The sequence below is a fragment of the Variovorax sp. RTB1 genome (assembly GCF_035018765.1).
Classification (GTDB): domain Bacteria; phylum Pseudomonadota; class Gammaproteobacteria; order Burkholderiales; family Burkholderiaceae_C; genus Variovorax.
In genome coordinates this window covers 56153-97280 of sequence record NZ_JASJXG010000017.1, presented here as the reverse complement: position 1 = coordinate 97280, position 41128 = coordinate 56153, and the positions used below count along the sequence as shown (strand labels likewise).

Below are 41128 nucleotides of genomic sequence, written 5' to 3'. Positions count from 1 at the left end.
GGGTAGGCTGAACACCCGGGTCAAATTTGAAGCGGCACAACCCTCACAGGTGGGTCAATTTTCGGCCGGCGCCAACAATCGGCCGCCTTCAAAAGAATTCGGCGCCGGTCGGATGGCGTGCTGTGACGCCATGTCTTGAATGCGGTACCGGCCGAATCTGCGGCTGCGGTGGCGTCTTTCACGCCCCCGGCGGCTGCGGTCGTGACGACGTTGTTGGTGATCGGGTGACGACGCTCGAACGTTGCACTGCCTTGTGCGACGCGCTTCTCGTTGTCTAGGATCAGTTCGGATTGCATGACGTACCTTGATTTTGAGATTGAGTAATTGGGGAGGCTTCGCGGTTCGATAGGGGTGCTGTACTCACGCCTTTGGTCGCAGTATCTCTGCCATGCGTTCCCCGATCAGCGCGCAGGTCGCCATCGTCGCGACCGCGGGGATGCGCGGCATGATCGAGCTGTCTGCGATCCGCAGGTTCTGTACGCCGTTGACACGAAGCTTGGCGTCGACGACCGCGCGGTCGTCCTTCCCCATGCGGCATGTGCCGACCTGATGGAAATAGGTCGTGGCGCCGTTTCGCACGAAGTCGTCCATCGCCTGTCCGCTGAGCGTCTTGCCTGGGGCGACCTCGCGCTTCACGAATGGGCGCATGGCAGAGGAGTTGCCGATCTCGCGGCAGACCTCGATGCCATGCGCCATGGCCTTGACATCGTCGGGATGGCTGAGAAAGCGTGCGTCGACGATCGGTCGATCATTCGGGTTGGCGGACCGGAGCCTGATCTCGCCCCGGCTCTTCGGCGCGACGAGCCCGGAGCACAACGCCCAACTGGTCGGTGGCGGGGAGAACTGCTTGGCGACGACGTCGCTGGCATATGGCAGCTCGATCTGAACCAGATTCAGGTCAGGCGACAGAAGGTCGGACCGGCTCTTAAGGAACCCCGAGGCGTTCGCTGCGCTGTTGCGATGCGGGACATGCTCGTTGGGCTCCCAGATGCACCCCCCGTGGAGCAGATGATCGTGAAAGTTCTGACCGACCTCTGGGGAGTGGACGACCGTTTTGATACCGTGCGAGCGCAGTTGTTGCTCGTCGCCGATCCCGCTGAGCATCATGAGCTTGGGTGTGTTGATGCCACCCGAGCAGAGGATGACTTCGGCGTTGGCCTGAATGCGGATCGGGGCGCCATCGCCCTGGCGCAACTCGACACCTGTGACCCGCGTGCCCGAGAAGGTGAGGCGATCCACGTGGGACTTCACCAGGAGAGTGACGTTCTTGCGCGCCAGCACGGGATACAGATAGGAGCGCGCCAAGCTCTGCCGGCGACCATCCCTGATGATCTGGTTCATCAATGCGAAGCCGCCGCTGCCGAGTTCGCGCGCGCCGTTCAGGTCATCCAGGATCGGCATGCCCAGCGATTTGCACGCGGCAAGCATTCCCAATGCGACCGGTGGCGGGTCGAACGCAGGTTGAACCCAGACCGGGCCACCTTTGCCACGGTAGTGCGAGTCGGGCTTGCCTTGCCAGTTTTCCATTCGGCGGTAGATGGACAGCGCGTGCTCATAGCCCCAGCTCGCATCGCCGCTTTCCTGTGCCCAGTGGTCCAGGTTTGCCTTGAAGGGACGCGCCCAGATGGTCGCGTTGATGCTGCTGCCGCCCCCCACCACCTTGCCCATGGTCTCCGCGATGGCACGGTTGTTCGTGCTGGCCGCTGGCAGCGCCGCGTCCTGCCAGTCCCGCTCGGTTCCGAGGTTGGTAAACCACAGCTTCGGGTCCATGACGGACGGTGCCGTGTCCCAGTCGCCGGCTTCGATCACCAGGATGCTGGCATTCGTCTTGGCGGCAAGTCGGCCGATCAGTGCAGAGCCGCCGCTGCCCGTTCCGACGATGACGTAGTCGTATGCCGGAAGCAGCTTGGCCGAGCGCTCCGCCTGGTTGGCACGCGCTGCGTCCAGGTCATCGGCAAGTGACGGAAGACTGGCACTGGCCAAGCCGGCCGCTGCGGCTGCTCTGAGAAAGCTGCGCCGGTCTAGACGACCCGCGAGCAGAGCCTGTTCAAGTCTGTCCAACAAGCCGTTGTCCTGGCTTGCGTTGTAAGTATGGCGAGTAGGTTGCATGTCGTTGTCCACCTCCGAATATGAAAAAGAGTCCCCTTGCTGCCGCACGTTGAGCCTGAGCACCGTGTTGGCAACGGACTGCAAGGTAAGTGAGGCGATGGCGTTGCCGGTACATCGGGAATACCCGGGCGGCGCGTTGTTCCGTTTTGGAACGATCGCGACGCCCTGTCTTCACACAGAAAGCGAAGGGCGTGCTGGACGACCGAGCCGTCGGTAGATCAAGCCGCGGGAGACGCCGAGTATTTCTGCTGCTCTGGTCAAGTTGCCTTCGCAAGCTGCCAGCGTTTGCTCGATCAGGTCTTTCCCGCAGTCTTGCAGCCGAGGCGAGCGCTGGCTCGGAGCCTGCTGTTCTGGCGCGTGCATCGGTTCGAGCGAGTCGCCGCTTTCGGAATGCACCGCTTCGAGATGGATGCGCACAGCGGGGGTCATCCCGGTCGGTGTGTCGCTCGAAGCCGTATGGGTACGACTGTTCGCAGCATCGAGATCCAGGCGCCCCGCGTCCACACCGAGAACGAGATCGCGATGCCCATCCTGTACTTTCATCTCGGACCGTGCCCAGACCATCAGTCCGTTTGCCAGCCGAAGCAGGCCGGAGCCGGATCGGGGCAATGAGGCCAGCTGCGAGGTGGTTGCATCGAACGCAGCTTCGACAGAAGTCGTCTCGGCACGGGGTTTGACCGGTCCGAGGCCGAGGAGCCGAGACGCCGAATTGTTCGCCCAAGCCAGATCGCCGTTCTTGTCGACGCCCACCAGCGCAACGAAATTGGAATCGACCAAAGCGGGATCGATCTGGAATCGAACGACCAGGTGCTCGCTCGCTTGCGACAGGAAAAGACGGTTCTCGATCGCAGCGGCGTACAGCCCGACAACTGCGGTGGCATCGAAGCAAAAGGGAATGGCTTCGCTTGAGATATCCAAGACGCCGGCGAGCTGTCCACGAATGTTGCGGATCGGTGCGGCGGCGCAATGCATGGAACCGACCGCGTCGAAGAAGTGCTCTGCGCCATCGACGGAAACGGCAAGTCCTGTGCGCGCGGCAACCCCAGGTGCCGTCGTGCCGACGGCTTCTTCGCAAAGGTTGACACCCACACGTGCGGCAATCAGCATGATCGATTCGTGAGCGCGCCCGACGCAAGTAGCGCCGACGATCACGCCGCTGGCATCGGTGAGCATCGCCGCGCAGGAGGTTGCGCCCAGGACGGATTGCAGCTTTGGAAGTTCGTCCAGCCATGCTTGCACCAGCTCGTGATTCTTCTGCAGCGCCAGGTGCGTGCGGCTGGGCGACACCGGCTGGAATGCCACTTTTTCCGACGGGCTCGCGTGCAAGCGCTGACAGCGCGCCCAGGATTCGTAGACGGCGTCGCTCACGACACCCGATGGCAGCAGTCCTTCCTCGAAGTACCGCTGTCGAGCCAGTTCAACGCGCGCGCGTTTCGACGCGAAGAAAGGGAAGGGGACGGAAGCGTTCATATCGATTTCGGCTTGATTCCATCGATGGGTTTGCACTGTCGCGCCTTACATGCCTGTCATCCGGGTTGAATCAGGCCGGGGCATCTGAACTCGACCTGTGGACGTGGAGCGCTTCGAAGATGGGTGCATCACTGAAGCGGAAAAGATCGAGGGCAGAAGCGCTGTCGTTGCCGCAACTGGCGGTGAACGAAGACCATGACGGGACGACGAACAGATCGCCCCGTTTGACCGTCCACTTTCGTTCGTCGACCGTGATCTGTCCCTCGCCCTCGAACACTTGATAGACCGACGAGCCGACTTCGCGCAGAGCCGCGGAGCGTGCTCCGCGACGGATACGGTGCATTTCGCAACGCATGGTCGGCAAGACATCGCGTCCGCTGCTCGGGTTGGTGAAGCGCACTGCGGCATGCCCGGGGCTCAGCGTGCCTTCGTGACCTTCGTCTTCCAGCGCGAGCTGATCGGCCAGAGCGCGATTGGTGTCGGCCCAACGATATGCCAGCAACGGTGTGGCGGTTGGCGCGTCTGGCTGGGACAGCGGCCGCAGTCCCGGATGGCCCCAAAGCCGTTCGGAGCGCGATCGATCCGGCGTGCCCATCTCGGCATCGGCGACACGCTCGCGGCCAACCTCGAAGAACTGCGATTCAGTGAAGTACGAAAACGGAATGTCGAGTCCGTCGATCCAGGCCATCGGTGCGGTCGCGGCGTTGTGGTGCGAATGCCAGTTCCATCCCGCTTGCGGCAAAAAGTCGCCTCGTGACATCCGGACCGCATCGCCATTGACGACGGTCCAGACACCTTCCCCTTCGACGACGAAGCGGAATGCATGTTGGGTGTGGCGATGCTCGGGCGCGTTCTCGCCAGGCATCAGATATTGAATCGCGGCCCACAGTGTCGGCGTCGCAAAGGGCCGTCCACCCAGCGCAGGGTTGGCGAGGGCGATGGCCCGTCGCTCACCGCCGCGGCCGACAGGGACGATGCGTCCGGCCTCGCCTGCCAGCTCGAGCAGGCGATCCCAACGCCAGACGTGCGGCGCTGCTTTGCTGCGCGGATGACGTGGCATCAAGTCGCCGATCTCGGTCCACAAGGGGACCAGCATTTCTCGCTCGAAGCCGCGGTAGAGCTGTTCCAGCTCGGGACTGGGATCGGGCTGTCCGGGGCCAGCTGCCACCGTGAGACGAACGGGAGAGGGAACGGCGTCGACGATCATGGAAGTCTTTCGTGGGGTGCGCACCGCAGTAGATGCGAAGTGGCGTCGGTTCGGCGTCAGTCTGCCGGGCCGACCGTCAAGGAGATGGTCCCGACGCCTGCGACGCTGCCTTCAATATGGTCGCCTGGCTGCAGTGGACCGACGCCCTCCGGTGTGCCTGTGAAGATCAAGTCGCCGGGTTGAAGGTGATAGAACTTCGAAAGGTCTTCGATGAGTTCGGGGATGTTCCAGATGAGTTTGTCCAGGTCGGAACTCTGGCGCGTCTGGCCGTTGACGCTGAGCGCGAGAGCGCCGCTTTCCAGCACCGTTCCCGTCATCGGCACGATCTCCGACACTACCGAAGATTGCTCCACGTCCTTGCCGAGATCCCACGGCCGGCCCTTGTCTCGCGCCACGAGCTGCAGGTCGCGCCGGGTCATGTCCAGGCCGCATGCGTAGCCGTAGATGAGCGACGCCGCATCGGCACGCTTCACGCGAAACCCCGCCGCGCCGATGACTACTACCAGCTCCATTTCGTGGTGATAGTTCTTCGTCTCTGCGGGATACGAAACCGTGGCACCGGACTCGACCAGTGTGGACGGGCTCTTCGTGAAATAGAACGGCGACTCCACGGACTTGTCGACAGGGCGCCCCATCTCGACCGCGTGGGCGTGGTAGTTGCGGCCCACGAAGAAAAGGCGATTGACGGGTGCGCGTTCGGACTTGCCGCGCACCGGAAGTGACGGGACAGCGGGCGGGGTCCAAAGGTAGGTGGTGGTCATGTGGGTCTCGGTGAAGAAATGGTTGTGTGCAAATGCGGGACTAAAGTTTGGAAAGCGGCATCTCGACGTCGGCCAGCAGTGCTGGGTCGACCAGGGTGCCCCGCTCGATCAGCCGTCGCGCAAAGCGCAGATCTCGCGCTGAGTTCGGTCCGAGTGCAGCGGCGACCTTGCCGTGATCCAGAAAGAACATCACGAATGCGTTGGAGTTCGCGTTGCCCCGCAACACGGTCTGGTGCGCTGGAGCGGGCATGCCATAGATCTGCAGGTTCACGTCGAATTGATCCGACCAGAACCAGGGGAGAGGCTGGTGGTCGACATCCATGCCGAGGACGGCACAAGCGGCCGCAATGCCTTGTTCCTGCGCGTTCTGCCAGGACTCCAGCCTCATATGCCGGCCGGCCCACTTGGAGTGCCAAACGGCGACGTCACCTGCCGCGAAGATGTCAGGGTCGGAGGTGCGGCATTGCGAGTCGACAGAAACACCCCCGTCGCAGGCCAAACCTGCCGCACGTGCGAGTTCATCGTTGGCAACAAGGCCGACGCTGATGAGCACGACATCGGCTTCAACCTCACGTCCGTCACGCAACATTGCGATCAAGGCCCCTGAGGCCGATGGCGCCAGGCGCGCGATGCCGGCGCCCAGTTCGACCCGGACCCCGTGCGAGGTGTGCAGACGCAGCAAGTAGTCAGAGACCCCGGGCGGGACGGTCCGTTCGCAAAGACGTTCGGACGCCTCGACGATGGTGACGTCCAGCCCCTTCTTCCTTGCGGTCGATGCAACCTCCAGGCCTATCCAACCGCCGCCGATGACCAGCAGCCGTTTGTCTGCGACCAGCGCGGCACCCAGCTTTTCAGCATCCTTGATGCTGCGCAGCATGAAGACGCCCGGCAGATTTGCACCAGGAATATTCAGACTGCGGGCCCGTCCGCCGGTGCAGAGGATCAGCTTGTCGTACGAGATCGGCTCGCCTTGCGTGAGCCGGACCGTTCTGGATCGCCGATCGATCGCAGTCACTCCCACGTTCTGTCGCCAGTCGAGTTGGAGTGCTTCGAATGCCTCGGGCTTTTGCAGATAGGTCGACTCGACCATGGCATGCCCGGACAGCACGGCTTTGGAAAGTGGGGGCCGCTCGTACGGCCTGTGCGCTTCGTCGCCTACGAGAACGATCCGGCCAGCAAAGCCTTTCGTTCGCAGGGTCTGGGCGGCCCAGCCGCCGGCTTGCCCACCACCCACGATGACGATGGTCTCAGTGCTCATGGCGTGTTCAACCCCATTGCTCAGCCGAGAGCCAAATACACGCGGCCTGCTTCGATCTTCACGGGATACGAACGAATGGCTTCAGTGACGGGGGCGCAGGTCGGGGCGCCGTTGCGCACGTCGAACTTGCCCTGGTGCAAAGGGCACTCGATTTCGTGGCCCTCCAGAAACCCTTCGCACAAACGCGCGTGGCCATGTGTGCAGAGGTTGTCGGTGGCGAAGACTTCACCCTCTACGTTGTAGAGCGCCAGGTCGCGTCCATCGACGACTTTTCCGATGACATCGTCGGCTGGTACCTCATCGAACGAGGCCGCATCGGTCCATTGGATTTCGCTCATGATGTCCTTACAGCGGATAGATGATCGAGTTGGGAATCATCTCGCTGTCGTAGATGACCTGGCGCGACTTGAACTTGAGTCCGTCCTCGGTTCGAACGACGGTGTCGATGTATCGACCCACGTTGAAGACCGTCGACAGTTCTGAAAGCTTGGTGCGAAACACCGCGTAGTTCGCTTCGCATTCGAAGCGGTCCTGCTCGGCTTTCAAGACCAGTGGTGAACCCACGACGTGGCGTTGATAGTAAGGATCGTGGAACAGCGTTTCGCGGATGCCGTAGACACGGTCCTTCAACATGCCCTTGCTCTCGAAGGACAGCGTTGCGAGCGGGAAGCCACGTTCATAGTTCTCTCGTGGCTGCAGGCGATAGGTGCAATCTTCGGTGAAGAACTCGGGCCACAGTTCCCAGTTTCCTGAACTCACGGCACTCGCATAGCTGGCGTACAGCTGATTCAAGTCGAGATGGTCTTGAAAGTTCATGTCACGCCTCCATGACCTTGCGCCAGTACTCGTACATGCCGCGGATCAGCGTCTCGGTGACCATGTGATCGGTGTCGCCCACTTCACGGCCTCCCAATTCAGCGAGCGTGCGATGGAAGGGCTTCTGCTCGAAGCCTTTTTGCGATAGCTCGATGACCTCACCGTCGTCGGCCGATACGAAGCCGGCCGGCCCGAAGAGATTGGCCTGGCGGAGCCGACGCTGCGTCATCTCGGCATCGTCCGCCTCGAATCCGAAATGCGTCCAGACGAAGTCGAAGGCACCGGGCCCGCTGGGTTGGATGTGCCGCGTCGACACGCTGTTGACCTGCTGCTGAAGAATGACGCTCGGAAACAGCGTCATCAACACCGCAGTGGGCCCATCCCACCAAGCCTCTGGTTTGATGTCGAGGAAACGAGGGTCGTTGAGCTGCATGCTTTCTTTGAAACTCGAAACCTGCGTGACCTCATCCGCCTTGCCACTGGCCCCGCGCGTCGAAATCATCGCGGCATGCCGGTGGTGCCGGTCCATCTTCAGTTCTGATTTGTTGTCAGCGCGCCAGAGTCCGAATGTGACGAACCACGTGTGCAAGAGCCCCGGATGGTAGGGATCCTTGATGTTCTCCTGCATGAGTTTCCAGTTGCCTGGAATGCGCTGGCGGTTGTAGCCAAGGATCGTCAGCTTGCGGCCGTCGAAAAGACGATCGAAGTAACGGAGGATCTCAGGCCCCATGAAGTCTTCGAGCGACTCGATCTCGGAGTCGAATGATGCGAATACGACCCCACCGCGCGCGCCGACTTTCAGCTTGTTGAGGCCATGGTCGGCCGTCTTGAAGTCTGCGGGCATGCCGCCGTTGACTTTGCCATCCTGCTTGACGCCTCGGCGGAAAGGGACGCCCTGCAAATCGCCGGTCAGCGCATAGTTCCATTGGTGGTACGGGCATGTGAACCCTTCGGCTTTGCGGTTGCCATGCCGCTCGCGGCAGAACTGCATGCCGCGGTGAGCGCAAACGTTTTCGACCACGCTGATCGAGTCCTCGGAGTCGCGCACCATGATGACGGATCGCTCACCGACCACCGTGCGCTTGAAGTCTCCGACCTTGGGGATCTCTGCCTCCAGGCCCACGTAGCACCAGTGGTTCCGATAGAAGAAACGCTCCAGCTCGCGCCGATGCTGGTCTGCCTCCGTGTAGGCCATGAAGGGGATGCGGCTGGTGCCCTTGTCTTCCCAGTGGATTTGCTGGGGAAACACGGCTGAGGTGTTGTCCATTTTTTGTCTCCTGTCCAGCCGTGTGTCACAGCTGCTTATCGCGGTACAAGAATGATCCGGCCTGGGCTCTCATCGTTCAATAGAATATGAACAATAAGAAAAATTGATTTCGCGAATGTGAGGTGCGCAATGGAACTCAAGGACATCGACCTCAATCTGCTGGTCGTCTTTCAGCAACTGCTTGTGGACCGGCGTGTGTCGAAGGTTGCCGAGAACCTCGGCCTGTCGCAACCGGGCGTCAGCAATGCGTTGGCGCGTTTGCGCAAGGTGACGAACGATCCACTGTTTCTTCGCACCCCGACCGGGATGGAGCCGACCCCGTTTGCGCAGCAGCTGGCCGAGCCGACCGCCCGTGCGCTTCAGGTCATTCATTCCGCAATGAACCAACAGGCGAGTTTTGATCCGGCGACCTCGCAGCGTGCGTTCACGGTGGGGATGACCGACATAGGGGAGATCTACTTCTTGCCGAAGTTGATGAAGGAGATAGCCCGTGTCGCGCCTGGCATCACGCTCAGCACGGTCCGAAACGCTGCGGTGAATTTGCAGGACGAAATGGAGGCGGGGCACGTCGGGTTGGCAATCGGCTTGCTGCCGCAACTCAAGGCGGGCTATCACCAGCGCCGGCTGTTCAAGCAACATTACGTCTGCATGTTTCGAAGCGGTCATGCGCTCGACAAGCGGTCGATGTCACTGAGCGAATTCTCGAACGCGGAGCATGTTGTCGTCATCTCGAAAGGCACCGGCCATGGAAAAGCAGACGACCTGCTGGAGCGCAGGAAAATCAGCCGCAAGGTCGTACTGACCGTTCCCCACTACGTTGCTGTCGGGCACATATTGCACGACTCCGACTTGGTGGCAACCGTTCCGGAGCGTCTCGCGCAAGCCTTGGCACAGCCGTTTGGACTTGCTTATGTTCGCCATCCCGCCAAGCTCCCGGAAATTGCCATCAATCTCTTTTGGCATCGACGCTACAACAAGGATCCGGCCATCGCATGGTTGCGGGCCTTGATCGTTAGCTTGCACGGGGAGGGCGGTTCGTAGCGAGATCGTGTGCGTTGATCACGCTGGACCAGCAGCCGTTTGTCTTTGCGATCACGCAGTGCGGGCAAGCAGACCGTGGCCGCTGCGAGTCTGAAACAGAGATCCTCCCTGAACCGGACGCGCGCATCGCTGCCGCTGATCGAGCACGACATCGCAATCCGCATATCGATAGCTGAAATGCTTCTAGGCCGACGCTGGTGAAACGCGCATTGCGGCTGCACAGTCTGATGTTTCATTTCTCGGTAGCCTGCTGAAGCCGCCTTGAAGTTAACTTCTTTCTCTAGCGTTCCAACATGGCAAAAAAACTCAAGATCGTCGCCGTCTCCGGCGGCCTGCAACGTCCCTCACGCACCCTTGCACTGGTAGAAAACTTGCTCGAAGGGTTGAACGATGCGGTGCCTGCCAACACGCGGCTGATCGAGCTGGGCGAGATCGTCCCGAAGTTCGGCAGCGTGCTGCAGCGCTCCCATCTGCCCGCGGAGATCGAGTCGATCCTGCGCGATATCGAGACGGCCGATTTGCTGCTGGTCGCCAGCCCGATCTATCGCGGCTCTTACACCGGGCTCTTCAAGCACCTGTTCGACTTCGTTCACCACGAGTCGTTGATCGACGTGCCGGTGCTGCTGGCCGCGACCGGCGGCAGCGACCGCCACGCGCTGGCGATCGACCATCAGCTGCGGCCGTTGTTCAGTTTCTTTCAGGCCCACACACTGCCCATCGGCGTGTATGCGACCGACAAGGAGTTCGACAACTACCGTGTGAGCAGCGACGCGCTGCGGGCACGCATCGCATTGGCCGTCGAGCGTGCGGTGCCGGTGTTGTTGCAACGCAGTCAGCGCGCTGTCGCGGCGCCGGCATCCGCCTTGGCTTGAGCGCGGAGCAGCGAAACGGCCTATCCGCTCTTGTTGCCACTCAACTCGCGTTGGCGCCGACTGTCCAGTAGAAGGTCGGATCGATCCCGTTGAGTGCGTGGTCGCCCACCACGCGCGCCTTGTAGATGACCGGGTTGTGCGACGCCAGCGTACGGGCGTTGCGCCAGTGCCGATCGAGCCGCGCGTCTTCCTGTAGCGCGGACGCGCCACCGACGTCGAACAGCCGCGTGGCCGATTGCAGCACCGCATCGCCGATGAACACCTGCGCTTTGGCCATGCGCAGTTCCACATCCACCAGCAACTCGACAGGCACGGGTTCGCCCGCCGCACGCAACCGGTCGATGTCGCCCAGGCCGGCGGCAACGGCCCGCACGGTGGCTGTGGTTGCGAAGGCCGTGGAGGCCAGCTGGCCGATGAGTTGCTGCACCAGCGGGTCTTCACGCGGCGTGCCGCCGCTGCCATGGCTGTACACGCGCTTGCGTGCCTGCACGAAGGCGATGGCGTCGCGCTCGATGGCGCGTGCGATGCCGGCCAGCGTCGCAAGATGCACGGTTTGAAAGAAGGCGGTCATCGGCGTGGGACCGGTGCGTGCGCTCGGCAACACGTTGGCCGGGTCGATACGGACATCGCGAAACCGCGTCGTGCCTGAAGCACTCAGCCGTTGACCGAAGCCGCGCCAGTCGTCGACCTGCTCGACGCCTTGGGCATCAGCAGGCACCAGCACCAGTACCCGCTCGTTGGCGCCTTCCTCGCGTTCATCGATGCGCTGCGCAGCGACGCCGATCCAGTTCGCATAGAGCGTGCCGGTGCTGTAGAACTTGTCGCCGTCCAGCCGCCAGTGGTCGCCATCCCTGCGCAGTTTGGTTTGCAGACTGCCCAGCGCGCCGTGGCCCAACTCGGTGGAGGCATTGCCGAAGATGACGCCATCCGCGGCAAGACGAAACCATCGCTCATGCGAAGCCGAACCGACCTCGGCGAAGAGCCGCTCTATGAAGCCGAAGTGCGCCCAAAGCACCTGCGGCAAGTTGGAGTCAGCCTCGCCGAGCTGGATCAGGAGATCGAAAAACTGCTCCGGCGATGCGCTTGAAGATCGGGTGAAAGCGTTCGGCGAGTTGCTGTGAAGAGAACTTGGTGGAAGGGCGAGGGACAGCGGCGGCAGCGAAAGGAGTTGTAGATGACATCGACTTTCGACTTAGTGCCGTGCGGGAATCGAGCCGCCAGCGCCCGGCGAACGCGATAGCAGTTGTGCCAGTGCCGACTCGGGCAGCGCTTCGCCTTCATCTGCTGTGCCATTTCCAAGCGGACCCAATGCGGCAAGTGCATCTTCAACGGCCGGTCGCGTCAGCGTCGGCGAGAAGGCTTCGATGAAAGCGTAGACATAGGAACGCAGATAAGCGCCACGGCGCACCGCCAGCTTGGTGAGGTTGATGCCGAACAGATGTCCGACGTCGACCGCGCGCAGTCTGAGATCGCGCTCGGCTTCGAAGGCAATGCTGGCGACGATGCCGACGCCCATGCCCAGTTCGACGTAGGTCTTGATGACATCGGCATCCATCGCCGTGATGGCCAGGTCCGGCTTGAGGCCGGCCTCGGCGAAAGCCTGATCGATACGCGTGCGTCCCGTGAAGCCGCTGTCGTAGGTGACGAGCGGATAGCCCGCCAGGCGCTCGATAGTGAGCGGCCCTTCGAGCAGCGCATGGCCTGGCGGCACGATCAACGAATGCGTCCAGCGAAAGCACGGCAGCGCCACGAGCTGCGTGTAGTCGCCCAGCGCTTCGGTGGCGATGCCGACATCGGCCTCGCCTTCGAGCAGCATCTGAGCGACTTGCTGCGGCGATCCCTGGCGCAGGTGCAACTGCACGTTGGGGAAGCGGCCGCGAAACTCCTGCACCGCCATCGGCAGGGCGTAGCGGGCCTGCGAATGCGTCGCGGCGATGGAGAGCAAGCCGTCTTCTTGCGCCAGGAATTCCTTACCGGCCTGGCGCAAGTTCTGGCTCTCCATCAGGACGCGCTCGATGATCGGCAGCAGGTGACCACCGGGCGCGGTGAGCCCGGTCAATCGCTTGCCTGCGCGCGCGAAGAGGGCGATGCCCAACTCGTCTTCGAGTTCGCGAATCTGTCGGCTAACGCCGGGCTGCGAGGTGTGCAGCGCATGCGCCGCTTCGGTGAGATTGAAGCCGCATCGCACGGCTTCGCGCACGGAGCGCAACTGTTGGAAATTCATGGAACCCAGAAAAAAGAAGCAGTGCCAGCAGGCAGCTGGCCTTCAATTCTGTGCGCGCGCCTTCGAATTCCGAACTACCGATTCGTTGCTTTCAAATAAGGGAATGATCTGAGTGGACCTCGCAAAAACTCGCGAGCTCAAGCACAGACAGCGGGCGTGCGGCTGCAACGAAAAACGCATCAGCAAACACGAATTCGTTCGTTTGCGACTGGCCTGCGCGTCCCCAGAATCCGCTGGCTTGCCCCTCGTTCCTTTTCTTCACGATCCCCGGAATCTCACATGCTCCTCGTCCCCACTGCGCAAGCCCGATGCGTGATTGCACGCACGGCATCGGTCTGGCGCATTGCGCCAGTCTCGCAACGCGAGGTGGCGCGGCGTGCGCCGCACGGCTATGTGCCGGTCCGCATCGTTCGGCGCCTGCAGGCGGCCATCGTGGCATCGCAGCGGCCCGTCTTCGCGCACTCGTGGTGAAAGCCGTGGTGGATACAACGCGTTGCCGGCCACCGTCCGATGAACTTTCGGTGACTGCATTGGACTTCCGCTGTACGCGCGTCGCCGTTCTACTTTCTGGGCGACAGCTACGTACAGCCTTCTCCATCAGCGCCGTTCCCCTTCAAGATGTTGAGCGTGTCGAAACATCCGATAGCCGATGCGGACGGTTCTGGCCGATGTGGCAGTCTGTGCAAAAGACAGCGCGGAATGGCCGCAGCAAATGCGACGGCACTCGCTTGCAAAAGGGCGCGTCGGCCCGTTCAGTCGCCCCGGATACCGGCGCTGACCAGCAGCGGCGCCCAGGCCCGCCGGTCTTCGTCGACCCTCGCGGCGAGTTGTGCCGGCGTGCTGTGCACGGCGACCATCGCCGCGTCATGGAATCGCCGCCCCAGTTCCTCGCGAGCGACGACAGTGTTCACTGCCGCCGAGGCTTCTTCTGCGACGCTGGCCGATGCGCCACCCGGCAGGAAGAAGGCGAACCACTCGCGCATTTCCGATCGTGCGTAGCCTTGCTCGACCAGCGTTGGCACGCCCGGCGAAAACCGGCTGCGCTCGAGTCCCGAGGTGCCGAGCATTCGCAGGCGGGCGCCAGCTGCACTCGGCGGACTCGTCGAATTCGCCAGGTGCGGTAACAGCAGCCCTTCCGGCAGCACCAGCACCGCGACCTGGCCGCCGAGCAGCGCGACCATGGCCGGCGGCCCGCCGGGGTATGGCACATGGCGCCAGTCCAGGCCGGCCTTGTCGAACAGCATCGCCTCCAGGATGTGCGGCAGGGTGCCGGTTCCCGGTGATGCCGCATTGGCCGAAGCAGGGTTGCGCCGCATCCAGTCGATCAGCGATGCGATGCTGTCGACATCGGCCGGCACTGCCGGGCCAACGACCACGCCGAGGTTCATTTCCGCGGCAAGCGAAACCGGCCGAAGATCGCGCGCAGGTTCGTAGCCGAGCTTCTCGTAGAGCGTGGGGTAGAGGCTGGCGAGCGCGCCCTGACCAAGCAGCCAGGTCGAGCCATCGGGTGGTGCCGACTTGAGTGCCTGCACCGCGATTTGCCCCGCCGCACCCGCGCGGTTGTCGACGACGACCTGCTGCGCGAACACGCCCGTGAGTTCTTCGGCGAAGCGACGCGCGATGGTGTCCGGCACGCTGCCTGCGGGGCCGGTGCAAATGATTCGAAGCCGCTCGCGCCTGGGTGTCGACGGGGTTTGCGCGAAGCCGAACGGGCTGACGAGCGTGGCGGCGGCGGCGGCGGTGGCGACGGCGATCAGCACGCTGCGCCTTGGCATAAAGCTGTTCAGGCCATTCGTGCTGCGATGCACTAAGCCAGTCGCGAGGGCGTGTGTCTTCATGGTTGCGGCGATGTGATTCGGAGACTCAGCGTAAGCATGCAACCAGCCCGCCACAAGGCGCAGACTTGCAGAACGGGGCCGCAGTAGTGCATAACGGAGCATGCTCGACTGGAATGACCTGAAGTACCTGGTGGCGGTGGCCCGGCACGGCAGCACCCTTGCCGCGGGCCGGGCTTTGGAAGTCGACCAATCGACCGTTCAGCGGCGACTGACCGCGCTGGAGCGACATATCGGGCGCGCCCTGGTTCAGCGTCACACCAGCGGCTACCGGCTCACCGATTTCGGTGCCGAGATGCTCGAGGCGGCGCAGCAAGTCGAGTGCGCCGTGCAGGCCTTCGAGCAGGCGCTCTCTGTCTCCAGGCGCAATGCGGCAGGTGCGATCCGGCTCACCTGCCCGGAGCCTCTGGTCAATCGCCTCACGCGATCAGGCCTGCTCGACCGCTTCAGTGAGCAGCACCCCGGCTTGCACGTCGAGTTCGTGATGAGCGACAAGTACATCGACCTGCGTGCCGGCGGCGCCGATGTCGCACTGCGGTCCGGGGACACCGACGATGGCGTGCTGGTGGGGCGCAAGGTGGGCGACTCGCTGTGGGCCGTCTATGCCAGCAAGAACTACGTGGCGCGACACGGAAAGCCGTCGAGTGTCCAAGAGCTTTCTGCTCACCCGATCGTGGCATTCGAGGAATCGATGGCGGCCCACCGCGCGAGCCAGTGGCTGCGCCAGGTAGCACCCGATGCCACCGTGGTGGCACGCAACGACAGCGTGCTCGGGCTGTTGCTGTCGGTGAAGGCGGGCGTGGGCATCGGCCCGTTGCCGACGGCGTTGGGCGACTCGGAAGCGGAGCTGGTCCGCGTGCTCGGACCGGTCGCTGAGTTATCGCGGGACTGGCGGCTGTTGGCGATGCCGGAGATACGGAAGACGGCTCGTGTGAGTGCCTTCTTCGACTTCATGGTGGCTGAGATGGAAGCGCTCAAGCCTGTCATTACAGGGTAGCCGAAGGCAGCTAGGATCCTTCCATGAACACTGAATACAGCACCCTTGAGAAGACGCCGACGCCCGTCGGCGAGACGAAGCGAAACCTATGGGCGCGCCCGGTCATTTTGCTGATGGGAGGCATCGCCCTCGCGGTACTTTTGAGTTGGACATTGCCGTAGTTGCGGGCGAACGACCGCAGCCAGTCATAAGCGAAAGTCGGAAGTCAATTGGTGCGCGGCATCAAGCGCTCGGTGATTTCGCTTCAAACGCATGGCCCCTATCGCCACCCTGAGCAGCCCGTCCTTGGGGTACGGGCTTGCGGTTGCTGTCCTTTGGTGGCCAGGTCGCTGTGGATACCGCCGCAGTGAAGGCCTGCAAGCTGGTAGCTGACGAGGTGGTCAGCTTCGCGCGATTGATGATGACGGCGACCGCCGGATTGATAGCGAACGCCTTTTTGCGCTAATCGAAAGAGGCGAGGGTTAGTCCTCAATCGTTTCACTCCGGGATTTGTATGATGACCTGCCAACCTGCTCAATGGACGACTTGACCGGTTGGCACTGCCCGGTTGCGACCGTGTGAGCGTTGGTTTGCCTCGAGCAGTCTTTCAAAAATAACAGGAGACAAAAATGACCTTCCTCACTCGCATCGCCGCGACGGCGGCACTCGTGGCATCTACCGCAGCGTTTGCCGCAGGTCCTGCCGTGGTCAGTGGCCCCGGCGAAAACCCCGGTTGCTTCAAGCCTTGGGACGCCAGCACCAAATACTTCCAGTGGCCTGCCAAGAAGGGGCCTTACCGCATCGCGCTGGCCAACGGCTTCGTCGGCAATACCTGGCGCATCCAGATGATCAAGATGGCGAAGGCTTATGCCGCGACGCCCGACATGAAGTCGCAGGTCAAGGAGTTCAAGATCGTGTCGACGGGCACGGACGTGGCGGCCCAGATCGCGGCGATGGACAACTTCATCAACTCCGGCTACGACGCGATCATCACGCTGGCGGTCAACCCGTCGGCCTTCGGTCCGGTAATCAAGCGTGCCAACGCGGCGGGCGTGGTGATCGTGCCGTTCGACAACGTGCTCGATTCCGACCAGGTCATGATGGTCAACGAGGACCAGACCTCGATTGGGTCGCAGTCTGGCGATTGGCTGCTGAAGAACCTGAAAGGCAAGACAGGAAAGCTGTTGGAAGTGCGCGGCCTGCCGGGCAACTCGGTCGACCGCGACCGTCACCTCGGGTTCAGGAAGTCCGTCGAGGCGCCGGGCAACAAGTTCGAAATCATCGAGGTCGTCGGCAACTGGGACGACGGAACAGCGCAGAAGGCGGTCGCGGATGCCGTGTCCGTGCACAAGAAGTTCGACGCGATGTTCGTGCAGGCCGGCTCCACGGGTGCCGTGCGTGCGCTCATCGACGCGAAGCATCCGATGATCCCGGTGTCGGGTGCCGACGAGAACGGTTTTCGCAAACTGTGCGTCGCCAACGCGAAAGACGGCTTGTTGTGCGCATCGATCGGCCAGTCTCCCGGACTGGTCGCGATCTCTATGAAAGCCGCCGTGTCCGCCCTGCAGGGCAAGGTCATGCCGCAGTTGATCTCGGTGCCGATTCCGCAGACCAGCCATCCGAACTTCAAGGCGGGCGAGACCTACTACCCCGACCTGAGCGATAACTTCTTCACTACCAACGAGTTCCCCGACTGCGGTGTGAACCTGAAGGCCACGGACATCATGTCCAAGGACGAGAAGAACAACTAGGCCACACCGCGCACTCGACGCCGTGGAGCCGATCCTGCAACTTATCGACGTGGCCAAGCGCTACGGCGGCGTGCGTGCGCTCGAGCACGCCAGCTTTGCCGTCGCGCCTGGGCGCATTCATGCATTGCTGGGCGAGAACGGTGCGGGCAAGTCGACACTGATCAAGGTCATGTCCGGAGTAGTCCAGCCGGACGAAGGCCGGATCGTCCTCGAAGGCGTGGAGCGTCGGTTCGCGCACCCGCAGCAGGCGGTGCGCGCCGGCATCGCCTGCATCTTTCAGGAACTGTCGCTCATGCCCGATCTGAGCGTGGCAGACAACATCTGCATCACCGATCCACCCACGCGCTTCGGTCTGGTCGATCGCAAGGCACAACGTCGCGTGGCCGAAGCCGCATTGGCGCGAGCGGGTGCCGAAGACATCCATCCGCTCGCGCCGGTGGAGAGCCTCACGCTCTCCCGTCGGCAAATGGTCGAGATCGCGAAAGCCCTGGCGCGCGAACCGAAGATCCTGATCCTCGACGAAGCCACTTCGGCGCTGACCGCGGCCGACGTGAAGCGCGTGTTCACGCTGCTCAATCGGCTGCGCAGCGAAGGCATGGCGATCGTCTACATCTCGCACCGCATGAACGAGATCAAGGAACTTGCTGACGACTGTTCCGTGTTTCGCAACGGCAGCCACGTGGCCACCTTCGCGGCCGGGACGCAGAGCGATGCGCAGACCGTGGAAATGATGATCGGGCGCGACATCGCGCATGCGTACCCCCCCAAGCCCGCACCTTGCGACCCCTCCGGCACGCCGGCGCTCGAGGTACGCGGCCTGTCGTGGAACGGCCGTCTTCACGACATCGACATCGCCGTGCGGCCTGGCGAGATCGTGGGCCTCGGCGGCCTGGATGGTCAGGGGCAGCGCGAGTTGTTCCTGGCCCTGTTCGGCGTGTTGCGCGGTGCGGCCGGCGAACTCTTGCTGGAGGGCCGGCCGGTCAAGGTCCGCAATCCCCGACACGCCAAGAGCACCGAGGTGGGCATCGCCCTGGTGCCCGAAGACCGCAAGACCGACGGGCTGATGCTGCCCATGTCGGTCAACGACAACCTCAGCTTCGCGGCGCTCGATCGCCTGAGCCGCATGGGTGTGGTCGCGACCGCGGTCGAGGACAAAGCCGTGGCGGAGATGGTGCGACGGCTGTCGATCAAGGTGTCGAACGTGCGCGTGCCCGTCGGCACGCTGTCGGGTGGCAACCAGCAGAAGGTCGTCATCGGCAAGTGGTTGATGAACGCGCCGCGCGTCTTGTTGCTCAGCGACCCGACTCGCGGCATCGACGTCGGTACCAAGCAGGAGATCTACGCGCTGCTGCGCGAACTCGCTGCCGCGGGCGCCGCGGTCATGCTGTATTCCACGGACTATGCGGAGCTCATCGGCTGCTGCGATCGGGTCGCGGTGTTCTTCGACGGGCGCATCGTGCGCTGGCTGGCCGGCGCCGAACTCACCGAACACGCGCTGGTGTCGAGCGCGCTCAACCTCGAGGCCGAGACCGCCTGATGCACTCCGACGCGTACTACCGTCTGCGCGAACACCGTGCCACGCTGATCGCAGTGGCCTTGTTCGTCGTGATTTTCGCGCTCTACATTGCCAAGCACCAGGTCGGATGGACGGTGCCTGTTTTGACGACGGCGGCGAACAAGGGCGTGCTGCTGGCCATCGTCGCGATGGCCCAGACGCTCGTGGTCCTGACGGGAGGCATCGACCTCTCGGTCGGCATGGTGTTCGTGCTGGCCAATTGCCTCGCGTCGCATTTGGTGGTCGGTACGCCGTTGCAGGCGGCCGTCGGCGTGATTGCAGTGCTGGCGGCAGGGGCTGCCTGCGGCTTCGTGAACGGCGCGATCATCGTCTACGGAAGGCTGCAGCCGATCATCACCACGCTGGCCACCGGCATCATCTATTTCGGCTTCTCCCTCGGCCTACGGCCGGTACCCGGTGGCGACGTGCAGGCCGATCTCGCCGAGGCGCTCACCGGTGCGTTGCCTGGCGGTGTGCCGACGATGCTGGTCGTGCTGCTCGCCGTGGTGCTGCTGGTGTGGGTCCCGTACAGCCGCTCGGTCGTCGGCCGCGCTGCGCTGGCCATCGGGTCGTCGGAAGCCGCGACCTACATGTCCGGCGTTGCAATTGGCCGGGCAAGGATCGTCGCGTACACGCTGGCCGGCTTTCTGGCCGCCGTGGGGGGTCTGCTGCTGACCTTCGTCACCTTCTCGGGCGAAGCCTCGGCGGCCATCGGCGGCGTCTATACGCTCAATGCGATCGCCGCCGTCGTGATCGGCGGCACAGTGCTGTCGGGAGGCGCCGGCAGCGCCATCGGATCGATCTTCGGCGCCTTCACGCTTCGCACCATCGGTGACCTGCTTTTCGTTTTCGACCTCGAGCCGTTGTGGCAGCCGTTGTTTCAGGGCGTGATCCTGCTGGTGGCGGTCAGCCTCGGTTCGCTCCGCCTGCTCAGGCTCGACAACCGGCTCGACATGTTCAGATGACGCGCGCATGACGACCCTCGTGCTGCGACTTCGCGATTCAGGCCATCTGCCGGTGGTGGCGGGCGCGCTGTGCACGCTCGGCCTCCTGCTGATCGGCAGCCTGTATTCCCGCAACTTTCTTTCGGCCGACTATCTGTTGCTGCAATTGCAGATCGCCTCCTTCCTTGGCGTGGTTGCGACCGGCGCGATGCTCGTCATCCTGCTGGGTGGTATCGATCTTTCGGTGCCGTGGGTCGTCACGGTGGGCGGCATGATGTCGACTGCCGCGGCAGGCTGGTGGGGCGACACCGGCGCGTTGCTGGCCATTCCTTTCGGCATCGGATGCGGCGCGATGCTGGGCTTGCTCAATGGCATCGGCGTGGCGTACCTGCGGGTGCCCTCGATGATCTTCACTCTGGGCATCAACGCCGTCGCCCAGGGCCTGATCGTGCTGCAGACCGGTGGCTTTGCGCCGCAAGACCGGGCGACCCCTGCGATGCACGAACTGGCGACCGGGCGGCTGGTGTTCGGCTTGCCGAATGCGTTGCTGGTGTGGGCTGTCGTCGGCGCTGCGACCATGTTCCTGCTGCACCGCACGACGCTGGGCCGCTCGATCTATGCCGTCGGAAACCGCGAACGCGCGGCCTACCTGTCCGGCATCGACACGCGACGAGTCACCCTGCTGTGCTTCGTCATCGCCGGGGCATGCTCGGCCGCGGCCGGTGTACTGCTCACCGGCTATTCGACCAAGGCTTACCAGGCAATGGGCGACGCCTACCAGTTACCTGCCATCGCAGCGGTGGTGCTGGGCGGCACCAACATATTGGGTGGACGAGGCTCCTACCTCGGCACCGTCGTCGGCGTGGTGATGATCACCCTGCTGCAATCGATCCTGTCGGTGATGCAGATTCCGGAGATGGGCCGTCAGGTGATCTATGGCGTGGTCATCATCGCGATGCTGCTCGTCTACGGGCGTGGGCGCCGGCACTCGGAATGAAGCGCGGCCCGCAGGCCGAGCGCATCGCCAGCACGATGAACCTGCCGGCCGCCCCCGCCCCGGGCCGCCTGCTGTCGGTCGACCGGTTGTCGGATCGACTGGCCTCGATTCTCGCTTCGCAGATCGAACTGGGCGAATTGCGACCCGGCGATCGTTTGCCGACGGAAGCGCACCTCGCCAATGCCCACGGCGTGTCGCGCAGCGTCGTGCGCGAGGCCTTGCACCTGCTTCGCTCGCGCGGGCTGTTGCGCTCGCGCCAGGGCTCCGGCGCATTCGTTCAGCCGCCTTCGACGACGCAACCGCTGGTGTTCGATTCGCGCGTGCTGACTTCTCCCTTGTCCGTTGTCCAGGTGGTCGAGGTGCGTCGTGCGCTCGAGGGAGAGATGGCGGCACTCGCGGCCGAGCGGGCGACCGCGACGCAGGTGCGGTCAATGCGCATGGCATTGAAGGCGCTCGACGCTGCAACCGCCGCCGGAGCCGACGGTGTCGCCGAGGATTTGTTGTTCCACCGCAAGATTGCAGAGGCGACCGGCAATCCACAGTTCGGATTGTTCATCGGCTTCATCGAGCAATACCTTCGCGACGCGATGCGCGTGACGCGGGCCAACGAGGCACGCCGGTCGGACTTCGCGAATGCCGTTCGGGCTGAGCACGCGGACATCGTGCAGGCCATCGCCGAACACGACAGCGCGCGTGCGCGGCGCATGGCCACGCGCCACATGAAGCGAGCCGTGCTGCGCCTGTCCGAAGGTGGCGTGACGCCAGCAGCCGATTAGCGACCGGCCCTGCCGCTTGACGGTCTCTTACGGAGAGCCGCAGGCGGGCGCTGCCACGTGACAATGGACCGGAAGCGCTGCTGTGGGCAGCCCACCCTTACAAACCCGTGTCAGAAAAGACGCCGTTCTATTGCAGGGAGCGTATGAAATAGGTAACTCCGGCGTGTCCGCCGACTCGACGTCGCGTTAGTGCGTTATCTTCGACTTCCCATGACCACCGTGCCAACGCCGCCGCAACTCGCCCACATCGATGACGATGCACTCGCGAGCCTCGCTGCGAGCTGGCGTGCGCAGGCGGCACGTGGTGACCGAGAAGCCTTTGGCATCGCGCATGCACTGGAAGTCGAACGCAGGCGACGCCTGCGGGCGAGCCAGATGCAACAACTGCCGCCCGAGAAGCCGCCGATTGCGCGGCCGTGGTGGAAGTTCTGGAATTCGGCAGCCGACGACCAGTCGATGTGGCCGTCCTGACGGACCGATAGCGGACGCCGCGCCAGCGAGCTTCGACACCGACACCACGCAACGTAGTGCCGGTCATGGATGAATACCCTCGGTCGGTTTTGCCGGGCGCTGAAATACATTGCCCGTTGAGACAACGATGCCGCGATACAGCGGTGCCGCACACCCATAGGACGTCATGACCATCAGCCACACCTCCGGCATTTCCCGCCGCAAGTTTTCAGGGGCTCTTTCCGGTGCTGTCACCGCGAGCATTGCATTGCCCGGCTTCATGGGTCAGGCGTGGGCGCAGGGTGCCACCATCAAGATCGGCATGTGCGCGCCGGTGACCGGTCCGGCCGCTGAGTCGGGCAGGTATGCACAGATCGGGGCCAAGCTCGCGATCGAAGCTGTGAACAAGGCAGGCGGCGTGCTTGGCAAGGAGGTCGAACTGATCGTCGAAGACGACCAGACCACCAATCCGGGCATCGTGCTGGCATTTTCCAAGTTGGCCTCACAGACCGATATCGTCGGCTTCCTCGGCTCGATTCGTTCGACGCAAGTCCACGCGATGGCACCCGACGTGATGAAGATCGGCAAGCCGGTGATGATCGGTGGCACCGACCCGACGCTCACGCACATGGGCAACCAGTGGCTGTTTCGCTTTCGTCCCAACGACTCGTACTCGGGCAGCGTCATCGCCGAATACGGCGTCAAGACGCTCGGCAAGAAAAAGTGGGCGATCGTGCATTCGACGGACGCTTTTGGCACGGCGGGCGGCAAGGCGCTGACGGCAGGCCTAGCCAAACACGAAGGCACGACCATCGCGCTCGATCAGGGCTACGCCAACCAGAGCCAGGACTTCACGCCGGTGGTGCTCGCCATCAAGCAGTCGGGCGCCGACATCCTCGGCTCCTACTTCACGTTCGAAAACGACCTCGGCGTGTTCGCCCGGCAACTGCGCCAACTCGGCGTGACCATTCCCTACATCGGCTCGCCATCGATCGTGAACATCACGGCCTTGAAGCTCGCCGGCCCGGCGCTCTACGGCACTTACGGCGTGGCGGACTACGCCGAGGAGTCGAGCCCGGCCTCCAAGGCGTTCGGCAAGGCCTACCGCGATGTCGCCAAGGTCGCGCCCGACAACCAGTCGTCATGGACCTACGACGCCATCACCGTGCTGTGCATGGCGATCAACAAAGCCGGCAAGACCGATCCCGTCGCCGTGCGCGAGGCCATCCTGGCGATCCGAAAACACGCCGGCGCCGAGGGCGAGTACAACTTCGACGCCAACGGCGACGGCCTGCATGGCTACAACATCGTGAAGAACGACAAGGGCAACATCGTCTTCGACAAGCACGTCGAGTCGGGCACCTGATCCGCGATGGATCTCGCCCTTCAGCTCTTCTTCACGGGCTTGGGCATCGGCGCGGTGTACGCGCTGGTCGCTCTTGGCTTCGTCTTGATCTTTCGCGCGACCAACGTCGTCAACTTTGCCCAGGGCGAGTTCTCGATGGTCGGCGCGTACCTCATGGTCGTCTTCGCCGTCGACCTCAAGTGGCCGTACGGCTGGGCCTTTCTCGCGGCGCTCACCGGCATGGCGCTGCTCGGTGCGGTGTTCAACCTCGGCGTGTACTACCCGCTGCGCAACCGCACGTTTTTGCCGGTGATCATCGCAACGATCGGCGCGTCCATCTTCCTGTCCAACTCGGTGCTCGCGCTGTACGGGCCGCAACCGCAGGTGCTGGAAGGCTGGTTCGAAACGCCGGGCCTGCAGATCGGCCCGGTGTACCTCGACAGCCAGTACCTGCTCATCATGGTGGTGACGCTGGTTCTGGTCGCCTTCAACTTCTGGTTTTTCGAGCGCACCATGCTCGGCAAAAAACTGCAGGCGACCTCGCAAGACAAGGAGATGGCGTCGTTGCTCGGCATCCCGGTGTCCGCGATGATCATGCTCACCTTCGTGTACTCGGCGCTGCTCGGTGGCGTGGCGGGCATTCTGGTGGCGCCGATTCTTTTCGTGTCGATCCAGATGGGCTCGACCATCGCGCTGAAGGCCTTTGCGGCCACCATCATCGGCGGCTTCGGTGACGTCAAGGGCGCGATCATCGGTGGGCTCGCGCTCGGCGTGATCGAGACTTTCGGTGCCGCCTACATCTCGGTTCCGTACAAGGACGGTTTCGCGTTTCTGGTGCTCGTCGCGTTCCTCATCTTTCGACCGCAGGGCATCTTCGGCGAGCGCGTGGCCGAGAAAGCATAGCCGTGGCGAGCACACGGCAGACGTTGGGTACCCTGGGCTTCGCGGCCCTGGCGGCAGCAGCGGTGGCAGTCGTCACGCTGGTGCCGATGCAGGACTACACGGTCCACATCCTGGTGCAGACATCGACCTTCGCCATCGCGGTGTTCGGGCTGACGGTGGTGCTCGGGCTCTGTGGGCAAATCAATCTGGCGCAGGCGGCGTTCTTCGGGTTCGGCGCGTACGCGGTCGGGCTCGGCACCGCGGACCTGCACATGAACTTCTGGCTTGCGCTGGCAATGGGCGCGGGCATCGCGCTGGTAATGGGTGCCTTGCTCGGCATGACCACGCTCAAGCTGGGCGGTCACTACCTCGCGATGGTGACCATCAGCTTCCAGCAGATCGTGACGCTCATCATGGTCAACTGGATTCCGGTGACGCACGGGCCCGATGGCGTCGGGCGCATTCAGCGGCCGCTGCTGTTCCAGTCGTCGCAGGCGTTTCTCGGCGTTTGTGTATTCGCGGTCGCGGTCATCGGCTACCTGGTGTGGCGGCTGCCGCAAACACCGCTCGGCCGCTCGATGCGCGCGGTGCGCGACAACGAACTGGCCGCCGGCGTCGCGGGCATCAACGTCTACAAGGTGAAGGTCGCCGCCTTCGCGCTGTCGGCCGTGCTCGGCGGCATCGGCGGTGGCCTGTTTGCCGGCGGCTTCGCTTACGTGAGTCCCGACCAGTTCAGCTTTGCCGAGTCGATCGTCTTCATCACGATGACGCTGCTCGGTGGCGTCGCGGCACCGGTCGGCGCGCTCATCGGCACGGGCCTATTGATCGTGCTGCCGGAGAGCCTGCGCTTTTTGAAGAGCGTGCCGGGGCTGTACCTGGCGATCTACGGGCTCTCGATCATCCTCATCATTCGCTACATGCCCGACGGCATCTGGGGCTTCGTGCAGAACCGTGTGCGCCGCTGGCTGGCACCGCCGCCGTTCGCCGGAGCGCCGGCCGAGCTGATGCTGGCGCCGGCCTATGCGGCCAGCGCCGACGCCGCGCCGATGGCGCTCGAAGTACGAGACCTCTGCAAGCACTTTGGCGGCGTGAAGGCGGTCGATGGCATTTCGTTTTCGGTGCGGCGTGGGCAGGTTCATGCATTGATCGGACCCAACGGCTCGGGCAAGACCACCACGCTCAACGTGCTGTCGGGCATCTACACCGCGACCTCGGGTCGCGTGTTGCTCGGCGGTCGCGACGTGACGGCGCTGCCGCCTCACGCGCGCACGGTCGCGGGGCTGGGTCGCACCTTCCAGAACATTCGGCTCTTTCGCTCGATGACGGCCCTGGAGAACGTGATCATCGGTGCCGAGCAGCCCGGCAATCAGATTGCTTCGGGTCACGCGGCGCTGGTCGAGCGCGCTCGCGCGGCGCTCGCATTCGTCGGGCTCGAAGCGCGCGCACACGAACTGGTGACCGGCTTTTCATACGGGCACCAACGTCTCATCGAGATTGCCCGGGCGTTGGCCGGCAACCCGACGTTGCTGCTGCTCGACGAGCCTGCGGCCGGGCTCAACTCGACGGAAAAGCTAGATCTGCGCGATCTGTTGAAACGCATCGCCGCGAAGGGCCTGACCATTTTGATCATCGATCACGACATGACGCTGGTGACCGAGGTCGCCGAAAGCATTACCGTGCTCAACTTCGGTCGCCGCATCGCCGATGGCGTGGCGGCCGACGTGCTGCGTCAGCCCGACGTCATCGCGGCCTACCTCGGAACGGAACCCGATGCCCCTGCTTTCACTTGAAGGGCTGAACGTCCGCTACGGCGAGATCGAGGCGCTGCGCGGCCTCTCGCTGTCGATCGAGAGCGGCGAAGTCGTCACGCTGCTGGGTGCTAACGGAGCCGGCAAGTCGACCACGCTGCGCGCGATCTCCGGGCTCAACAAACCCTCCAGCGGCGAGGTGCTGTTCGATGGCAAGTCGATTGCCGGGCTCGGGCCGGAAACCATCGTCAAGCTCGGCATCGCCCATGTGCCCGAGGGGCGACGTTTGTTCCCGGGGCTCACCGCGCGCGAGAACATCATGCTTGGCGCGTCGAACCGCGGGCGTATCGCCAAGGCTGAACTGATCCGCGAATCCGACGAGATGTTCGACCTTTTTCCCGACATCCGACCGTTTGCCGATTCGCTCGGCTGGATGCTGTCGGGTGGACAGCAGCAGATGGTCGCCGTGGCGCGTGGCCTCATGGCCAAGCCGCGCTTGCTGCTGCTCGACGAGCCTTCGTTGGGACTCGCGCCCGTCATCGTGCAAAAGGTGTTTTCGATCATCGGCGAGATCCGCCGGCGCGGCACCACAGTGCTGTTGGTCGAGCAGAACGCGCGCATGGCGCTGTCGGTGGCCGATCGCGGTTACGTGCTGGAGACCGGACGACTGGCGGTGTCAGGCAAGCCGGCGGAGCTGTGGTCGAACGACGAAGTGCGGGCGGCGTATCTGGGTGGGCGGATCGAGAAGACGACCTAGCAGCCAGGCCGGTGGGTGCAGCGGCGACGCCAGCCGCACATGCAGACCTCGACGCAAGCCGTTACTGAAGCAGCACGGCGCGCACGCCTTCGATCAGCAGGCCCATGCCGGCGAGGATCAGGGTGAGGCCTACGAGCCGCTTCATTGCGGCGCGAGACAGGCCAAGGCGCGGAGCATTTTTCATGTGTGCGCCATGCTGCACGGCCGAACCCTTCCACAAGCTGACCAAACCGGCGTGTCGATTGAAGCGGGCAAAGCTGTGGCCGCAAAACCGAACGCACGACACGCGTTACCCTCCCGCGCATGGACCGCCTAGAAAACATAGAGACATTCGTCCGCGTCGCCGAAACACAGAGCTTCGCCGAGGCCGCCCGACAAATGCGCGTCGCGCGTTCGGTCGTCACCGCCCGCGTAAGGCAACTCGAAGACCATGTCGGCGCACCGCTCTTTCATCGGAGCACACGAGTCGTCCGGCTCAGCGATGTGGGCCAGGCTTTCTTGCGCGACTGCACCGAACTTGTCGGACGGGCGAACGACGTCATCGACCAGATGCGCGATGCCAAGAGCGGGCCGGTGGGCACCTTGCGCGTGCATGCGCTCACCGGCTTCGTACTGGGTCACTTCGCGTCTTTGCTTCGCGAATTCCAGGTGAGTTATCCAGACATTCATCTGGAGCTGATCGTCAGCGACGCCGTTGTGGATCCGGTCAAGGCGGGTGTCGATTGCGCGCTGCAAATTTTTCCGGCGGCGTCGACCGATCTCGTGTCGCGCCCGCTCTTTCCTGTGCGTCGCGTGTTCTGCGCCACGCCCGACTACCTGCGTTCGCGCGGCACGCCGGAGAGCCCGCGAGAACTGCATAAGCACACGCTCGGGCTCTACTCGGGCTACCCCACGCGCGACCGCTGGACCTTTCATCACGCGGATGAACAGGTGACCATGTACATGACGGCCAGCCTGCTCACCAACAGCGTCCACCTGCTGCGGGAATATGCGCTGGAGCATGCCGGTATCGTGTGCCTTCCGACGCTCGTCGCCGGCGACGCGATCTTGCGAGGCGATCTTCAGGTGGTGCTCCCGCAGCACCAGTTGTCTTCGTTTTCGCTGAGCGCCGTCTATGCCGGGACGTCGCGCAATGCGTTCAAGCTCAAGCTCTTCATAGAACACATCGTGGCAGCTTTCGCGCGCGTGCCGCCATGGGACGCAGCCATGGTCGACAAGGGTTTGTTGCCCGCGCAACTGATTTTCGACTGAGCGTCTTCAAGGGGTTACAGCCCCGGGAAAACCCTGTCGATTGACCGGATTCACCGAACAATGCGGGCCACATTTAAGGCCTACCGGAAAACCGGTCCGCTTCATAAAGTGCCTGCATCCCGCAGCACCACGATGGCGCTTCGTTGACCACCACAGGATGACCAAAGGAGACACCCCATGGCAGCCGTCTACCAGACCCGTTTCGGATCGCTGAAGAATTTTGAAAAGGGCCACGTCGAGCCGATCTCCGACGACGTGCGCCACTACGCGTTTTCCAACTGCTTCGAGATCGCGAGCAAGAGCAAGCCTTACGAAAAAGTCGTGTTCGGGCAGAACCAGATCTACGTGCTCGAAACGCTGCGCGCAGAGGGCACTTCGCCTTGGTACACCTGTGCGCACGACGAGTTCGCGCTGGTGATGGACGGTGAGGTCGAGGTGCACCTGATCAAGCTCGACGCGGCGCAGGCCGTTGCTGACGTCGAGAAGAACGGTGCGGTAAGGGTCGAGGGCGAACCCCGTGGCCAGAAGATGGGCTGGATGAAGTTGTCGCGCGGCCATCAGGCGCTGCTGCCCAAGAGCACCGCCTACCAGTTCCGTACGCCCGGCGAGCCCGGCGTGATCGTGCTGCAGACCTGCAAGGGCGACCTCTCGATCGAGAAGTGGGCCGATATCTGCCAAACGCACTGACCGAGGAGCCACGCACATGAACGCACCCGCAGAACTCGCCAAGGTGATCGCGTCGCAGCCAGACGCCTCACTCGGCTACAAGAATTTTTCGCTCGGCAGCTTCGGCTTTCGGCGTGACGAATACTTCGTCCATATCAACTGGAAGACGCGCGACGGCCGGCCCATGAGCCACACGATGGACGCCGGCAATTACCTGCGTGCACTGATGCGCGACGTAGCCTGGGGCTTCTTCTACGGCTGGGTCAACTTCGACAACGTGTTCGGCACGGTCAACCACTACCAGTCGGTCGACATGTACGCCGGCAGTTTCAACGGCACCATGAAGGACGCCGGCATCGACATGCTGGAGAACTTCCCGACGGCACAGATCCGTGCCACCTTCGAGGCGATGCTGGACGACTGGACCAACGAGAGCTTCGATCCGTTCTCCGCCCCGCAGGAAACCGGCTCCGCCTACGGGCGCAAGAACGGCAGCAACACCGCGAAGATCACCCGAGCCCGTGAACTCGCCACGCGTTGCGTCGGCCTCAAAGGCGACCTGAATCTGCGCAGCGATGAAAGCGGGGCGCCGATCAACCGGGCCTTCGCCGACGTCTCGCAGTCTCAGCCCGAGCTGCATCCCGAACCCGGCTTCGAGAACGAAGTCCATGCGTTCAGCCTGTTCGGCTTCTTGAGCCGCTCACAAGTGACGTGGAACCCGAGTTTCACCTCGGTGGTGAAGCACAGCTTCATGTGCCCTACCACCGAAGAACACATGCTGCCGATCATTCATGGCAACGATCGCGTCGAGTGGTTTTTTCAGATGACCGATGAGATCCATTGGGACTGCGCCGACAAGAACACCGGCAAGCCGATGGCCCGCGTGATCATGAAGGCGGGAGACATGTCCGCCATGCCCGCCTATTGCCGGCACCAGGGCTACAGCCCTAAGCGCTCGATGCTGCTGGTCTGGGAGAACGGCTCGCCCACCCTGGTCCATGAGATCCAAAAGGGCGAAAGCCCAGAGATCCCCGTTCAGTTCTGAAGCCACGCGGTCCATCGCGACCGCACCAAGGAAAACCTTTTCATGACTCTTGCGGACATTCAGGCCGCGGCTGGCCTTGTCACGCCTGTCCGCCACCAGCTCTTTATCGACGGACGCTTCGTCGATGCCGAATCGGGCGAAACGCTGGCCACGCTCAACCCGCACGACAACTCGACCATCGCCCAGGTCGCACTCGCCGGCAAGGCCGACGTCGACAAGGCCGTCGCTGCGGCGAAGCGGGCGTTTCCCGCGTGGAGTCGCATGGCGGCCGCCGATCGTGGACGCATCCTGCTCAAGCTTGCCGACCTGATCGAAGCCAACACCGAAGAACTGGCGCGACTCGAATCGCTCGACACCGGCCATCCGATACGCGACTCCCGCAGACTCGACGTGCCGCGCACGGCAGCGTGCTTCCGCTACTTCGGTGGCATGGCCGACAAGTTCCAGGGCGAGACGATTCCGGTCGAGGCCGGCTTCCTGAACTACACGCTGCGCGAGCCGGTCGGCGTCGTCGGCCAGATCGTGCCGTGGAACTTTCCACTGATGTTCACGAGCTGGAAGATGGCGCCCGCGCTGGCCGCGGGCAACTGCATCGTGATGAAACCCTCGGAGATCACGCCGCTCAGCTCTTTGAAGATCGCAGAATTGATGGCCGAGGCCGGCATGCCACCCGGCGTGGTCAATATGCTGCCGGGGCTCGGCAGCGTGGCGGGCCAGTACATCGCCGAACATCCGGACATCGCCAAGATCGCCTTCACCGGCAGCACTGCGACCGGTCGCCGCATCGTCCAAGCCAGTGCTGGCAATCTCAAGAAGGTGCAGCTCGAACTCGGCGGCAAGGGCCCGAACATCGTGTTCGAAGACGCCAACCTGCAGGCCGCCGTCAACGGCAGCGCCTGGGCAATTTTCCATAACCAGGGGCAGGCCTGCATCGCAGGTTCGCGCTTGATGCTGCACGAGAAAATCGCCGACGCCTTCCTCGACAAGTTCGTCCCGCTGGCGCAGTCGATCCGCCTCGGCAACCCGCTCGACGACGCGACCGAAATGGGTCCGCTCACCAGCGCGTTGCACCAAGACCGCGTGCTGGCGTATGTCGACATCGCGTGCGAGCAGGGCGGCGAGGTGTTGGCGGGAGGCCGCGCACCGGGCGGTGACCTGGCGGCCGGTTGCTATGTCGAGCCGACCATCGTGCGGGCGCGTTCGTCACGCGATCGCATTGCACAGGAAGAAGTGTTCGGCCCCTTCGTCACCGTGCTCACCTTCAAGGACGAGGCGGAAGCGACGGAGATCGCCAACGGCACAGACTACGGACTCGGCAGCGGCCTGTGGACCGGCAACCTGCAGCGCGCCCACCGCATGGCACGGGACCTGCACGCCGGCATGGTGTGGATCAACAGCTACAAGCGCGTCAATCCGGGCTCGCCTTTCGGTGGCGTGGGCCAGAGCGGATACGGGCGCGAGATGGGGTTCGATGCGATGCGCGAGTACACGCAGGTCAAGAGTGTGTGGGTCAACATCGACGCGCAGATTCCACCGCACTTCGCACGTTGAAAAAAGCCGCAGTGAAAGCTCCGATGCAAGACTTCGTCTACACCAGCCATTCGCAGCGCGTGGTGTTCGGTGCGGGCTCGCTGCAGCACCTTGCGCGCGAAATCGATGCGCTCGGAGCGCGACGGGCACTGGTGTTGTCGACGCCAGAGCAGCGCGTGCAAGCCGAGCGCGTGGTCGACATGCTCGGCGCGCAGGCCGCCGGCATCTTCGATCGCGCGGTGATGCACGTACCGATCGAGACGGCGCGAGAAGCCCGTGAAGTCGCGCGTCGGCTCGGCGCCGACTGCGCCGTCGCCATCGGCGGCGGATCGACCACCGGCCTGGGCAAGGCGATCGCACTCGATTCGGGCTTGCCGATCCTCGCCATTCCGACGACCTACGCCGGCAGTGAGATGAAGTCGATCTACGGCCTCACCGAAGCCGGCGTGAAGAAGACCGGCAAAGACCCGCGTGTGCTGCCGCGCACCGTCCTCTACGACCCCGAGCTTTCGCAGACCTTGCCGCTGGCGATGAGCGTCACCAGCGGCATCAACGCCATCGCGCATGCGGCCGAAGGCCTCTACGCGCAGGACAGCAATCCGGTGATGGACCTGATGGCAGTCGAAGGCATCACAGCCATGGCACGCGCGCTTCCGTCGATCCGCAAAAACGCGCTCGACATCCATGCCCGCACCGATGCGCTCTATGGCGCATGGCTGTGCGGCAGTGTGCTCGGCAGCGTGGGCATGGCGCTGCACCACAAGCTGTGCCACACGCTGGGCGGCAGCTTCAACCTCCCGCATGCGGAGGTACACACCGTTGTGTTGCCACATGCCCTGGCCTTCAATGCCGGTGCGGCGCCGATTGCAATGGCGCGAATTGCCAAGGCGCTGGGCAGCGCGTCAGCGGCGGCGGGGCTGTACGCGCTGGCGCGCGACAACGGCGCACCCACCGCGCTCAAAGACATTGGCATGCGAGCCGAAGACCTCGACCGCGCAGCGGACCTGGCGGTGAGCAATCCGTACTGGAACCCGCGGCCTTTTGGCCCGACAGAACGCGGCGCGATTCGCGCGCTGCTGCAGCGCGCCTGGGATGGCGAGCCGCCGCGCTGATGGCGTCCGGTAGCAACCGAATTTGTGCAACGACATAACGAAGAAGGAGACAACCATGGCTTTCAATCGCAGACAGTTCACCCAGGCCGCAGCGGCCCTCGCCGCCACCGGCGCTACGCCGCTGGTGTTCGCGGCCGACACGATAAAGATCGGGTTCGTGTCGCCGCAGACCGGCCCGCTCGCGCCGTTCGGCGAAGCCGACAAGTGGGTCATCGAACAGATGAAGACGGCCTTCAAGGACGGCATCAACGTCGGCGGCAAAAAGTACGCGGTGCAGATCGTACTGAAAGACAGCCAGTCGAATCCGAACCGTGCCGGCGAAGTCGCCAACGACCTGATCCTGAAAGAAAAGGTCGCGCTCATGCTTACCGCGGGTACGCCCGAAACCGCCAACCCGGTGAGCGATGCGTGCGAGCTGAACGAGGTGCCTTGCATCTCCAGCGTGGTGCCATGGCAGCCCTGGTTCTTTGGGCGCAAGGGCGACCCGGCCAAAGGTTTCAACTGGACCTACCACGTGTTCTGGGGGCTCGAGGACGTCATCGCCACCTACACCAATGGCTGGAAGACGGTGGCGACAAACAAGAAAGTCGGCGGCCTGTTCCCCAACGATGGCGACGGCAACGCTTGGGGCGACAAGGAGCTCGGCTTTCCCAAACCGCTGGCGCAGATGGGCTTCACCCTGACCGACCCCGGCCGCTTCCAGAACGGCACGCAGGACTTCAGTGCGCAGATCGCGGCCTTCAAGAAAGACGGCGTCGAGATCGTCACCGGGGTGGTGATTCCGCCGGACGCCAAGACCTTTTTGACGCAAGCGAAACAGCAGGGTTTCAAGCCGAAGATCATTACGCTCGGCAAAGCGCTGCTGTTCCCGGGGGCCATCGAAGCGCTCGGCGATCTGGGCGATGGCCTGTCGACCGAAGTCTGGTGGAGCCCGTCGCATCCGTTCACATCGAGCCTCACCAAGCAGAGCGCCAAGGCGCTGGCCGACGCTTACGAAGCCGGTACGAAAAAGCAGTGGACGCAGCCGATCGGCTTTTCGCATGCGCTCTTCGAAGTGGCGGTCGATGCGCTGTCGCGCGCCAAGTCGCAGAAGGCGTCCGACGTGCGCGATGCCGTCGCCGCGACGTCGATCGATTCGGTGGTCGGCCCGGTGAAGTGGGGCGGTCAGGGCCCGTTCAAGAACGTGAGCAAGACGCCGTTGGTGCTCGGCCAGTGGGGCAAGGGCAAGAAGTACAAGTACGAGATGGTCATCGTCAACGACGAAGCAGCCAAGAGCATTCCGGTCGGCGGCACGCTGCGGCCGATGCCGAGCTGAGCGATGACGCTTCTGGCGCTGCACGGGGTCAGCAAGTCGTACGGCGCGCTCAAGGTTATCGACGACATCACGTTGTCGGTGAGCGAGGGCGAAACGCTGGGCATCTTTGGGCCGAACGGCGCGGGGAAGACCACGCTGTTCAACCTGATCTCGGGCGACGCGCGGGCGGATGCCGGCCGCATCGATTACGAGGGGCGCGACGTGACCGGGCTCAAGCCGCATCAGCGCTGCCAGGCCGGCATCGGCCGGAGCTATCAGGTGCCGCAGCCGTTCGGCAACATGAGCGTGTTCGAAAACCTGGTGACCGCTGCCTGCTTCGGGGCGCAGCAAAGCGAGCGGGAAGCCTGGAACACGGCGCACGAGGTGCTGGAGCAGACCGGGCTCATGCCGCACGCCAACAAGCCGGCGGGTGGCCTGACGCTGCTGAATCGCAAACGGCTGGAGCTCGCGCGGGCGTTGGCGACGCGGCCCAAGTTGCTGCTGCTCGACGAGGTCGCGGGCGGCCTTACCGAGCACGAGGCCAAGCAGCTGGTCGAGGAACTTCAGCGCATCAAGTCGCGTGGCATGACCATGATCTGGATCGAGCATGTGGTGCATGCGCTGCTGTCGCTTGCCGACCGGTTGTTCGTCATCAACTTCGGACAGAAGCTGGCCGAGGGCGAACCGCGTGCCGTGATGAACGACGGCGAAGTGCGCCGTGTGTACATGGGGATGGAAGCGTGACGGCTCTATTGCAGACGCAGGGCTTGCAAGCCTTCTACGGCGATGCGCAGGCGCTGTTCGGTGTCGACTTCACGCTGGCGCAAGGCGAACTGGTCGCCATCATCGGCGCCAATGGTGCGGGCAAGTCGACGCTGCTCAAGTGCCTGACCGGCCTGGTTCGCGCGCCGCGCGATGCGGTGCGATTCAAGGGCGAAACCATTGGCGGATTACCCCCCGGCGAGATCGTCAAGCGCGGTCTCGCGATGGTGCCGGAAGGCCGGCGTCTGTTTCCGAGCCTGAGCGTCGAAGAGAACCTGTTGATCGGTGGCCTGACGCGCCGCGCAGGCCCGTGGAACCTGCAACGCCTTTACGCGCTCTTTCCCATCCTGGCCGAGAAGCGCCGTCATCCCGGCACCTCGTTGTCAGGGGGCCAGCAGCAGATGGTGGCGCTGGGGCGGGCACTCATGAGCAACCCCGACGTGCTGTTGTGCGACGAGCTGTCCCTGGGCCTGGCGCCCATCGTCATCCGCGAGATCTACGCCGCCATGCCCGACATCACGCGTGAAGGCATGACGGTGGTCATCGTCGAGCAGGACGTGACGATGGCGCAACGCGTGTCGCAGCGCATCTACTGTCTGCAGGAGGGGCGTGTGTCGTTGCAGGGTCGCTCCGATTCGATGACGCGCGAACAGATATCGCAGGCTTACTTCGGCTTGTGATGGCAGCACGAAACGTAACGCGAGTGGAGCCACTGCTTTGATCGAAACCATCCTCCAGGGCATTCTGCTCGGCGGTCTCTACACGCTGTTCGCGCTCGGCCAGTCGCTGATGTTCGGCGTGATGCGGCTGACGAACACGGCGCAGGGCGACTTCATCATCCTTGGCGCCTTTACGGTGATCGCGAGCACGTCGCTGTTCGGAGATGCGCCGCTGCAGGTGGCGGTGGCAGCGCTCGCCGTGTTGCCGATCGCCTTCGGGTTCGGCTACGCGCTGCAGCGCTACGTGTTGAACGGCACGCTCGGCAAAGATCCGCTGCCGTCGCTGGTCGTGACCTTCGGCCTCTCGATCGTAATCCAGAACATGCTGCTCGAATTGTTCTCGGCCGACCCGCGCTCCATCGAGACGGCTGGTCTCAACACGCAAGGCTTGCGCATTGGTGAGTCGCTGTCGGTCGGCGTGTTGCCGCTGATCGTGCTTGCTATCGCGCTGGTGGCGACGGCCGCCCTGCAGTGGCTTTTCGCACGCACGGCGCTCGGTCGCTCGTTCAGGGCGGTGTCGGATGACCGCGAGATCGCCGAACTCATGGGCCTCAACGCGAAGAAGGTCTACGCGCTGGCAACGGCCATCGCCTTCGTGCTGATCGCCATTGCGGGGGCGTTGCAGGGTATGCGCACAACGGTGTCGCCGTCCGATGGCCCGCTGCTGCTGCTCTTTGCCTTCGAGGCCGTGATCATCGGCGGCATGGGTTCCTTTTGGGGCACGCTGGCCGGCGCGATGATCCTCGGCATCACGCAGCAGATCGGCTTCAGGCTCGATCCGGGCTGGGGCATCTGGTTCGGCCACATCGTTTTTCTGCTCGTGCTGGTGCTACGCCCGCAGGGGCTCTTTCCGAAGACCCGAGGATGATGCCGATGACGCAAGTGACCGATTCGAATGTCGACGTCGTGCGCGGTACCGCCGCCAGCCGTGCCGCTTTGGTAGTGGCGGCCGTGCTCGTCGTGCTGGCGGCGAGCCTGCCGTTCTGGGGCGAATCAAGTTGGATGCGCGAGTTCGTACAGGTCGCCTGCTACTTCATTTTCGCGATGATGTGGAACCTGCTCGCGGGCTATGGCGGCATGGTGAGCATCGGCCAGCAGGCGTACTTCGGTTTTGGCGGTTACGTGATGCTGATGCTCGGAAATTTCCTCGGGCTCAATCCGTTTGTCGCGATTCCGCTGGGTGCCGTCGCTGCGGGGCTCATCGCGGTGCCTGTGTCTTACGTCGCGTTCCGGCTGGCGGGCGGCTACTTCGCAATCGGCACCTGGGTCATCGCCGAAGTGTTTCGCCTGAGCTTCGCAAACGTGTCTGCGGTGGGGGGTGGCTCCGGCACCACGCTCACCGCGCTGCGTGGTATCGAGAAAGCGACGCGCGAAAGCGTGACCTACTGGATGGCACTGGCTTGCGTGGTGGCGGCCATCGCGTTGGTTTTTCTTTTCCTCCGCAGCAAGCGCGGCCTGGCATTGCTCGCGATACGCGACAACGAAGTGGCGGCCGAATCGCAGGGCATCCCGGTGGCGCGCATGAAGCTCGCCGTGTATGTGGTGGCGGCCTTCGGTGCCGGGCTGGCGGGAGCTCTGTACTTCGTTGGCAATCTGCGCATCAGCCCCGATGCAGCCTTCAGCGTCAACTGGTCGGCCTTCGCGATCTTCATGGTGGTGATCGGCGGCATCGGTCGCATCGAAGGGCCGCTCGTCGGCGCTGTGATCTTCTGGGCGCTCAACAAATTTTTGAGCGACTATGGCACTTGGTATTTGCTCGGCCTCGGCCTGCTCGCGATCGTGGTCACCCTTTTCTTCAAGCAGGGCTTGTGGGGCTACGCGCAGCAACGCTGGGGCTGGTCGCTCTTTCCCACGCAGCGCCGGCTGATTGAAATTTCAGGAGACCGTTCCCCATGAGAAACATCAACGAAGACACCATCACCACCGCCGTACTCGAAAGCATCGCAGGCTGCGACAACCCGCGATTGAAGGAAGTGATGTCGGCGCTGGTGCGCCATCTGCACGACTTCGCGCGCGAGGTGAAGCTCACCGAGGCCGAGTGGATGGAGGGCATCCAGTTCCTGACCGCCACGGGGCAGAAGTGCGACGAGAAACGGCAGGAGTTCATCCTGCTCTCGGACACGCTGGGCCTGTCGATGCTGACGGTGGCGCTCAACCATTCGAAGAGTCCGCAAGCCACTGAGGCGACGGTGTTCGGGCCGTTTCATGTGCACGGCGCGCCGCAGCTCGAGCAGGGCGACGACATGTCCGGCGGCGCGGTCGGTGAGCCGCTCTTCGTCCAAGCCACAGTGCGCGGCATCGGCGGTGAGGCGGTTCCGCATGCCGAGGTCGATGTGTGGGAGGCCGACGCCGATGGCTTCTACGACGTGCAACGCCCGGAGCTCACCGGCCCGCAAGGCCGAGCTGTGTTCAAGACCGATGGTGAAGGGCGGCTTAACTTCAAGGCGGTGTTGCCGGTGGCTTATCCGATTCCGACCGATGGGCCGGTGGGGCGCATGCTGGCCGCGGTCAAGCGGCATCCGTGGCGCCCGGCGCACGTGCATTTCATCGTGAAGGCGCCGGGCTATGAGACGCTCATCACGCATGTCTTCGTCGACGGCGATACGTACCTCGACAGCGATGCGGTGTTCGGGGTGCGCACCTCGTTGATCGGCAACTACGTGCGTCATGCGCCGGGCACGGCACCCGACGGCTGCGTGCAGGCAACCGCGTTTCACACGCTCGACTTCGGCTTCGTGCTGGAGCCGGCGCAGGCCTGAGCTTCGACCCGAGCACGGCGCCTGGCTCAGGTCCGCACCGCCGCGCTGAAGCCTAGCGTTGTTTGCCGCTCAGGAAAGGCTCCGGATCGACCGCGACGCCTTGCTTCCGGATCTCGAAGTGCAGCTTGACGCGGTCGGTACCGCTCTTGCCCATCTCGGCGATCTTCTGGCCTTGCCGCACCACGTCGTTCTCTTTGACCAGCGCCTTGTCGATGTGCGCGTAGGCGGTGATGTAGGTGTCGTCGTGCTTGACGATGATCATCGTGCCGTAGGCCTTCAACGCATTGCTGACGATGACGACGCGGCCGTCGCGCGATGCCAGGATCGGGTCGCCCAACTCGCCCGCGATGTCCAGGCCTTTGCTCTTGTTGCCGTCGAAGCGCGCGATAGTGGCGCCTGCTGCCGGTGAACCGAAGAGCGGTGCTGGTTTGGGCGGCGGCGTGACGGGTGGAGCAACAGGCGGCTGCTGCGCCACCGGCGGCAGCGAGGGCGACGGCGGCGCATTCAACGGCACGTTGGTGCCGCAGGCCACGAGGCCGGTAGCGATGAAGACGGCCGCGGCTGCGCGAAGGATCAGGGTCGAAAGGTGCATGGCGCTCATTGGAACGCAATCGATGCCAGACGTTCCACAAGTAGCCTTTTTTTACTTTAAGGGTTTGGCCTAGGGTGTGCCGCCAGTTTTTGTAGTTGCGGCTGACGTGCCAGCACCGCGTCGCATGGGCCGTAGTCGCGCACGCGGCCAGCTTCCATCAGCACGATGCTGTCGAAATGGTCGAGCACGCTGAGCCGATGGATCGACGCGACGAGGCACGCACCCGGAAAGCCCGCGGCAATGCGGTCGAGCACACGCGTCTCGGTCGCGGCATCGAGCGCGCTGGTTGGCTCGTCCAACAGCAGCAGCGTGCTGCCCTTGGCCGCCAGCACGCCGCGCGCCAGACACAACCGCTGGCGTTGGCCCCCGGAAAGGTTGAAGCCACGCTCGGTCAGCATCGTGTCGAGGTCGCCCTGCATCGCTTCGAGCACTTCGTCGAACGCGCTCGAATGAAGGGCCGCCTGAAGCTTCGAATCGTCGTGCGCTTCGCCGAATGTCAGGTTCTCGCGCACGCTGGCCTCGAAGACCTCGGTCTCTTGCGGGATCAACGTGGCCAGCGTGCGCAATGAGCGCCATTCGCGGGGGGCACCGTCGAACGACAGGCTGCCGTGCTGCGGCACGTAGAGCCCGGCCAGCACGCGCAGCAGCGTGCTCTTGCCGCCGCCGCTCGGGCCGACGAGAGCAACCCGCTCGCCGCGACGCAGCGTGAGCGCGACATCCTGCAGGCCACCGCCGCGCGACGTGTCGGCATAGTCCCAGCGCAAGCCATCGATGGTCATGTTCTTCCAGCTGGCCGTGGCATCGATTGCGTGCGCGGTGTCGGGCGCCGCATCGGGCGCATTCCAGATCGGCTCGGCACTCAGGTAGTCGGTGTGCATGCGCGCAAAGCCCTGAAAGTTGGCGGCCATCGAGCCGACCACTGCGGCGGCCTGCTGCGCGTACTGGTAGATCATGAACACGGTGCCCAGCTGCACCGCCGTGCCGGGCGTGCGCTCGTGCCAAACGTGGATAAGCACCAGCGCCCAGGTGAGTCCGAGACCGAGCAGGTCCACGGTGGCCCACTTGCCTTCATTGAGCAGCGCAGTGCGCTTGAGCGGCGTCGACACTGCCTCCATGCGCCGCCGCAACAGCGCGCGCGAGGCTTGCTGCAACCGCAGGCCGACCACCGTGGAGGCGTTGCCGATGAAGTCGAGCAAGGCCGCGACATAGCGCCGGTCGGCGTCGTTCTCGGTGCGGGCCAGCTTCATCAGCGCACGGTCGAAGCGCAGGATGATCAGGCCGACCAGCACGTAGCCGAAGAATGCGATCAACCCGCTGACACGCGACAGCAGTACCAGCGCGACCAGCGGCCCGACGAAGCTGACCGCGTTGGCAAGGTAGACGAACTGGTTCTGCGCGAAGTCCGACAGCGCCCGGCTCGCCTGGTGCACGCGGTGCTGCAATTCGCCCGAGTGGTGCGTGTCGCGCCATGTCATCGGCGCGCCTGCGATGTGGGCGTAGAGCGTGTCGGCCAGCGTCTCGCGGATGCGCACGGCCACGTTGCGCTCCAGCACGCGGCCCGGCCCGTGCACGCTCCACGAAACGACGTAGACAAAGATCAACAGGGCGATCCAGCGCACTGCAATGCCCAGCTCGCCATGCTGCAGCGCGTTGATGGCCTTGCCCGCCAGGAAAGGCATGCTCAGGCGGATGAGCTGAGACGTGGTCAGCAGCGACAGCGAGGCGACCAGCTGGCCACGTGCGCCGAGCGCGAAGCGCCACAGCGCCGTGTACAAGACGCGAAGGGGCTGGTCCGGTGCCAGGCGCATCCTCGAGTCTCTTGGCGTTTCGTGAGGCCCGTTACTTGACCGGAATGGGCGTACCGCGGTCGATGGCGACCGCGGTGATGCTGTTCTTCGGCGAGCCGTCGATGAGCAGATCGGAGTAGGTGAGGTACACGAGCGCGCTGCGCTTTGTGTCGACCATGCGCACCACGCGCAGCCGCTTGAAAAGAATCGAAAGCCGTTCGCTGAATACTTCTTCGCGCAGTGGCAGCGGCCCGCCGCTGAAGCTCACCGGACCAACCTGACGGCACGCGATCGACGCCTCGGCCTTGTCCGTGGCAAAGCCCAGTGCGCCCGAGACGCCACCAGTCTTTGCGCGCGACACATAACAGGTCACGCCGGCGACCTTCGGGTCGTCGTAGGCCTCGACCACGATCTTGTGATCGGGGCCGATCAGCTTGAAGGCGGTGTCGACATCGCCGACAACTTCGGCATGTGCGCTCAAGGTCGCCGCGAGCAACAACGCGCCCCCGAGAGTGCGCAAAAAGGGACGGGCGATGCGGTGAATAGGGTTCATGGATTTCAGGCGATGTC

The 41128-nt window shown here is 63.7% G+C and carries 43 protein-coding genes (1 of these 43 only partly in view); 26 read left to right on the top strand and 17 right to left on the bottom strand.

Annotated elements, in window-relative coordinates:
* Positions 1 to 20 precede the first annotated feature (20 nt).
* The 9 genes from QN397_RS13110 to QN397_RS13070 form a co-directional block, all read right to left on the bottom strand.
* A complete protein-coding gene (locus QN397_RS13110; RefSeq protein ID WP_323501050.1) occupies positions 21 to 296 on the bottom strand; it encodes an aldehyde dehydrogenase family protein in 276 nt (91 codons plus the stop codon).
* A gap of 64 nt (positions 297 to 360) precedes the next feature.
* On the bottom strand, positions 361 to 2064 hold the full coding sequence (locus QN397_RS13105; protein ID WP_323501049.1) for a GMC family oxidoreductase: 1704 nt from the start codon (positions 2062 to 2064) through the stop codon (positions 361 to 363).
* Positions 2065 to 2280: 216 nt separating this feature from the next.
* On the bottom strand, positions 2281 to 3579 hold the full coding sequence (locus tag QN397_RS13100) for a helix-turn-helix domain-containing protein (RefSeq protein ID WP_323501048.1): 1299 nt from the start codon (positions 3577 to 3579) through the stop codon (positions 2281 to 2283).
* A gap of 70 nt (positions 3580 to 3649) precedes the next feature.
* Complete coding sequence (locus tag QN397_RS13095; RefSeq protein ID WP_323501047.1) at positions 3650 to 4786, bottom strand: cupin domain-containing protein; 1137 nt, start codon at positions 4784 to 4786, stop codon at positions 3650 to 3652.
* 56 nt (positions 4787 to 4842) lie between these two features.
* On the bottom strand, positions 4843 to 5547 hold the full coding sequence (locus QN397_RS13090; RefSeq protein ID WP_323501046.1) for a fumarylacetoacetate hydrolase family protein: 705 nt from the start codon (positions 5545 to 5547) through the stop codon (positions 4843 to 4845).
* Positions 5548 to 5587: 40 nt separating this feature from the next.
* On the bottom strand, positions 5588 to 6805 hold the full coding sequence (locus QN397_RS13085) for an NAD(P)/FAD-dependent oxidoreductase (protein WP_323501045.1): 1218 nt from the start codon (positions 6803 to 6805) through the stop codon (positions 5588 to 5590).
* 20 nt (positions 6806 to 6825) lie between these two features.
* Positions 6826 to 7143: a non-heme iron oxygenase ferredoxin subunit gene (locus QN397_RS13080; protein ID WP_323501044.1), complete on the bottom strand. Its 318-nt coding sequence runs from the start codon at positions 7141 to 7143 to the stop codon at positions 6826 to 6828.
* A gap of 7 nt (positions 7144 to 7150) precedes the next feature.
* Positions 7151 to 7621 carry an aromatic-ring-hydroxylating dioxygenase subunit beta gene (locus QN397_RS13075; protein WP_323501043.1) on the bottom strand — a complete coding sequence of 157 codons (471 nt, stop codon included), beginning with the start codon at positions 7619 to 7621 and terminating at the stop codon, positions 7151 to 7153.
* A gap of 1 nt (position 7622) precedes the next feature.
* A complete protein-coding gene (locus QN397_RS13070) occupies positions 7623 to 8888 on the bottom strand; it encodes an aromatic ring-hydroxylating dioxygenase subunit alpha (protein ID WP_323501042.1) in 1266 nt (421 codons plus the stop codon).
* 129 nt (positions 8889 to 9017) lie between these two features.
* Here QN397_RS13070 and QN397_RS13065 point away from each other — a divergent pair, with 129 nt between their 5' ends.
* Both QN397_RS13065 and msuE read left to right on the top strand, forming a co-directional pair.
* A complete protein-coding gene (locus QN397_RS13065) occupies positions 9018 to 9929 on the top strand; it encodes a LysR family transcriptional regulator (RefSeq protein WP_323501041.1) in 912 nt (303 codons plus the stop codon).
* A gap of 293 nt (positions 9930 to 10222) precedes the next feature.
* Entirely contained in the window at positions 10223 to 10801 is a 579-nt protein-coding gene (gene msuE, locus QN397_RS13060; protein WP_323501040.1) for an FMN reductase, read from the top strand.
* A gap of 40 nt (positions 10802 to 10841) precedes the next feature.
* On the opposite strand, the gene QN397_RS13055 is transcribed toward msuE, so the two are convergent.
* Together QN397_RS13055 and QN397_RS13050 are read right to left on the bottom strand one after the other, a co-directional pair.
* Entirely contained in the window at positions 10842 to 11816 is a 975-nt protein-coding gene (locus QN397_RS13055; RefSeq protein WP_323501053.1) for an acyl-CoA dehydrogenase family protein, read from the bottom strand.
* A gap of 177 nt (positions 11817 to 11993) precedes the next feature.
* On the bottom strand, positions 11994 to 13025 hold the full coding sequence (locus QN397_RS13050) for a CysB family HTH-type transcriptional regulator (protein ID WP_323501039.1): 1032 nt from the start codon (positions 13023 to 13025) through the stop codon (positions 11994 to 11996).
* Positions 13026 to 13304: 279 nt separating this feature from the next.
* Here QN397_RS13050 and QN397_RS13045 point away from each other — a divergent pair, with 279 nt between their 5' ends.
* Positions 13305 to 13496, top strand: a complete 192-nt coding sequence (locus QN397_RS13045) for a hypothetical protein (protein WP_323501038.1) — start codon at positions 13305 to 13307, stop codon at positions 13494 to 13496.
* Between the two features lie 281 nt (positions 13497 to 13777).
* Here the strand turns inward: QN397_RS13045 and QN397_RS13040 are convergent, their stop codons facing one another.
* Positions 13778 to 14863, bottom strand: a complete 1086-nt coding sequence (locus tag QN397_RS13040; RefSeq protein ID WP_323501037.1) for a tripartite tricarboxylate transporter substrate-binding protein — start codon at positions 14861 to 14863, stop codon at positions 13778 to 13780.
* 100 nt (positions 14864 to 14963) lie between these two features.
* Between QN397_RS13040 and QN397_RS13035 the strand changes: the two genes are divergently transcribed.
* The 12 genes from QN397_RS13035 to QN397_RS12980 all read left to right on the top strand — a co-directional run bounded on the left by QN397_RS13035 (position 14964) and on the right by QN397_RS12980 (position 27041).
* Positions 14964 to 15857: a LysR family transcriptional regulator gene (locus QN397_RS13035; RefSeq protein WP_323501036.1), complete on the top strand. Its 894-nt coding sequence runs from the start codon at positions 14964 to 14966 to the stop codon at positions 15855 to 15857.
* A gap of 23 nt (positions 15858 to 15880) precedes the next feature.
* On the top strand, positions 15881 to 16018 hold the full coding sequence (locus tag QN397_RS13030; protein ID WP_187052541.1) for a hypothetical protein: 138 nt from the start codon (positions 15881 to 15883) through the stop codon (positions 16016 to 16018).
* Positions 16019 to 16465: 447 nt separating this feature from the next.
* Positions 16466 to 17587 carry a sugar ABC transporter substrate-binding protein gene (locus tag QN397_RS13025; protein ID WP_323496366.1) on the top strand — a complete coding sequence of 374 codons (1122 nt, stop codon included), beginning with the start codon at positions 16466 to 16468 and terminating at the stop codon, positions 17585 to 17587.
* Between the two features lie 22 nt (positions 17588 to 17609).
* Positions 17610 to 19124 carry a sugar ABC transporter ATP-binding protein gene (locus QN397_RS13020; protein ID WP_323496367.1) on the top strand — a complete coding sequence of 505 codons (1515 nt, stop codon included), beginning with the start codon at positions 17610 to 17612 and terminating at the stop codon, positions 19122 to 19124.
* Positions 19124 to 20107: an ABC transporter permease gene (locus QN397_RS13015; protein ID WP_323496368.1), complete on the top strand. Its 984-nt coding sequence runs from the start codon at positions 19124 to 19126 to the stop codon at positions 20105 to 20107. The genes QN397_RS13020 and QN397_RS13015 overlap by 1 nt, the downstream gene beginning before the upstream one ends.
* Positions 20108 to 20114: 7 nt before the next feature.
* A complete protein-coding gene (locus QN397_RS13010; protein ID WP_187052537.1) occupies positions 20115 to 21083 on the top strand; it encodes an ABC transporter permease in 969 nt (322 codons plus the stop codon).
* A complete protein-coding gene (locus QN397_RS13005; protein WP_323496369.1) occupies positions 21080 to 21859 on the top strand; it encodes a FadR/GntR family transcriptional regulator in 780 nt (259 codons plus the stop codon). Before QN397_RS13010 ends, QN397_RS13005 begins: the two co-directional genes overlap by 4 nt.
* A 210-nt stretch (positions 21860 to 22069) precedes the next feature.
* On the top strand, positions 22070 to 22330 hold the full coding sequence (locus tag QN397_RS13000) for a hypothetical protein (protein ID WP_187052534.1): 261 nt from the start codon (positions 22070 to 22072) through the stop codon (positions 22328 to 22330).
* 166 nt (positions 22331 to 22496) lie between these two features.
* Positions 22497 to 23675, top strand: a complete 1179-nt coding sequence (locus tag QN397_RS12995) for an ABC transporter substrate-binding protein (protein WP_323501035.1) — start codon at positions 22497 to 22499, stop codon at positions 23673 to 23675.
* 6 nt (positions 23676 to 23681) lie between these two features.
* Positions 23682 to 24557, top strand: coding sequence for a branched-chain amino acid ABC transporter permease (locus QN397_RS12990; RefSeq protein ID WP_323496371.1), 876 nt, complete (start codon positions 23682 to 23684; stop codon positions 24555 to 24557).
* A gap of 2 nt (positions 24558 to 24559) precedes the next feature.
* Positions 24560 to 26326 carry a branched-chain amino acid ABC transporter ATP-binding protein/permease gene (locus tag QN397_RS12985; protein ID WP_323501034.1) on the top strand — a complete coding sequence of 589 codons (1767 nt, stop codon included), beginning with the start codon at positions 24560 to 24562 and terminating at the stop codon, positions 26324 to 26326.
* Positions 26307 to 27041, top strand: coding sequence for an ABC transporter ATP-binding protein (locus QN397_RS12980; protein WP_187052531.1), 735 nt, complete (start codon positions 26307 to 26309; stop codon positions 27039 to 27041). Before QN397_RS12985 ends, QN397_RS12980 begins: the two co-directional genes overlap by 20 nt.
* Before the next feature lie 61 nt (positions 27042 to 27102).
* On the opposite strand, the gene QN397_RS12975 is transcribed toward QN397_RS12980, so the two are convergent.
* Entirely contained in the window at positions 27103 to 27225 is a 123-nt protein-coding gene (locus QN397_RS12975; RefSeq protein WP_323496373.1) for a hypothetical protein, read from the bottom strand.
* A 119-nt stretch (positions 27226 to 27344) separates the two neighbouring features.
* Here QN397_RS12975 and QN397_RS12970 point away from each other — a divergent pair, with 119 nt between their 5' ends.
* The 11 genes from QN397_RS12970 to QN397_RS12920 all read left to right on the top strand — a co-directional run bounded on the left by QN397_RS12970 (position 27345) and on the right by QN397_RS12920 (position 38179).
* Positions 27345 to 28292 carry a LysR family transcriptional regulator gene (locus tag QN397_RS12970; protein ID WP_187052530.1) on the top strand — a complete coding sequence of 316 codons (948 nt, stop codon included), beginning with the start codon at positions 27345 to 27347 and terminating at the stop codon, positions 28290 to 28292.
* Positions 28293 to 28469: 177 nt separating this feature from the next.
* Positions 28470 to 28979, top strand: a complete 510-nt coding sequence (locus tag QN397_RS12965) for a hydroxyquinol 1,2-dioxygenase (protein ID WP_323496374.1) — start codon at positions 28470 to 28472, stop codon at positions 28977 to 28979.
* 16 nt (positions 28980 to 28995) lie between these two features.
* A complete protein-coding gene (locus QN397_RS12960; protein WP_187052528.1) occupies positions 28996 to 30003 on the top strand; it encodes a hydroxyquinol 1,2-dioxygenase in 1008 nt (335 codons plus the stop codon).
* A 42-nt stretch (positions 30004 to 30045) separates the two neighbouring features.
* Positions 30046 to 31554 carry an aldehyde dehydrogenase family protein gene (locus QN397_RS12955; protein WP_323501033.1) on the top strand — a complete coding sequence of 503 codons (1509 nt, stop codon included), beginning with the start codon at positions 30046 to 30048 and terminating at the stop codon, positions 31552 to 31554.
* A 23-nt stretch (positions 31555 to 31577) separates the two neighbouring features.
* A complete protein-coding gene (locus QN397_RS12950) occupies positions 31578 to 32645 on the top strand; it encodes a maleylacetate reductase (RefSeq protein WP_323501052.1) in 1068 nt (355 codons plus the stop codon).
* Positions 32646 to 32700: 55 nt separating this feature from the next.
* Positions 32701 to 33960 carry an ABC transporter substrate-binding protein gene (locus QN397_RS12945; protein ID WP_323496376.1) on the top strand — a complete coding sequence of 420 codons (1260 nt, stop codon included), beginning with the start codon at positions 32701 to 32703 and terminating at the stop codon, positions 33958 to 33960.
* Between the two features lie 3 nt (positions 33961 to 33963).
* A complete protein-coding gene (locus QN397_RS12940) occupies positions 33964 to 34683 on the top strand; it encodes an ABC transporter ATP-binding protein (protein ID WP_323501032.1) in 720 nt (239 codons plus the stop codon).
* Entirely contained in the window at positions 34680 to 35381 is a 702-nt protein-coding gene (locus QN397_RS12935) for an ABC transporter ATP-binding protein (protein ID WP_323501031.1), read from the top strand. The genes QN397_RS12940 and QN397_RS12935 overlap by 4 nt, the downstream gene beginning before the upstream one ends.
* A 37-nt stretch (positions 35382 to 35418) precedes the next feature.
* Positions 35419 to 36288, top strand: a complete 870-nt coding sequence (locus tag QN397_RS12930; RefSeq protein ID WP_323496379.1) for a branched-chain amino acid ABC transporter permease — start codon at positions 35419 to 35421, stop codon at positions 36286 to 36288.
* A gap of 5 nt (positions 36289 to 36293) precedes the next feature.
* Positions 36294 to 37316, top strand: a complete 1023-nt coding sequence (locus QN397_RS12925; protein WP_323496380.1) for a branched-chain amino acid ABC transporter permease — start codon at positions 36294 to 36296, stop codon at positions 37314 to 37316.
* Positions 37313 to 38179: an intradiol ring-cleavage dioxygenase gene (locus QN397_RS12920; RefSeq protein WP_323496381.1), complete on the top strand. Its 867-nt coding sequence runs from the start codon at positions 37313 to 37315 to the stop codon at positions 38177 to 38179. The genes QN397_RS12925 and QN397_RS12920 overlap by 4 nt, the downstream gene beginning before the upstream one ends.
* A gap of 52 nt (positions 38180 to 38231) precedes the next feature.
* Here the strand turns inward: QN397_RS12920 and QN397_RS12915 are convergent, their stop codons facing one another.
* The 4 genes in view from QN397_RS12915 to QN397_RS12900 are tightly spaced (at most 56 nt apart) and all read right to left on the bottom strand, a layout consistent with a single transcriptional unit that may run on beyond the window.
* Positions 38232 to 38771 carry a peptidoglycan DD-metalloendopeptidase family protein gene (locus QN397_RS12915; RefSeq protein WP_323496382.1) on the bottom strand — a complete coding sequence of 180 codons (540 nt, stop codon included), beginning with the start codon at positions 38769 to 38771 and terminating at the stop codon, positions 38232 to 38234.
* Between the two features lie 56 nt (positions 38772 to 38827).
* Positions 38828 to 40579: an ABC transporter ATP-binding protein gene (locus tag QN397_RS12910; RefSeq protein ID WP_323496383.1), complete on the bottom strand. Its 1752-nt coding sequence runs from the start codon at positions 40577 to 40579 to the stop codon at positions 38828 to 38830.
* 31 nt (positions 40580 to 40610) lie between these two features.
* Positions 40611 to 41111: a CreA family protein gene (locus QN397_RS12905; RefSeq protein ID WP_323496384.1), complete on the bottom strand. Its 501-nt coding sequence runs from the start codon at positions 41109 to 41111 to the stop codon at positions 40611 to 40613.
* 5 nt (positions 41112 to 41116) lie between these two features.
* Positions 41117 to 41128, bottom strand: partial view of an NUDIX hydrolase gene (locus QN397_RS12900; protein WP_323496385.1) — the end only. 540 nt of this gene lie beyond the right edge of the window; only the last 12 of its 552 coding nucleotides appear in the window; its start codon lies beyond the right edge, outside the window — the gene reads right to left on this strand; the stop codon is at positions 41117 to 41119.

What these genes read in the sequence shown, in the direction of transcription:
- QN397_RS12950 (WP_323501052.1), top strand. Translation starts at nt 31,578, where the DNA reads ATGCAAGACTTCGTCTACACCAGCCATTCGCAGCGCGTGGTGTTCGGT.
- QN397_RS12975 (WP_323496373.1), bottom strand. Translation starts at nt 27,225, where the DNA reads ATGAAAAATGCTCCGCGCCTTGGCCTGTCTCGCGCCGCAATGAAGCGG.
- QN397_RS12990 (WP_323496371.1), top strand. Translation starts at nt 23,682, where the DNA reads ATGGATCTCGCCCTTCAGCTCTTCTTCACGGGCTTGGGCATCGGCGCG.
- QN397_RS13075 (WP_323501043.1), bottom strand. Translation starts at nt 7,621, where the DNA reads ATGAACTTTCAAGACCATCTCGACTTGAATCAGCTGTACGCCAGCTAT.
- QN397_RS12920 (WP_323496381.1), top strand. Translation starts at nt 37,313, where the DNA reads ATGAGAAACATCAACGAAGACACCATCACCACCGCCGTACTCGAAAGC.
- QN397_RS13080 (WP_323501044.1), bottom strand. Translation starts at nt 7,143, where the DNA reads ATGAGCGAAATCCAATGGACCGATGCGGCCTCGTTCGATGAGGTACCA.
- QN397_RS12905 (WP_323496384.1), bottom strand. Translation starts at nt 41,111, where the DNA reads ATGAACCCTATTCACCGCATCGCCCGTCCCTTTTTGCGCACTCTCGGG.
- QN397_RS13035 (WP_323501036.1), top strand. Translation starts at nt 14,964, where the DNA reads ATGCTCGACTGGAATGACCTGAAGTACCTGGTGGCGGTGGCCCGGCAC.
- QN397_RS13100 (WP_323501048.1), bottom strand. Translation starts at nt 3,579, where the DNA reads ATGAACGCTTCCGTCCCCTTCCCTTTCTTCGCGTCGAAACGCGCGCGC.
- QN397_RS12965 (WP_323496374.1), top strand. Translation starts at nt 28,470, where the DNA reads ATGGCAGCCGTCTACCAGACCCGTTTCGGATCGCTGAAGAATTTTGAA.
- QN397_RS12970 (WP_187052530.1), top strand. Translation starts at nt 27,345, where the DNA reads ATGGACCGCCTAGAAAACATAGAGACATTCGTCCGCGTCGCCGAAACA.
- QN397_RS12960 (WP_187052528.1), top strand. Translation starts at nt 28,996, where the DNA reads ATGAACGCACCCGCAGAACTCGCCAAGGTGATCGCGTCGCAGCCAGAC.
- QN397_RS12915 (WP_323496382.1), bottom strand. Translation starts at nt 38,771, where the DNA reads ATGCACCTTTCGACCCTGATCCTTCGCGCAGCCGCGGCCGTCTTCATC.
- QN397_RS13110 (WP_323501050.1), bottom strand. Translation starts at nt 296, where the DNA reads ATGCAATCCGAACTGATCCTAGACAACGAGAAGCGCGTCGCACAAGGC.
- QN397_RS13030 (WP_187052541.1), top strand. Translation starts at nt 15,881, where the DNA reads ATGAACACTGAATACAGCACCCTTGAGAAGACGCCGACGCCCGTCGGC.
- QN397_RS13045 (WP_323501038.1), top strand. Translation starts at nt 13,305, where the DNA reads ATGCTCCTCGTCCCCACTGCGCAAGCCCGATGCGTGATTGCACGCACG.
- QN397_RS13085 (WP_323501045.1), bottom strand. Translation starts at nt 6,805, where the DNA reads ATGAGCACTGAGACCATCGTCATCGTGGGTGGTGGGCAAGCCGGCGGC.
- QN397_RS13070 (WP_323501042.1), bottom strand. Translation starts at nt 8,888, where the DNA reads ATGGACAACACCTCAGCCGTGTTTCCCCAGCAAATCCACTGGGAAGAC.
- QN397_RS13050 (WP_323501039.1), bottom strand. Translation starts at nt 13,025, where the DNA reads ATGAATTTCCAACAGTTGCGCTCCGTGCGCGAAGCCGTGCGATGCGGC.
- QN397_RS12995 (WP_323501035.1), top strand. Translation starts at nt 22,497, where the DNA reads ATGACCATCAGCCACACCTCCGGCATTTCCCGCCGCAAGTTTTCAGGG.
- QN397_RS12925 (WP_323496380.1), top strand. Translation starts at nt 36,294, where the DNA reads ATGACGCAAGTGACCGATTCGAATGTCGACGTCGTGCGCGGTACCGCC.
- QN397_RS13040 (WP_323501037.1), bottom strand. Translation starts at nt 14,863, where the DNA reads ATGAAGACACACGCCCTCGCGACTGGCTTAGTGCATCGCAGCACGAAT.
- QN397_RS13095 (WP_323501047.1), bottom strand. Translation starts at nt 4,786, where the DNA reads ATGATCGTCGACGCCGTTCCCTCTCCCGTTCGTCTCACGGTGGCAGCT.
- QN397_RS13000 (WP_187052534.1), top strand. Translation starts at nt 22,070, where the DNA reads ATGACCACCGTGCCAACGCCGCCGCAACTCGCCCACATCGATGACGAT.
- QN397_RS13015 (WP_323496368.1), top strand. Translation starts at nt 19,124, where the DNA reads ATGCACTCCGACGCGTACTACCGTCTGCGCGAACACCGTGCCACGCTG.
- QN397_RS13065 (WP_323501041.1), top strand. Translation starts at nt 9,018, where the DNA reads ATGGAACTCAAGGACATCGACCTCAATCTGCTGGTCGTCTTTCAGCAA.
- QN397_RS12955 (WP_323501033.1), top strand. Translation starts at nt 30,046, where the DNA reads ATGACTCTTGCGGACATTCAGGCCGCGGCTGGCCTTGTCACGCCTGTC.
- QN397_RS12940 (WP_323501032.1), top strand. Translation starts at nt 33,964, where the DNA reads ATGACGCTTCTGGCGCTGCACGGGGTCAGCAAGTCGTACGGCGCGCTC.
- QN397_RS13025 (WP_323496366.1), top strand. Translation starts at nt 16,466, where the DNA reads ATGACCTTCCTCACTCGCATCGCCGCGACGGCGGCACTCGTGGCATCT.
- msuE (WP_323501040.1), top strand. Translation starts at nt 10,223, where the DNA reads ATGGCAAAAAAACTCAAGATCGTCGCCGTCTCCGGCGGCCTGCAACGT.
- QN397_RS12910 (WP_323496383.1), bottom strand. Translation starts at nt 40,579, where the DNA reads ATGCGCCTGGCACCGGACCAGCCCCTTCGCGTCTTGTACACGGCGCTG.
- QN397_RS12945 (WP_323496376.1), top strand. Translation starts at nt 32,701, where the DNA reads ATGGCTTTCAATCGCAGACAGTTCACCCAGGCCGCAGCGGCCCTCGCC.
- QN397_RS13090 (WP_323501046.1), bottom strand. Translation starts at nt 5,547, where the DNA reads ATGACCACCACCTACCTTTGGACCCCGCCCGCTGTCCCGTCACTTCCG.
- QN397_RS12980 (WP_187052531.1), top strand. Translation starts at nt 26,307, where the DNA reads ATGCCCCTGCTTTCACTTGAAGGGCTGAACGTCCGCTACGGCGAGATC.
- QN397_RS13010 (WP_187052537.1), top strand. Translation starts at nt 20,115, where the DNA reads ATGACGACCCTCGTGCTGCGACTTCGCGATTCAGGCCATCTGCCGGTG.
- QN397_RS13005 (WP_323496369.1), top strand. Translation starts at nt 21,080, where the DNA reads ATGAAGCGCGGCCCGCAGGCCGAGCGCATCGCCAGCACGATGAACCTG.